Genomic DNA, 49,369 nt, shown 5'->3' with positions numbered 1-49,369 from the left:
GGCCCCCGGCCCCCCCCGCCCCCCCCCCCCCCCCCGCCGCTTCCGCGCCCGCGACCCGTTCCTGGCGACCGCCTACGCCCTGCTCGCGCAGGAGTGACCCGGGCCGCCAGGACACGGGTACGGCGCCGACCACGGCCCTCGCGGGCCGCCGTCGGCGCCGTACCGGTCAGACCGTCACAGCCGCTGCCACAGCGCCGGTGTGCCGGCGGGCGCCCACGCGCCCTGCGCCTGGTGCGTCTGCAGGCACTGGTAGCGCACGCCGTCGCGGGTCACCGTGGTCCCGGCCTCGTAGACCCGGCCGGCCGTCCACGCCTGCGCGCCGTCCTCCTGCTGCTCCGGCGTCGTCTGCGCGGTGGCGGTGGTCAGAGTGAGCCCGAAGTCCGCGAGCATCGGGTTGACCGGCTGGTAGTACGTCGTGCCGCCGCTGGTGCAGTCGCCGGAGCCACCCGAGGTGACGCCCTGCGCCTGCGCGCCCGCCACGAACGGCCCGCCCGAGTCGCCCGGTTCGGCGCAGACCGTCGTCCGGGTCAGCCCGTCGACCCTGCCCTCCGGGTAGCTGACGGTCGCGTCGTGCTGCTCGACGGTCCCGCAGCGCCATCCGGTGGTGGAACCGGAACGGCACACCGACGCCCCGACGAGCGCCTGCGCCGAACCGGTGACCTGCACCTCCTGGCCGTCCTGCGCCTTGACGTCGGGCGTCGGCGTCCACTGGTCGTTGGTGGCCACCCACGCCATGTCCTTGGCGGGGAAGGTGGACGCCTGGAAGGTGCCCTGCGCGGTGCGGTCGTAGCCGGTGGTGGTCGCGCCGCGCCGGCCGCAGTGGCCGGCGGTGACGAAGCCCGCCTGCTCGCCCTTGGTGACGGAGAAGCCGACGGAGCAGCGCGCGGAGCCGTCGATGTAGAAGGCGTCGCCGCCGGTGATGTCCTGCAGCAGGCGCGGCCGCAGCGTCGTCATGCTGATGCCGATGTCCTCGCCCGCGAGCCCCGCGGCCTCGACGAAGGCGGTGCCGGCCGCCTGACTGGTGGCCTGCACCATGATCCGGTTCTTCGGCACGTCGATGTACCAGACCGGCGTTTCGAGGGTGCCGACGCGGCCGGCCGCCGCGTCCAGCTTCTGCTTGGCCGCCCGGAGGTCGGCGAGGGTCCGTTCCACCACCGTGGCGCGGGCGCCCTGCGCCTCGATGGCCGCCACGTCCTTGGTGTCGGTGGTCGCGACCGTGAGTTCCTTGGAGGTCTCGCCGCGCACCCAGGCCCCGGCGAACCTCTCGCCCAGGGCATTGCGCAGCCGGCCCGCGCGCGTACCCGCCTCCGCCTCGTTGACCAGCCGCTCGGAGGCCTGCTGCGCGTTCAGGCCCAGGTCCCGCTGGAGCGCGCCGAGCAGATGGGGCGACGGACGGTCGGCGCCGAGGGTCTGGGCGGCGCTCGGCGCCGGTCCCGCCGCGGGCGCCGGGTCGGCGGACGCGGCGGCGGGCAGTCCGGCGAGGACGAGTGCGCCGAGCGCCGTGAGGGCCGACCGGCGCGCGGTGCGGGCATGTCTGTGGAGCATGCGGTGGGTCTCCTTCGTGGGGGAGGTGAAGCCGACGAGGAGCCTTAGGCCTTGCCCGCGGTGACCGGCACGATGCCACGGCACCCCGTAATTCGCGCTTTGGTGACACCGACGGGCGCCAAGTGCAGTACGCGCGGGTGTCCCGGTGTCCGTCAGACGGGTTGCAGTCCGGGCGAGCCGACCTCGGTGACGAAGGAGGCCGCCGTGGAGACGGGAGCACCGGGCGTCGTCACCGCCGGCACGATCCGGAAGTCCGCCCGGGCGTTCTCCCGGCCCAGTTCGACCCGGACGTAACCGCGCCGGCCGTCGTAGAACCGCAGGTGCGGATTGGCCCGCATGTAGGTGTCCCAGTTGGCCGGCCGCTGCGCCCCGTTCCGGCCGCTGGCGACCGAGGTGCACGTCAGTTCCGTGCCGAGGGTGGCGGAGTCCGGGTCGTCGAAGTCGTCCTTGATGTCGAAGGCGTACCCGACGTGCACGTCGCCGGTGAGGACCAGCCAGTTGTCGACGCCGGCGGCCTTCGCGCCCGCGACGAGCCGGCCGCGGTTGGCGCGGTAGCCGTCCCAGGCGTCCATGGACACCCTGGCCTCGGCATTGAGGTCCATCTTGCGCTGGGAGAAGCACACCTGCTGGGGCATCACGTTCCACAGTGCCGTCGACGCGCCCCACCCGTCGAGCAGCCAGCGCTCCTGGGCGCTGCCGGTCAGGGTGCGCGCCGGGTCGTCCGTCTCCGGGCCGGGCACGTGCGTGCCGTCGCCGTAGGCCTGGTCGTCGCGGTACTGGCGGGTGTCGAGGATGTCGAACTGGGCGAGCGTGCCCCAGCGCAGCCGGCGGTACAGCTGCGCGTCGGGGCCCTCGGGCAGCTGGTCGGCGCGCAGCGGCTGGTTCTCCCAGTAGGCGCGGTAGGCGGCGGCGCGGCGGGCGAGGAACTGCGCGGGGTCGCTGCCGTTCTCGTCGACGGCGCCCGCGTAGTTGTTCTCGGTCTCGTGGTCGTCCCAGGTGACGACGAACGGGTGGGCGGCGTGCGCGGCGCGCAGATCGGGGTCGCTCTTGTAGAGCGCGTAGCGCATCCGGTAGTCGGCGAGGGTCGTCGTCTCGCGGTTGAACACGGACGGCAGGACGACGTCGGTGTACCCGCGGGCGCCGCCCGCCGAGTCGACGGCGTACTCGTAGAGGTAGTCGCCGAGGTGGAACACCACGTCGACGTCCTCCCGCGCGAGGTGCCCGTGCGCGGTGTAGTAGCCGTCGTGGTACGCCTGGCAGGCCACCGCCGCGAGTCTCAGGCTCGCGGTGTCCTCGCCGGCCGCGGGAGCGGTGCGGGTGCGGCCGGCGGGGCTGATCCAGGTGCCGGTGCGGAAGCGGTAGTGGTAGTGGCTGTCCGGGTCCAGGCCCTTGACGTCGACGCGGACGCTGTGCGCGTACTCGGGGTGGGCCGTGGCGGTGCCCTGAGCCACCACCAGGGCGAAGGACTCGTCGAGCGCCACCTCCCAGGAGACCTCCACGCGCTCCTGTCCCAGCCCGCCGTCCGGTTCGAAGGGCGCCGGGGCCAGCCGGGTCCAGATCAGCACCGAGTCGGGCAGCGGGTCCCCGGAGGCGACACCGAGCGTGAACGGGTCCCGGGTGATGCGCGCCGCGTCGAGCCGGGGCGCGGCGAAGGCGCCGTGCGCGGGCAGGTTGGTGGTGAAGGCCAGGGCGGCGGCAGCGGCGGTGACGGTCAGGAACCGACGGCGCGCCAGATGCCGGGCGGCGGTGCGCAGTTCGGCGTCGTGCGGGGTCGAGGCGAGCTGGGACGGCGGTCCGAAACGGCCCGACAGCGCCATCGGGTGTCCTCTCGTACGGGTCCGGCCCGGTCGCGGGCAGGGGCCGACGGCGGGCGGGAGGGGTGAGCGCGGTCCGCGTCCCGGGCCGGTGCGTGGCGAGGTCGGCCCAGGGACGCGGAGCCTGAATGCTAAGCAGACAAAATGCCCGTAAGGGGTGTGCCGTGCGGGGTGTTCACACAAGAGGCGGTACGCCGCGCCGGATCCGGACGTACGGCGGCGCCGCCGGTAGAGGTACCGACGGCGCCGTGAGGAGCGGGGTGGTGGGCGGGCTCAGCCGGTCACGGCCTCCGCGCCGGAGCGCGTGCCCGCCGGGTGCCGGACCGGGAGGTGGTAGACGTGGAAGGCGCGGCCGATGACCGGCTGCGCGACGTTGCGGACCCGCACGCCTCCGGTGGTCATGCCGTGCTCGCTGCCGGCGTGCGCGTGCCCGTGCACGGCGAGGTCGGCCCCGGCCGTGTCGATCGCCTCGGCCAGCAGATAACTGCCGAGGAACGGGTAGATCTCCAGCGGTTCCCCGGCCAGCGTCTCCGGCACGGGGGAGTAGTGGGTGAGCGCGATCCGTACGTCGCAGCCGTCCTCGTCCAGCCGTTCCAGGGCGGTGCGCAGGCCGTCGGCGCAGTGGCGGGAGACCCGGACGAACTCCTTCATCACCGGCTCGCCGAACTCCCCGGCGCTCGCTCCCACGAACCCGCCGCCGAAGCCCTTGGTGCCGGCCACCCCGACGCGCGCGTCCCCGGCGCGCACCACCGTCGACTCGCCCTCCAGCACCCGGGCGCCGGCGTCCCGCAGGACGGCCGTGACCTCGTCCTGCCGGTCGTCGTGGTGGTCGTGGTTGCCGAGCACCGCGACGACCGGCACGGCCAGGTCCCGGATCTCGTCGGCCACCACCCGCGCCTCCTCGACGGTGCCGTGCCGGGTCAGGTCACCGGCCAGCAGCAGGAGGTCGGCGCACTCGTGCAGGGTGTCGAACGCGGGACGGAGCACGCCCCGGGTGTCGGGTCCCATGTGGATGTCACCGACGGCGGCGATCCGGATCATGACAGCTCCTCCGCGTGGTCGGGCGACGAGGGCTCGCTGATCACGAGGTCGCCGTGCACGTCGAGCCCGGCGAGTTCCTCGCGCACGGTGCTCAGGACCTCGTCGCGGCAGCCGGCCGACGGGACGGTCCCGGTGACCAGTACGGCCCCGCCGCGGACCTCGACCCGCACACCGAGTTCGCCGAGCTCGCCGGCGGCGAGCCGGTCCTGGAGGTGGGCGACGCGGTACTCCGTGGTCCGCCCGGCCGGTGTGCCGCGGGCGGATCCGGACTCGTGGGTGTTCATGGGCGTTCCCTTCCGCGGACCTTCAGATGACGTTCAGGCGTTCCAGCAGGAAGAAGAAGGCGGCGGGCATGGGTTCGTCACCGCAGTCGCGCCGCACCCGGTCCCAGTCGACCTTCTCGCGCAGGGCGCGGGCGATGGGCAGGACCGCGCCGAAGTCGCAGTGGTGCTCGGAGAAGGCGCAGATCAGCCCGGACAGCAGGTCGGTGGGCGCCAGGACCGGCATGCGCACCGACTCGACCGGGAGTTCCTGCGCCCGGTCGAGCATCCCGGTGGAGACGGGCCGGTGCGCCAGTTCGAAGATGAGGTCGACGTCCTGGCCGAAGCAGGTGGCCTTGATCAGCCAGTCCTCCGGCGGCGCGTAGACGGTCAGGCCGGCCTCGCGGAGCGTGGCGGCCACGTCCTCCGCGTCCTCGCGGCGGACGCAGAAGTCGACGTCGTGCTGGAGGTTGCCGCTGCCGCCGTGGGCGTACACGGCGACGCTGCCGGCCAGGGCGAAGGGGTGCCCGCCGCGCTTGAGCACCGCGCCGACCTGCTTGGCCGCCTCCAGGATGGCCTGGTTGCGGTCGCGGGGCAGGTGCGGTTCGTCCTCCTCGGCCGGGGCCTCGCGCCGTGCGTCCGGTGGCGGTGCCTGTCCCACGGCGTCCGGGGCCAGACGGAGGTCGGGGCTTCCCGGGCGCCGTACGAGCGTGGCGTCCTCGCCGTTCTCCGTCATGACCGCTCCTTTCGCCGACCGGGCGGCCGTGCGGCCGCCGCCCGCTCTCCGGCCCGCCGCGCGCGGGCCCTGGTGCCTGTTGCCAGCACCTAGTACCCGGCGCGTCCGTTCCGACACGGACGCGGACGAAAGGCGTGGACGCGGTCCGGTTCAGCGGTCCGCGACGTTGGCGACCAGCAGGCGCAGCAGGTGTTTGGCCGTGGCGTCCTGCTCCGGGGTGAGGCCCATGGCGTCGCCGATGGCCACCGGCACCGCGCGGGCGCGTTCGCGGAGCGCGGCGCCCTCCTCGGTGAGGCGGATGGCGACCGAACGCTCGTCGTCGCTGCGGCGTTCGCGGCGCAGCAGCCCGCCCGCCTCCAGGCGCTTCAGCAGCGGGGAGAGGGTGCTGGACTCGAGCTGGAGTGCGGCGCCCAGCTCCCGTACGGAGATCGAGTCCCGCTCCCAGAGCACCAGCAGGACGAGGTACTGCGGGTAGGTCAGGCCCAGTTCGTCCAGCAGCGGCCGGTACCGGGCGGTGACCGCGCGGGAGGCCGCGTACAGCGCGAAGCAGAGCTGGTCGTCCAGGAGCAGGGACCGCTCGGCCGGCGGCGTGGCCCGGCTCGCGTCCGTGGTGCTGTCCATCCGATCACCCGTTTCGCTGTCGTCGTCCCCGTCGATCGTATCGCGAGCGAACAAGTTGCGTCCGAACGAGTGGTAGGCGAATAAGTCGAGTGCGAATCAGTTGCGTGCGACCTAGTCGTGCGCTACTTTCAGGGTGTGCCGCCGACCCCGACGGACTCCGGTCAGGGGTCCGGCGGCGGCACACCCGATCCGAGGAGTACGTCATGACCGGCACCACCGCCCACCGTCCCGTCCTCGAGCCCGCCGCCCAGGCCTTCGCCGAGGCCACCGCCAACCCGCCGTACCTCTTCGACCTCGGCCCCGTGGAGGGCCGCAAGGCCGTCGACGAGGTGCAGTCCGGCGACATCGCCCTGCCCGCCGTCGACGAGGAGTGGGTCACCGTCCAGGGCGGGCCCACCGGCAGCGTCCGGGCACGGATCGTCCGCCCCGCAGGCGCCGCCGGACCGCTCCCCGTCGTCCTCTACATCCACGGCGCCGGCTGGGTCTTCGGCAACGCCCACACCCACGACCGCCTCGTCCGCGAACTCGCCGTCGGCACCCGCGCGGCAGTCGTCTTCCCCGAGTACGACCTCTCGCCCGAGACGCGCTACCCGGTCGCCATCGAGCAGAACTACGCCGTCGCCCGCTGGATCGTCACCGACGGCGCGGCCAAGGACCTCGACGCCACCCGGATCGCCGTGGCGGGCGACTCCGTCGGCGGCAACATGACCGCCGCGCTCACCCTGATGGCCAAGGAACGCGGCGACGTCCCGCTCGTGCAGCAGGTGCTCTTCTACCCGGTCACCGACGCGAACTTCGACACCGGCTCCTACCACCGGTTCGCCGAGGGCTACTTCCTGCGCCGCGACGCCATGCAGTGGTTCTGGGACCAGTACACGACCGACGAGGCGCAGCGCGCCGAGATCACCGCCTCGCCGCTGCGCGCCACCACCGAGCAGCTCGCCGGACTGCCGCCGGCCCTCGTCGTCACCGGCGAGGCCGACGTGCTGCGCGACGAGGGCGAGGCCTACGCCGACAAGCTCCGCCAGGCCGGCGTGCCCGTCACCGCCGTCCGCTACCAGGGCATCATCCACGACTTCGTGATGCTCAACGCGCTGCGCGAGACGCACGCCGCCGAGGCCGCCATCACCCAGGCGATCGGCGTCCTGCGCGGCGCGCTCGGCACCGCCTGACCCCGCCGGGACAGCCGCCGTCCGGTCCCGGCCGGACCGGACGGCGCCCGGCCTCCACGACGCCGCGACCGGCTCGGGCGTACAAGAAAAGCGCTCGGGCCGGTCACGGCTGAATATGGGGCAAAAGGCAGGGAAAACGATGAGTGCCCCCTCAGGGATGCGCTCGTGGAGGTCGTCATGGACCAGCACACGCCCCGTTCGCAGGATCTTCCGCAGCCCTTGCGGGCCGTCGCCTCCGGACTGCGGCACGTACCGGGCGCCGAGCAGGTGGGCCGGGTCGCTGGCGGGGCCCTCGACGCGATCGGAGCGGTCTCCCCGCGCGGACGCCGCATCGCCGTCTACACCGGAGCCGGGGTGCTCGGAGTGGCCGGCGTCGTCGAATGGCCGGTGGCGCTCACCGGCGCGGCCGTCGCCTGGCTCACCCGCCCCCGCCCCGAACACCCGCACGGCGACCCCGGCACCCGGCAGCCGGCCGACGCCGACGGGCGGCCCGCCACCCCGACCGGTGACGGCCACCGGAACGACCGCGCCTCCGACACCCCGCCACCCGCGGGCCCCGGCGACCGGCTCACCCCCTCCCGCCACCGGCCCGAACACGCCGAACACGTCGTACACGCGGTGCACGAACAGCCCGCCAAAGTGGGCGACACCGCCACCGCATCGGCCCTCAAGCAGGTCGCCGAGGCCACCGCCCACCACGGCGACCACCCGGACCGGAACGGCACACCGGGCCGGCCGGGCAACGGCCGCCACTCCGGCTGAGCCACGAGCAACGGGACGCCGCACATGTACATTCGCTTCGACGTCGCTCCCCTCGCGGGAGCCGTGGCGGGAGCCGCCGCGGGCGCCGCGCGCGGCACCGCCCAGGGGATGACGTCCGTCCACGACACGACGCGCCGCCTCGGCCACGTCGCCCGCAACGCCCTCGGCCGGGGGCGCCCCCCGGGGGGGCGCCCGCCACTGGCGGGCCGGGCCGCGCGTCCACCTCGCCCTGCGGCACCCGGACGGCGCCGTCGCGCCACTCGCCCGCAGGGCCGCCGCCGAACTGCTCGACCACCCGGACGTCCTGACGGCGTACTGGGACGACGGACTGTCCCGCCTTGTGGTGACCGCCGTGACGGACGCCGTCGGCGACCGCGTCACCGAACACGCCGTCGCGCTCGCCGCCCGCCTCGGACTCACCGAGGACGCAGGCCCGGACGAGGCGTCCGGGACCGCCCACCCCGGCGACCCCCGCGAGGTACGCGTCGCCGCCGCCGCGCTGGCCCTGGACGCCGCGGGCGCGGCCGGCGCCCTGACCGCCCGGTCGCTGCGGCTGCCCCGCAGCCCCAAGGCGGTCACCGCCGCCGTCACCCTGCTGCGCGAGAACCCCCGCTTCCGGGCGCTGCTGCGGCAGCGGTTCGGCAGGAGCGGCATGGAACTGCTCCTCGCCGCCGCCAACGCCGCCGCACACGGCGCCGGACAGTCCCCGGTGGCCCTCGTCCTCGACGGTCTGATGCGCACCGGCCAGCTCACCGAGGCCGCGGCCCGCGCGGCGGCCTTCGAGGCCCTGCACGACGACCTCTGCCGCGAACAGCGAACCAGCATCCCCTGCCCCACCGACACCCGCCCGCCCCTGCGGGTCACACCCGCCCAGGCCTACGCCGCCCACGCCGGCACCGGCAGCGTCGCGGGCGCCGCCGCCACCCTCCTCGTCACCCACGACACCCGCGAGGCGGCCGAGGCCGTCCTGGCCGGATCACCCAAGGCCGCCCGGTACGGCCCCGCCGCCTTCGACGCGGTCCTCGGCACCCACCTCGCCCGGTCCGGCGTCCTGGTCCGCAGCGCCGAACGGCTGCGGCAACTGGAGATCGCCGACTCCCTCGTCCTGCACGCCGACGCCCTGCGCAACCACACCCGGCCCGCCCCCGGCCACGACGGCAAACCCCCGCTGTTCGACGACCCCGTCGACCCCTGCGCCGAAGCGGTCCTCGACGCCGCCCGCCGTGCCGGGCTGCACGTGGTGATCACCGGCGGCTCCGACCTGAAGGACATCACCCGGCTCGCCGACGAGGTCGCCCCCGCCGACCTGCCCTTCGGCGACGTCGTCCAGGCGCTGCAGAACGACGGGCACATCGTCGTCGGCGTCGCCCGCGTGGCCGCGCGCGGCGGCGACGACGTGGCGCGCGGACTGCCCGCCGCGGACGTCGCGATCGCCCTCACCGACCACCGCGCCGCGACCGCCTGGGGCGCCGACGCCCTCGCCACCGGCGGACTCGCCGACGTCTGGCGGCTGCTGACGGCGATTCCGGCCGCCCGCCGCGTCGGCCGCCGGTCGCAGACCATGGCCCGCGCGGGCGCCGCCCTGTCGGGCCTCCTGGTGGCCCGCGGCGGCACCCCCGGCGGCCGGCTCTGGCAGCGGCTCACCCGGCACGCCCCCGTGAACATCGCCGCGACCGGCGCCCTGGTGACCGGCTGGACCGAGGCACTGCGCGTCGCCCGGGCCACACCGCCCGAACCCCGCCTGCACGTGCCCTGGCACGCCCTGGAACCGCACGAGGCCCGCGACCTGCTGCGCGACACCCGGACCGACGCCGAACCCGAGGGACTCGCCCTGCTCGCCGACCGCTCCCGGCAGCGGGCGGCCCGGCTCACCCGCACCCCCGTCGCCGCACCCGTCCGCTGGACGTGGCAGGCGGCCGGTGCCGTGCGCCGCGAACTCGACGACCCGCTCACGCCCGTGCTGGCCACCGGCGCCGTCGCCTCCGCACTGCTCGGCTCCGTCGTCGACGCCCTGCTCGTCGTCGGCGCCATGGACATCAACGCGGTCGCCGGCGGCCTGCAACGGCTGCGCGCCGAACGCGCCCTCGCCCGGCTCGCCGCCCGGCAACAGCCCAAGGCGCGCCGCCAGCTCTCCACGAGCCGCACGGTCACCGTCGACGCCAGCCGACTGCGCCCGGGCGACACGATCGGCCTCGCCGCCGGCGACGTCGTCCCCGCCGACGCCCGGCTGCTCGACGCCGAGGGCCTCGAGGTCGACGAGTCGGCGCTCACCGGCGAGTCCCTGCCCGTCACCAAGGACCTGGCCCCGACCCCCGGAGCACCGGTCGGCCGGCGGACCTGCATGGTCTTCGAGGGCACCACCGTCGTCGCCGGCCGGGCCGAGGCACTCGTCGTGGACACCGGCGACCGCACCGAGGCCGGCCGGGCCGTCGCGCTCGCCGCCCGCACCCCGCCGCCCGCCGGCGTCCAGGCCCGGCTGCAGGAACTCACCCGCAAGGCCCTGCCGGTGACACTGACCGGCGGGGCACTGGTGACCGGCCTGTCCCTGCTGCGCGGCAGCCCGATACGGCGTGCCGTCAGCGGAGGCGTCGCCGTGGCCGTCGCCGCCGTCCCGGAGGGCCTGCCGCTCGTCGCGACCGTCGCCCAGATGGCCGCCGCGCGCCGGCTCTCCCGGCGCGGCGTCCTGGTCCGCACCCCGCGCACCCTGGAGGCACTCGGCCGGGTCGACACCGTCTGCTTCGACAAGACCGGCACCCTCACCGAGAACCGCCTGCGCCTGGTCCGCGTCGCCACCGCCGACGGCACCGTCCTCGCACCGGACGCGGAACGGGCCGTCCCCGTCGTCCGCCTGGCCGCCCGCGCCTGCCCGCAGGAGGACACCGGCGAGGGACGCCGCGTCGCCCACGCCACCGACGAGGCCGTCCTCGACGTCGCCCCGCCGGACGGCGCCTGGACGGCCGACGGCGAACTCGCCTTCGAGGCCAGCCGCGGCTACGCGGCGGCCGTCGGCCGGGACGGCGACGCGGACGGCGGTCCGCTCCTCGTCGTCAAGGGCGCCCCGGAGACGGTCCTGCCCGCCTGCCGGGACCTCCCCGACGACGCGGCCGCCACCGCCCACACCCTCGCGGGACAGGGGCTGCGCGTCCTGGCCGTGGCCCGGCGCCCGTGCCGCGGCTCCGAACCCGCCGACGAACTCGACGCCGACCTCGCCGACCTGGAGTTCGCCGGGCTGATCGCGCTGGCCGACGTGCCGCGCGACACCTCGCAGGAACTCCTCACGGAACTGCGCCGGGCCGGCATCCTGCCCGTCATGCTCACCGGCGATCACCCGGAGACCGCGCGGGCCATCGCCCTGCAACTGGGCTGGCCGGAGGAGACCGACGTCGTCACCGGCGACGAACTCGTCGCCATGAGCCGCAGCGAGCGGGTCCGCGCGCTGCACGGCGCCGCCGTCGTCGCCCGGGTCGCGCCCGAGCAGAAACTCCACGTCGTGGAGGCCCTGCAGCAGACCGGCCGGGTGGTGGCCATGGCGGGCGACGGCGCCAACGACGCCGCCGCCATCCGCGCCGCCGACGTGGGCGTCGGCATCGAGTCCCGCGGCTCGGCCGCCGCCCGCAACGCCGCCGACCTCGTGCTCACCACCGGCGACCTGTCCGTCCTGGTGGACGCCGTCGGCGAGGGCCGCGCGCTGTGGCGCAGCGTCGCCGACGCGGTGAGCATCCTCATCGGCGGCAACGCGGGTGAGGTCGGCTTCAGCGTGCTGGGCACCCTGCTCGCCGGCTCCTCCCCGCTGTCGACCCGTCAACTGCTCCTGGTCAACCTGCTCACCGACATGTTCCCCGCCATGGCGGTGGCGGTGACCCCGAGCGACGACCCGGCGACGGCCGCGCCCGCCGCGACCGGGCCGATGGGCCTCGACGTCCTCGGCGCACCCCTGCTGCGCGCCATCCGGCGCCGGGGAGTGACGACCTGCCTCGGCGCGGTCACGGCGTATCTGATCGGCCGGTTCACCCCCGGCACCGAGCGCCGCTCCACCACGATGGCCCTGTGCGGCGTGGTCGGCGCGCAGCTCGTGCAGACCCTCTCCGGCCGCCGCCACAGCCCTCTGGTGTGGGCGACCGCCCTGGGCTCCGCCGCCGTGCTCGCCGCCCTGGTCCAGACGCCCGGCGTCAGCCACTTCTTCGGCTGCACCCCGCTCGGCCCGGTCGCCTGGCTCGGCGTCGCCCTCGCCATCACCCTGTCCGCCCTCGCTCCCCGCCTGGAGCACTCCGTACCAGTGCGCCGGCTCTACGACGCCGCCTCCCGCCTGGGCGCCCGGCTCGGCGAGTCCGCCCGCCGCACCCGTCCCCTGCTGCACACCGGCATCGCCCGCCCGGTGGCGTGAGGGACGGCGCGGGCCGGCCGTCACCGGCCGGCCCGCGCGCCAGCGGATCCGCCCCATTGCGCCCAGACTGGAAGGGCAGGGCGGCCCCGGCACCCGCCGGGACCGCCGCCGCGGGCGGGCACGGACGCGCCCGGCGCCGAAGCCCGCCGCACAGCGAGAAGGGTGAGGATCGGCATGAAGGGCTATGTCTTCCACGGTCCCGGGCAGTCCGCCTGGGAGGAGGTTCCCGACCCGGCCGTCAAGGAACCCGACGACGCGATCGTGCGCGTCGAGGCCGTCACCATCTGCGGGACGGACCTGCACATCCTCAAGGGCGACGTGCCGGAGGTCCGCCCGGGTACCGTGCTCGGCCACGAGGCGGTCGGCGAGATCGTCGAGACCGGCGGCGACGTCCGCACCGTGCGCCCCGGCGACCGGGTGCTGGTCTCCTGCGTCTCGGCCTGCGGGCGCTGCGGCTACTGCCGCGAGGGCATGTACGGCCAGTGCCGGGGCGGCGGGGGCTGGATCCTGGGCCACCACATCCACGGCACCCAGGCCGAGTACGTCCGCGTCCCCTACGCCGACCTGTCGGTGTACCAACTGCCCGGCACGCTCGCCGACGAGGACGCCGTGCTGCTCGCCGACATCTTCCCCACCGCCTACGAGGTGGGCGTGCTCAACGGGCGGGTGCGGCCCGGCGACACCGTCGTCGTGGTCGGCGCCGGGCCCGTCGGCCTCGCCGCGATCGCGACCGCCCGGCTGTTCGCGCCGGAGCGGGTCGTCGCCGTGGACCTGGCGGCGGCCCGGCTGCAGGCCGCGAAGGAGTTCGGCGCGGAGGCCGTCGCGGACGCGGGCGAGGCTCCCGAGCAGCTGATCGCCGACCTCACCGGCGGGCTCGGCGCGGACGTGGCCATCGAGGCGGTGGGCGTCCCGGAGACCTTCGAACTGTGCACCCGCATGGTGCGTCCCGGCGGACACATCGCCAACGTCGGTGTGCACGCCGCGCCCGCCACGCTGCACCTGGAAGACCTGTGGATCAGGAACGTCACCATCACCACCGGACTGGTCGACACCCACTCCACGCCCACCCTGCTGCGGATGGCGGCCGCCGGCCGGCTGCCCACCCGCCGGATGGTCACCCACACGTTCCCGCTCGACCGGATGCAGGAGGCGTACGACGTCTTCGGCAACGCCGCCGAGACCGGCGCGCTCAAGGTCGTCCTCGGGGTGCCGCAGCACGAGGTGGTCCCCGTGCACCCGACGGTCTGACGTGCGCCACGGCGCACCGCACGGTCCTCGGCCGCGTCGCCGCCGTCCTCGGCCACGCCTCCGCGGAAGCGCGGGACACCGCACCGGAAAGGGACTTTCGACCTGTACCGGACGAGGGCCGGAAGGTTCACCCTGGAAGAGTGGCACGGCCCGCCACCCGCACGAGGAGGTGACCGTCCATGGCCAGGACGCGAGGGGCGACGGTCCGCCGGGTGCGGCTGTGGCGGTGGCGGAGGAATCCGCTGCGCCGCCGCAGCGATCTGGTCGAGGCATGGCTGCGGCTGGTCACCGTCGTCCTCGCGCTGCTGCTCGGCGCGTCCGCCGGGGCGGCGGCGGCCGGCGCGGTGGACGCGTCGCTCGCCGACCGGCGGGAACGCACCCGTCCCGTCACCGCCGTCCTGGCGGAGGACACCGCACGCGGCACGTCGGCACCGGTGACGGAGAACGGGGACGGGAACGGCGGAGTGTGGGCGAAGGTGCGCTGGACCGCCCCGGACGGCACGATCCGCACGGGCCGCGCGGAGGTCGAACCGGGCAGCGGGGCGGGCAGCGCGGTCACCGTGTGGACGGACCCCTCGGGCCGGCTCGTCGCCGCACCGCCCGCGGGCGCGGAGGCGGCCTTCCAGACCGTCATGGCCGGCGGCACCGTCACCGTCACCACCGGGGGACTGGTGCTGCTCTGCGGACGGCTCGTCGGCGCGCGCCTGCAGCGGCGGCGCCTGGCCGAGTGGGAGGCCGAGTGGCGGCAGGTCGAGCCGACGTGGCGGAGGCGGATGACGGGCTGAGGGCGGACGGCGCGAGGAGGCGGAGCGGTGAACCGCTCCGCCTCCTCGCGTGCCGGTGAACGCCGGCCGGACGACCCGGCCGGCTCCGCCGTCAGACCTCGCCGCGCCAGGCGCCCGTCTCCAGGCCGCGCTGCTCGATGAACTCCTTGAACCGCTTCAGGTCACCGTCGACCTGCCGCTTGACGAAGCCGAGCTTGTCACCCACGCTCTCGGCCAGGCCGTCGGGGTCGAAGTCCATCTGCAGCATCACCTTGGTGGTGGTGTCCTGCAGACGGTGGAAGGTGACGACACCCGCCTGCTTCGCCTCGCCGCCCACCGTGGTCCACGCGACGCGCTCGTCCGGGATCTGCTCGGTGATCTCGGCGTCGAACTCGCGCTCCACACCGCCGACCTTCGTCACCCAGTGGGTGAGCGTGTCGGTGCGCTGCTCGATGCGCTCGACGCCGTCCATGAACTCCGGGAAGCTCTCGAACTGGGTCCACTGGTTGTAGGCCGTGCGAACGGGGACGTCGACCTCGATCGATTGCTCTACCTGCGACATGGATCAGGTACCTCGCTTTCCGATGGGAACGGGATACGGGTACCTGATCGGGCGTCGGACAATCATGGAGATCCCGTGAAACGGGAGACGGGGCGCGGGCGTGCGTCAGTCGCCGGGTTCGGTCTCCGCGCGCCGGCAGTGCAGGAACAGTTGCGGCTCCGGCATGGCGTCGGGGTGGGTCGGCGTGAACATCACGCTCTGCTCCGACTCCACCGCCAGGCCCGCCCCGCGCACGAGGGCGATGACGTCCTCGGCGGCGAAGCTGGTCACGCGCACGGGCTGCCCCATGAACACGCCGTCGAACTCCTCGACGTCGAGCGGCACCGTGGCCAGTACGAGCAGGCCGCCCGGCCGCAGCGCCCGGGCCAGCCGCCGCACCAGGTCCGACTGCTCCGCGCGAGGCATCTGCAGCAGCGCGAAGTACACGCAGACCGCGTCGTACGCACCGTCCTCCAGCGCGATGCGGCGCACGTCGGCGCACCGGAACTCGGCCTCGGGCACCTGTCGTGCGGCGATCTCCACCATCACCGGGGACACGTCGACGCCCAGCACACGGTGGCCGGCCGCGGCGAGCACGGCGGCCGTGGGCCGCCCGGTCCCGCTGCCCACGTCCAGCACCTTGCTGCCGGGCGCCAGCCGGGCGAGCAGCCATTCGAGCGACGCGCGGTGGGCCGCGGAGGAGGCGAACGCCTTCTCGTACTCGCTGCCCAGCGCGTCGAACACCGCCGCCGCCGGTGACCCCTGCTCCTCGTCCGCCACAACGCACCCCCGTGTCCGTCAACCGATGCGAGGGCATCGTGTCACTCCCGCCGCGCCCTCACAACGGGAGGCGGGCCGCGCGGCACGGGTGTCGCGCGGCATGACGTCCGTGCCCCGGCCCCCGCTCGGGCCGGCCCGGCCCGGCCGCGGTCCGGCTTGCGGGCAGGGGGACCAGCACGGCAGGGTCGGTGCGTGCCGACCCTGCTGATCGTCCACCACACGCCCTCGCCCAACTGCCAGGCGATGTTCGAAGCCGTCCTCTCCGGAGCCACCGCCCCGGAGATCGAGGGCGTCCGGGTGGTGCGGCGCGCCGCGCTGTCCGCCACCGCCGCCGACGTCCTCGAGGCCGACGGCTATCTGCTCGGCACCCCGGCCAATCTCGGCTACATGTCGGGGGCGCTCAAGCACTTCTTCGACCAGGTGTACTACCCCTGCCTCGACACCACCCGGGGCCGGCCCTTCGGCGCCTACGTGCACGGCGGGAACGACGTCACCGGCGCCGTACGGGGCCTCGACGCGATCACGACGGGCCTCGGCTGGCGGCGGGCCGCCGACACCGTGACCGTCACCGGCGAGCCCGACCGGGCGGCCGTCGAACGGTGCTGGGAACTGGGCGCCACGCTCGCCGCCGGCCTGATGGAGTGAGACCGTCCGTCAGCCCCCGTCGTCCATGCGCCGCCGGTCCTGCTCGTCCCAGGCCCGCGTGTCACGCGGCTGCGTGTACGGCTCCGCCTCCGGCGGATGCCCTCCGGCGATGGCCCGCTGCCGGGCGATCTCCGCGTCGAACTCCAGCCCCAGCAGGATCGCGAGATTGGTGATCCACAGCCAGATCAGGAACACGATGACACCGGCCATCGTGCCGTAGGTCTTGTTGTACGAGCCGAAGTTGGCGACGTAGAAGGCGAACCCGCCGGACGCCACCAGCCAGATCACCAGCGCCAGGAAGCTGCCCGGCGTGATCCACCTGAAGCCCTTGACCTTGGCGTTGGGGGCGGCCCAGTACAGCAGCGCGATCATGACGGTGACGAGGACCACCAGCGCCGGCCACTTGGCGACGGACCACACGGTCAGCGCCGTGTCGCCGACGCCGAGCGCGCTGCCCGCCTGCCGGGCCAGCCCACCCGTGAAAACCACCATCAGCGCACTGACGACGGCCAGCACCATCAGTACGACCGTCATGCCGAGCCGCACCGGCAGCACCTTCCACACCGGACGCCCCTCGGGCATGTCGTACACGGCGTTCGCCGACCGCATGAACGCGGCCACGTACCCCGAGGCGGACCAGACGGCCAGCACCAGGCCGACGATCGCCATGATCGAGCCGATGCCCGCGTTGCCCTGCAACTGCTGGACCGCCCGGGTGATGATGTCGCGGGCCGAGCCGGGCGTGAGTTCCCGGAGGTTCTCCAGCACCCTGTCGGTGGTGTCCCTGCCGGTGAGTCCCAGCAGGGACACCAGCACCAGCAGTGCCGGGAACAGCGAGAGCACACCGTAGTACGTCAGCGCGGCGGCCCGGTCGGTGAGTTCGTCGTCCTTGAACTCCCGCACGCTGCCCTTCAGCGCCGCGCGCCACGCGCCCTTCGGCAGGTGTGCCGGTGTGTCCGGCGCCGTCCGTTCCACGTCGCGGTCCGGCCCGGGCCCGTCCTGCGCGTGGCCCGGCCGTCCGTCCCGACGGTGCTCGTCCGTCGTGTTGTCCTCGGCCTGTCGGCCGTTGCGCCCCGGCATGTGCAGCTTCATGGCCGCCGGGTAACCAGCCGCCGGTCGGCCAATCCAGGGCGTGCGGGCGACGGGATGCGGTGGGGTGCGGCGGTTACGGGAAAACAGTTGTGGGAGCGCTCCCAAGGGATCAGTATGCAGGCATGACCGAGTCCCCCGTGATCCGTCCGTACCGCCCCGAGGACCGGCCGGCCCTCGACGAGATCTGTGTCCGCACGGCGCACAACGGCCAGGACAGCCGCCCGTTCTACGCCGACCCGAGCGTCTTCACCGACACGTTCGCTGCCCCGTACGTCCACCTGGAACCGGAGTTGGCCTTCGTACTGGACGACGGTGCCGGCCGGGCGGTCGGCTACATCCTCGGCACCGCCGACACCGTCCGGTTCGCCGAGCGGTTCCGCACCGAGTGGCTGCCCCTGGTCGCCGACCGCCACCCCGAGCCGTCCGTGCCACCGCGGACCCCCGACGAGTCGATCGCCTGGCTGCTGCACCACCCCGAACGCATGGTCGTGCCCGAACTGGCCGCCTGGCCGGCCCATCTGCATATCGACGTGCTCCCCGCGTGGCAGGGGTGCGGCCACGGCCGGGAGCTGATGCGCACCTTCCTCACCGCCCTGCGTGATCGGGGAGTGCCGTCCGTCCATCTCGTCATGGCGGTGGCCAACAAGCCCGCGCGCGCCTTCTACGACCGCATGGGCTTCGAGGAGATCGCCGCGCCCATGGACGACTCGGTCGTCTGCCTCGGCCGTACGACGGGTCATCCCGACCGGCTCTGACCGGCACCGACCGGCACCGACCGACACCGGCCGGCTCTGGCCGGCATTGACCGGCATTGACCGGCTCTGACGGGCTCTCCGGCGGGCCGGAGGGGCTGGTTCCGTCGAATGCATCGAACGCGCCACGGCCCGCGGGAAGTGGCGCGAATCGGCGTTGCCGCTCCGCCCCGCCAGGCGCAGCCTGTCCATTGGGAGCGCTCCCATCACCGCGTCGCAGTCCGCAGTCCGAGTCGCGGTCGGGGCGCGCTCACTGCTGTCCCCGATCCCCACAACCCCCACATCGGAGAGAAGGCTTCATGAGTTGGCATGGGCATGCTGTGCTGTTGTCGCTCCGGTCCCGTGTGACGCTCGCCCTGAGCGTCGTCGCCGCCACGCTGCTCTGTCTGATCCCCTGGAGTGGCACCGCCGTCGCCCACGGCTCCGTGGTCGACCCCGCGTCCCGCAACTACGGCTGCTGGCAGCGCTGGGGGAGTGACTTCCAGAACCCGGCGATGGCCCAGGAAGACCCCATGTGCTGGCAGGCGTGGCAGGACGACCCCAACGCCATGTGGAACTGGAACGGCCTCTACCGCAACGGTTCCGCCGGCAACTTCCAGGCCGTCGTGCCGAACGGCCAGCTGTGCAGTGGCGGGCACGCCGAATCCGGGCGCTACAACTCCCTGGACACCGTGGGCGCGTGGAAGACCACGAACGTGGACGACAACTTCACCGTCAAGCTGCACGACCAGGCCAGCCACGGCGCGGACTACATCCTGGTGTACGTCACCAAGCAGGGTTTCGACCCCACCACCGAGCCGCTGGGCTGGGACGACCTGCAGCAGGTGGCCCGCACCGGCAAGTACGCCCCCGGCCAGAACTACTCGATCCCGGTGAGCACGTCCGGTCTCAGCGGCCGCCACGTCGTCTACACGATCTGGCAGGCCTCGCACATGGACCAGACGTACTTCCTGTGCAGTGACGTGAACTTCGGCTGAGCCAGAGGCAGCGCGCCGACCCGTCATCGGGTCGTCGGGTCCCCGCCGGACACCCTGTCCGGCGGGGACCCGTGGCGTGCGGGGGCACGGAGGAATCCCTGGACGGCCCGAGGAATCCGGGCGGCAGGTGAACACACGGCGGTCCGCCCGCGTATGGGGCGTGGGAATTTCCTGCCGACCCCCCGCGACAGAAGCGTAGGAGTACTGCCTTGGCACGCAACACACGCAGACGCCCAAGAGGTCCACAGCGCGCGACCTTCGCCGCGGTCGCGCTGATCCTGGGCGGAGGGGGGTTGATGGCGGCCAACGTCTACGCCTCCGCGACGGTGGACGACGCCCCCGCCGGGGGAGCGGGCCGGGCGCGCGTGCTGGGCGGCGCCACGATCGACTGCCCCGATGTCGCGACGCGCCTGACGTCGGTGCCCGAGCGGGCGCGGCCAGAGGTCGACAAGGAACTCGCCGCCCTGGACGAGCAGATCGCGCAGGCCTACCGGCGCCTCGGGGAATCGGCCGAGGCCGTCCGGCAGGATCCCGGCTTCGCGGACGAAAGGATCGTCGAGCCGCTGGGGGAGGAGCGGTCCGCGACCCTCGAACGCATCGTCGCCGCCATCGACGCGGCCGGTGACCGCCCCGCCGGCCTGGAGGAACTCGCCGACTGCACCGTCCGCGACTCGGGCAACGCGTCCGCCCCGCCGGCCGACGGCCGGAACGGCGGAGAACAGGACGACGGCGGTCAGGACGGTGAGCAGGGGCAGGGCGGCAACGGCGGGCAGGCGGGCAACGGTCCCGTCGCCGCCGACTACGCGGACATCACCGGTGCGCCGGCCGCGCCCGCGGAACCGGAGCGCACGGAGGACGCCTCGCGCGGCACCTTCACCAGCAGTTGCGGGGTCAACGAGAACGGCCTGTTCAACTCCGACAACGTGATCGCCGCACCGGGTGTCGCCAACGGTGCCCACCACTTCCACGACTACATCGGCAACCAGGCCACCAACGCCTTCTCCAGCGACGACGACCTGGCGAAAGCGGACACGAGCTGCGAGGACCCGGGCGACCGGTCGTCGTACTACTGGCCGGTGCTGCGGCTGCAGAACGGGACCCAGGAGCAGGACGCGGCATCCCCGGGCGGCGGCATCGAGGGCAACGCCGGTGAGATCGTCACGCCCAAGGAGGTCACGCTGACCTTCGTCGGCAACCCGCGCGGCGAGGTGACCGCGATGCCGCGGCTGCTGCGCATCATCACGGGCGACGCCAAGTCCTTCGTCAACGGCCCCGCCAACGCCAACGCCTCCTGGAGCTGCACCGGTTTCGAGGACCGGCAGCTGAAGGACAAGTACCCGCTGTGCCCGCAGGGCAGTGACGTGGTCCGCACGTTCAGGTTCCAGAGCTGCTGGGACGGGCGCAACATCGACAGCGCCAACCACCGTACGCACATGGCGTTCACGGCCGCCGACGGCTCCTGTCCGTCCGGCTTCCGTCCGGTTCCCCAGCTGGTGCAGCGCATCGTCTACGACGTCGACGCGCCGAGCCTGGACGACGGCGGACGGACGACACCGCTGTTCGCGGTGGACTCCTTCCCGGAGCAGTTGCACAAGCCGGTCACGGACCACGGCGACTTCATCAACGTCTTCGACGAGGATCTGATGCGGGAGATGGTCGGCTGCATCAACAGCGGCCGCACCTGCGGCGCGGGCGCCGACGGCGGTGAGCAGCCGGGTGGCGAGCAGCCCGGCGGTGAGGAGCCGGGTGGTGAGCAGTCGCAGGAGCCCACGGCCGCGCCGGAGAACCCCGGCGACGGCGGCGACGGCGGCGACGGTGAGGGCGGCGACGCGGGCGAGCAGCCCGGCGGCGGCCGGCCGGAGAACCCCTCGGAGCCCCCGGCCACCGAGCAACCGGCCGACGAGCAACCGGCCGACGAGCAACCGGCCACCGAGCAACCGGCCGACGAGGAACCGGCGACCGAGGAGCCGGCAACCCGGGAACCCGCCACCGAGGAACCGGCCGGCGAGTCCGGCGCGCCCGGGGACGGCGGCGACCGGCCTGAGGTCCGTGTCTCCCCGTCCGCCGAGGAGAACACCGAGGCCACCGGCACCGGCGCGGACAACGGCGACGGAGACAACACCGGTGACGCCAACGCCGGTCATGACGACACCGGTGACGGCAACGGCGCCCCGGCCGACGACGGCACCGAGCCGCAGGCCGTGACCGGCGGACTGGCCGAGACCGGCGCCCAGCTGTGGCCCGCCGCGGCGGGAGCGGTCCTCGTCACCGCAGGGGTCGTGGTGCTGCGCCGGGTGCGCCGTACGTGACCTGAGCCCGCACACGGGCCGCACCGACCGGCGGCGGGACCCACCCCCTCGGGTCCCGCCGCCTCCGGCACGGTTCAACCGGCCTCCGGTGTGTGACACTTGGCGGGGAGGCCGCGGTGCCGTCCGAGGGGAGCGCCGGCCGGCCGTAGAGGGGAGTTGCCGTGGAGCAGCAGACCGTGGGCACGCGCGAGAGCACGGACGAGGCGGCGACCGCCCGCCACGCCCGTTTCGGACACCTCCCGGAGCCCGTCCGGGTGGAGGACATGGTCGAGGAGCGGCCGGCCGTCGCGCCGGACCCCGCCCGCACCGCCTACGACCCGGACGAATGGCTGGTGCGCTACTGCCTGTGACACCGACCGCCCCCGCCCCGGGGAGAGGCCCCGTCAGGGTGCGGCGTCCCAGCCGTAGGCCGTCAGCAGCAGCGCCACGTCGTCCGGACGGTCCTCGGTGCGGCGGGCCGTCCTGACCAGCCGGTCGGCGAGTTCCTCGACCGAGGCGGCCCGGTCGTCGGCCAGGGAGCGGCGGACCGTCTCGATGCCCGTCTCGATGTCACCGCCGGGTGTCTCGACCAGCCCGTCGGTGTACAGCACGAGGACACTGCCCGGTGCCAGCGTCAGGGACGTGACCGGGTACACGGCGTCCGGCTGCACACCGAGCAGCACCCCACCGGGCAGGTCGAGACTCTCGGTGCGCCCGTCGGGATGACGCAGCAGGGGCGGGGGGTGACCTGCCCGGACGGCCAGCGCGCGGCCGGTCCCCGGATCCAGTTCGATGTAGCAGCAGGTGGCGAAGACATCGGTCTCCAGCTCGGCCAGCAGCCGGTTCGTATGGGTGATGACCTCCTGCGGCGGCCGGCCGCTCGCGGCGAACGCGTGCACCGCGCTGCGCAGCTGCCCCATGACGGCCGCCGCGCCCACACTGTGTCCCTCGACGTCACCGATGACCAGCGCCACCCCGCGCCCCGTCCTGATCACGTCGTACCAGTCGCCGCCGATGGCCATGCCCTGGGTGCCGGGCAGGTAGCGGCCCGCGGTGAGCAGCCGGTCGATGGCGGGCAGCCGGTGCGGCAGCAGCCCTTCCTGCAGCCCGCGCGCCACCGCCGACTCCGCGTCGTAGAGCCGGGCCCGCTCCATCGCCTGCGCCGCCAGCCCGCCCAGCGCGGTCAGCGCGCTGCGCTCCTCCGGGGTGAACCGGTGCGGCGTGCTCCAGCCGAGGATGCAGGAGCCGACCGGGTGCCCTGAGGCGATCAACGGCAGGAACGACCAGGCGTTCATCGGATCGAGGACCAGCTCCGGATAGGCGTTGACCAGCGCCTCGGGCGACTCGAAGAACAGCGGAAGCCGCGTGGTGAGCGCATGCACGCCGGGCAGGTTCGCGTCCAGCGGCACCCCCTCGAAACGGTCGAGGAAGTGCTCCGGATAGCCCGACTCCCACAGCAGGTGCATCCGCCCCTCGCGGATCAGGTACAGGGCGATCTCCTGCGCGCCGAACGCCGGCAGCAACTGTTCGGCGACGGCCCGGCAGACGTCCCTGACGGTCACCGCCTCCGTCAGCACACTGGCCATCTGCACCACGTGGTACAGGGCGCCCGCGCGGGGCGCCGCCACCAGCTCCGACGTCGGCGCCGCGGCGGCCGGGCCGAGCGGAGCCAGGGCGCGGCCCGGCTCCGCGCCGACCGGGGCGTCGGTGCGGAACACCCGGCCGGTCAGGCCGTGCACGCCGGGATACAGCACGAAGCCCAGCCAGCCCCCGTCCGCGGCGTGCACCAGATACGACACCGTCTCCTGCGACAGCATCGCCGCCCGGTAGCGGTCCTCGTACGCCGGATCGTGCAGCCAGGTGAGCGCCTCCCACGGGTGGTGACCGAGCAGGCTGTCCAGCTCGCATCCCAGCAGTTCCAGACAGCGGCGGTTGGCGTAGCTGACCCGGCCGTCCTGGTCCAGGGAGAACAGCCCGTCGGGCAGCCGCTCGGCGGCCTCCGAGGCCGCGACCCCGCCGGCCGCGTCGACGAGGGCGCCCACCAGCAGCCGGCCGGGCCCCTCCGCCCGTACGACGTGCCCCCACAGCTCCACCGGCCGGTACCGGATCTGCCCGTCGCCCCGGCGGTCGTCCAGCACCCGGAAGCGCCGGGCCCTGACCTGACCGGCGTCCGCCGCCTCCCGCCGGCTCGCCCGCAGTTCGTACAGGTCGTCCGGGCTCACCCGGGCCTCGACCTCCGCCATGGTCCCGCCGAAGCCGTCCCGGGAGACACCCAGCAGCGACAGCGCGTCGTCGTCCCCCGACCACCGGTCGCTGTCCAGATCCCACTCGACCATGCCCACCGACACCGCCCGCGCCGGCGGCGTGGGCAGCTGCACGCCGACCGGCTGGTCGTCGTAGTCGATGCCGTACGCGACGGCGTCCGGGCCCGTGGGGCCGGGCATCCGGCGGGCGAACTCGGTGAGGCGGCGCTCCATGTCCCGCCCGGCGTCGTGCAGCACCACGCCCACCGCCCGCTCGTCCATCCGCTCCCGGGCCACCGAACGCAGCACGACCAGCACCCCCACGGCCTCGCCGCCGACCCGCACGGGCTGGTAGGCGGACGCGAACGGATACGGCAGCGCGGCCGTGAACTGCGGGAACCGCAGCATCGTCGCCGCCTCGTCCGGCAGCCACAGGCTCTCGACCCTGCGGTACGCCTCGGACATGGGCAGCCCGCCGCCCACGGGCACCCGCCACCAGGACTTCAGCAGCGACCGCGGAACCCCGCACACCACGCACAGCACCAGCGAACGCCGGTCGCGTGACCGCAGGTACACCAGCCCGCCGTACCCCTGCATCGCCCGGACCGCCGCCACCACGGGCTCCGCGATGACGTCCTCGATCCGGGGCGCCGCCTGCGCAGCCCGCCCCGCACCGGACTCGCCGTCCGTACCCCGTCCGCGCACGCCCGCCGGCCGCTCCCCACGCGGTACGGCGGCTGCCTCATCCATGTCGCCCCCTCCCGGTGCGGACGCACTGAACACTGTTCGCTGGTCGCTCCCACCAGGATGTGCCATGCCGGGCGGTCCGGCGACCGGCCGCACCACGACCGCAACCATCCGGGCATCCCGGTCGTCTCACCGGATATCAGAAGGATGCGAGCCCAGGGGGCCGAAATGCTGAAAAACCGAACCCTCTGCGTGGCCTTGGCGCTTGCGTGTTCCACCCTGGCCGCCGCGGCCGTCCCCGCCGTCGCCGCAGCGCCGACCGCCGCCCGGGCCACGGCCTGCCCGACCGGCTGGGGCAGCCAGGCCCGGACCGACGCCGACACCACGACCAACCCGCTGCGCGACATCCGGACCGGCCAGCACGACTGCTACGACCGCATGGTCGTCGACCTGCCCGGCACCGCGCGCAGCGGCCTCGGCTACTCCGTCCGGTACGTCGACCGCGTCCACCAGGACGGATCCGGCCGTCCCGTCTCCGTCGCCGGTGGCGCCGTCCTCGAAGTCCGGGTCGCCGCGCCCTCGTACGACCCCGAAACCGGCGCAGCCGTCTACCCGGCGCGCGCCGGACGCCCGCTGCCCGGCGTCGACCTCACCGGATACCGCACCTTCCGGGACGCGCGGTTCGTCGGCAGCTTCGAGGGCGAGACACAGGTCGGCCTCGGCGTGCGCGCACGCCTGCCGTTCCGGGTCCTGCAGTTCCAGGACCGCATCGTGATCGACGTCGCCCACACCTGGACGGGCCGGCGCTGAGCGCGTCACCGCACCCGGGCCGCCGCCCGGTCACTGCTCCGGGGCGCCCGTCTCGCACACCCGGCGCGCCACCTCGCGCAGCTTGGTGTTGGTGCGCTGGGAGTGGGTGCGCAGGATGTCGAACGCCTGCTCCTCGGTGATGTGGTGGCGGCCCATGAGGATGCCCATCGCCTCGCCGATCATGTGCCGGGTGGAGATGGCCTCCTGCATCTGCGCGTCGGTCAGGGCGGTGGAGAAGGCGACCGCCGCATGCGAGGCCAGCAGCCAGCCCGCCGTCTCGCTGTCCTCGGAGAACGCGCCGGGCTTGCGGGAGTACATGTTGAGGGCGCCCAGCTCCTCCTCGCGCGTGTACAGCAGGAAGCCCATCATGCTGCCCACGCCGAGTTCCCGGCAGCGCGGCACGAACGACGTCCAGCGCTCCGGGTCCTCGGTGAAGTCGGGGATGCGGAAGACCCGTTCGGTGGTCTCGGGCCGGGCCGCGTCGAAACACGGCCCCTCCCGCAGGCTCTCCTGGAGGCGGTCGCTGTCGGTCACCAACTGCTCGGTCGGCGCCAGCGACTGCACCTGGTTCCCGCGCAGCACGAGAATGCCGGACGCGTCGCAGCCGTCGACCAGCTCCACCGCCGACCTGGAGATCTGCTGCAGCGTCGCGTCCAGGGTGTTCTCCGCGAGAAGATCACGCGCCATGGAAGCCATCTGCTGAGCGAAGATCCGCCAGTCCACCGTCCGCCTCCGAGCCCGTGGTCGTCTTGTCCGTGCACTGTTCATCGTGGCACGTCAGATACCCGCCCACCTTCCCCGAAACAGGTTTGGGGACGGCCCGACCGGCCACCCGGACGGTCAGGACCGAGAGAACGGAGCGGACGGACGTGGCTGGAGAGCAGAAGGCGAAGGCCAAGGTGGAGCAGGCCGAGGGCAAGGCCAAGGAAGCAGCGGGCCGCGCCCTGGGGGACGAGCAGCTCGAGGGCGAGGGCCGCACGGAGCAGGCCAAGGGCGACGCGCGCACGGCCAAGGAGAAGGTGAAGGACGTCTTCCGGCACTGAGGACCCGCCCGGTTTCCCGGGCGATGCCGGACCCGGCGGGGTCCCTGCTGCGGCAGGGACCCCGCTCTCGTGTGCGCGGCCGGTGAACGGTCCGATCGCGGGCAGACGGCGTAGATGATCTCCGGTGGTCCGCGCGACCCCGGGGTGACCCGAGCCCGCCCCACGGAGAGGAAACGCCACGGTGACCACGCCCGAGCGCCGTACCCGTCCGCTGCGGTCCCGCGAACGCCGCTTCCGCCGTCCCGACCGTTTCGACCTGCGGGCCACGGCGATGTACTTCGGTCTGCTGGCCACGGTCCTCGTCGTCGGAGGTCTCGCGGTGCGCGCGCTCGCCGGGGTCGTGGAGCGGCGCCCGGCGTGGTTCGCCGTCCTGCTGTGCCTGTGCCTCGCGCCCGCCCTGGCCCGCGGACTGCGACGCCGGCGGAGGCCGTCCGCGGCGCGCCTCGCCCGCCGGGCCGGCCAGGCCCTGGAGGGCGCCACGGCCACGGCACTCGACGCCCTCGACACGCCGCCGCCCACCCCGCCCGAGCCCGTGGTCCCCGCACCGCGGCGCGCGCCGGACGCTCCGGCGGCGGCCGAGGACGCCGCCGTCACCGACTCCCACGAGTACGACGCGCTGAGCCCCGAGGAGTTCGAGGAGGCGATAGCGGCCCTGTGCGTGCGGGACGGCTGCACGCAGGTGCAGGTCGTCGGCGGTGCCGGAGACCTCGGCGCGGACGTGCTGGCCCTGACCCCGGAGGGCCGGCGACTCGTCGTCCAGTGCAAGCGCTACAGACACCACAACGGCGAAAACGGCGACGTCGACAGCAGCGACAGCAGCGGCAACGGCGGCAACAAGGTCGGCTCGCAGGACCTGCAGCGCTTCGGCGGCACCTGCTTCACCGTCCACGAGGCGGACGTCGCCCTCGTCGTCACCACCAGCGGCTTCACCGCACCGGCCGAGGAGTACGCCGCGCAGTGCGGCATCGTGTGCGTGGACCGCGAGGCGCTGCTCGCCTGGGGCGAGGGAACGGCGCCGCCGCCCTGGACGGCCGGCGCCGACGGCGTGGACGCGTAGAGGGGGTGTCTCGCCGATCTCGCCGATCTCGCCGATCTCGCCGATCACGCCGGGCTCCCGGCGTAGCGCCCGTTGTCAGTGCCGGATGCCACCCTGCCGGTATGGACGAGCTGGAGTTCATGCGCGGCAGGGTCTACGGGGCGGACCACGACGATCCGGGCCCGCGCGACGGACGGTCGTACGTGGAGCTGGCCGGGGGCCCGCTGGACGGACTGCTGCTGGACGTCACCGGCCGCAGCGAGCGGGACCTGCGGGACGGAGTCGGCCTGCGCACCGAGATAGGCCGCTACGGCCCCGGCGGACGCGCGGTCTACGTGCCCCGCGGCACCGACGGCCGGGTCTACGACTGGCTCGGCGACATCCCCTGAGCGCGCCGGAGCGGGCCGCCCGGCCGCGGGTACGCGACGGGGGAGCGGGGCAGACGTAGCCGTAGGGCGCCCACCGGTCGCGGTGGACGCGGGAAGGGCGGAGCGAGTCATGGGACTGCTCACGGAAGGCGGCTCGGTGGTGCGCGACCGGATCGGTCACGCGATCTTCTCCCGGGTGGCCGGACCGGACGGCCCCGACAACCGCGCCCGCATCCACGACACGCCGGGACCGCGCTGGTTCGGCCCCGAGCGGCCGGTCAGAAGGGTGCACGGCGACGCCTCGATGTTCATCGGCGGACTGTCGGCTCTGCTGCTCCAGTCGCTGCACCCGCTCGCCATGGCCGCCGTCGCCGGACACTCCGGCTTCCGCGGCGACCCGTGGGGGCGGCTGCAGCGGACCAGCACCTTCCTCGCCGTCACCACCTACGGCACCGCCGACAGCGCGCAACGGGCCGTCGACCGGGTCCGATCCGTGCACGAGACGGTGCGCGGCACCACCGTCGACGGCGAGGAGTACCGGGCCACCGACCCCCGTCTGCTGTGCTGGGTACACGTCGCCGAGGTCGACAGTTTCCTGCGCGCCCACCAGCGCTACGGCGCCCACCCGCTCGACGACGCGGGCTGCGACGCCTACGTCGCCGACATGGCCCGCATCGCGCTCGCGCTCGGCGTGCCCGACCCGCCGGTCGACCGCGCCGGACTCGCCGACCGGCTGGCCGCCTACCGCGGTGAGCTGCGCTCCACCCCCGAGGCCCGCAGCACGGCCCGCTTCCTGCTGTTCAACCCGCCCGTGCCGCTGCTCGCCCGCCTGCCGTACGGCGTCCTCGCCGCCAACGCGGTCTCCCTGCTGCCGGTGTGGGCGTCCCGCGCGCTGGGGCTGCCCCGCCTACCGCCGGCCGAGAGCGTGTGCGTACGCCCGCTCGGCACCGCCGTCACCGCGGGCATCCGCTGGGCCCTGGCCCCCGCCCGCGGCACGACCTGACCGCCGGACCGCGCCGTGTGCTCCTCATTCCTCCGGTTGACGTGCGCCGGATTCCTCCGGTTGACGTGCGCCGGAGCGGGCACTCAGTGCTGACTGGTGTCGCTCGAGGACCCGGGAGGTAGCAGTGGCGGTTCGCCATCGTCTGATCCGTACGAGCCCACGGAGCGTCTGGGCCGTCCTCGCCGACGGCAGCCGGTACGCGGAGTGGGTGGTGGGCACCTCGACCTCGGAGCCGGTGCGCGGGCACTGGCCGGAGCTCGGCGCGGCCATCCGCTACGAGGTGCGCATCGGCCCGCTGTCCCTGTCCAACAACACCGTGGTGCGGCGCTGCGTGCCGGGCGAGGCGCTGGAACTCGAGGCCGACGCCGGGCCGCTCGGCACGGCCCGGATCGCCATCGACGTGCGGCCCTGGGGCGACGACTGCCTGGTCATCGTGGACGAGCACCCGCTGCGCGGAGCGGGCAGCCTGGTGCACAACGTGGCCGTGGAGGCCCTCATCCAGATCCGCCACCGGACGATGCTCGCCAGGCTCGCCGGGATCTGCGAGCGGGAGGCCGCCGAGGAGGAACGGCGCCGCCCCCTCGGCCAGGTCGTGTCGCACGGACCCGGCACGGGAGACGCCGGTGCCTGACGCCGTGGTGATCGGGGCAGGCCCCAACGGGCTGGTCGCGGCCAACCTGCTCGCCGACGCCGGCTGGAGCGTGGCGGTGCTGGAGGAGCAGCCGGAACCGGGTGGCGCCGTACGCCACGACCGGGGTGCCGACCCGGACTTCGTCAGTGACGTGTGCAGCTCCTTCTACCCGCTCGCCGCGGCCTCCCCGGTCGTCGCCGGGCTGCGCCTGGACCGGCACGGGCTGCGCTGGAGCCACGCCCCGCACGTCCTCGCGCACCCGCTGACCGACGGCCGGTGCGCGGTGCTCGACCGCCGCCTCGACGTCACCGCCGATTCGCTGGAGGCCTTCGCGCGCGGCGACGGAGCCGCCTGGCGCCGGCTGCACGACATGTGGCAGACCATCCGCCCCGACCTGCTGAACGCCCTGTTCACCCCGTTTCCGCCGATCCGTTCCGCGGCCCGGCTGGCGGTCCGGCTGCGCGGCACCGGCGGGCTGCGCATGGCGCGCACCCTGGTCCTGCCGGTGCGGCGCATGGCGGAGGAGGAGTTCCGGGGCGAGGGCGGCGGACTGCTGCTGGCGGGCAACGCGCTCCACGCCGACCTGGCGCCGGAGGCCGCGGGCAGCGGCGGCTTCGGCTGGCTGATGTCGATGCTCGGACAGAGCTACGGCTTCCCCGTGCCGGCCGGCGGCGCGGGCGCCCTCACCGGTGCCCTGGTGCGCCGTCTGGAGAGCCTCGGCGGGGTGGTGCGCTGCGGGCAGCGCGTCGACCGGATCGTGGTGCGCGACGGGCGGGCGGCCGGAGTACGCACGGCCGGCGGCGAGACGGTCACGGCCGGCCGCGCGGTCCTCGCCGACGTGGCCGTGCCCGCCCTGTACGGCGAACTCCTCGAACCCGAGGACCTTCCCGCCGAGCTCCTGTCCGACCTGCGGCGCTTCCAGTGGGACTTCGCCACCTTCAAGGTCGACTGGGCGCTCGACGGCCCGGTGCCCTGGCGGTGCGAGCAGGCCGCGGGCGCCGGAACCGTCCATCTCGCGGACGGACTGAACGAACTCACCCGCTTCGCCGCCCAGCTCGCCACCGGCACCGTCCCGGACCGCCCGTTCTGCCTGTTCGGCCAGATGACGACCGCGGATCCCACCCGTTCCCCGGACGGCACCGAGTCCGCGTGGGCGTACACCCACGTACCGCACGAGGTCGCCCGCGACGCGGGCGAGGAGTCCCTCACCGGCGCCTGGGACGGCACGGAGCAGGAGGTCATGGCCGACCGGGTGGAACGCCAGGTGGAACGGTTCGCGCCCGGCTTCCGCGCCCTGATCCGCTCCCGCCGCATCATCGCCCCGCCCACCTTCCAGTCCCTCGACCGCAACCTGCACGGCGGCGCCATCAACGGTGGCACCGCCGCCATGCACCAGCAGCTGTTCTTCCGTCCGGCACCCGGCACCGGCCGCCCCGAGACCCCCGTCAGGGGCCTGTACCTGGCGTCCGCCGGGGCCCATCCGGGCGGCGGCGTGCACGGCGCGCCCGGCGCCAACGCCGCACGCGCCGCACTGCGCCGTTCCCTGGCGCCGGGCCTGACCGGGGCGCAGCGACTGCTGTCCCGCCGGGACCGCACCGGCCGCCGCCGACCGGACACGGGCACCCGGACGGACCGCGGGTGACCGGCGCGTACGGCACCGGCCGCACCCGTCGCCCGGCGGGCCCGGCAACCGACCGACGACCACAGGAGGAGGCGAGACGATGACCGCGCACGACGACGGCCCCGACCGCGCCCACCGGCGCCCCGAGGGCGTCAGCGACGAGACGGTGGAGGCGCTCGGATCGCTGTCCAAGGCACTGGAGACGACCGAACGCGCCCGGGGCCACCTGTACAGCTTCCACCAGCTCACCGGCACCGCCGACCTCGAACTGGACCGGACGGTCGAACTGCTGCACAAGGCCGGCCACCCGGACTGGGCCGAGGCGGTGCGCACCCAGGTGCTGGGCCGCAACGTGATTCCCGGCCACTGGACGTTCCAGATCGTCGAGGACTACGACACGACGTACTACCAGCCGTTCCGGGAACTGGAACAGGCCGCCGTCGAGGAGCTGGCCGACGGCCGGGACCACCTCTACGAGGCCGAGATGAAGGAGGCCCGCCGCACCGTCGGCCACCCCGACCACACCGCCCGCCCCGACACCACCCCGCGGTCCCGCACGGACCGGGACCGCGACAGCGAGGCAAGCCGGGACTGAACCGCGTGGAGGAGACCGCCGATGAAGGCCCAGCCCCTGCGTGACCGCACCGTCGTGATCACGGGCGCCGCCCGCGGAGTCGGCGCCGCGCTGGCCCGCGAACTCGCCCGGCGCGGCGCCCGGCCGGCCCTGCTCGGCCACGAGGGGGCACGGCTGGAGGCGGTGGCCGCCGCACTGCCCGGGCCCGCCCTGGTCCACGAGGTCGACGTCACCGACGAGGCCTCACTGGCGGACGCCGCGGAACGGGTCAGGGAACGCCTCGGCGTCCCGTCCGCCGTGGTGGCCAACGCCGGTGTCGCAGAGGGCGGCCCGTTCGCCGACTCCGATCCCGCCCGCTGGCGGCGCGTGATCGACGTCAACCTGACCGGCAGCGCGGCCACGGCCCGCGCCTTCCTGCCGGACCTGCGGGCCACGCGGGGCTACTACCTCCAGGTCGCCTCGCTGGCCTCCATCGCCGCCGCACCGATGATGAGCGCCTACTGCGCCTCCAAGGCGGGCGTCGAAGCCTTCACCCACGCCCTGCGCGCCGAGGTGGCGCACCACGGGATCGCCGTCGGCATCGGCTACCTGAACTGGATCGACACCGACATGATCCGCGACGGCGACCGTTACACCGTTCTGCGCGAACTGCGCGGCAACATGCCCGCGCCGGTCCGGCGCGTCCACCCGGCGGAACTGGCCGGCGTCCGGCTCGCCACCGCCGTGGAACACCGCAGCACGGCCGTCTACCTGCCCCGCTGGCTGCGCCTCGCCCAGGTGGGACGCGCCGCCGTGCCGCCCGTGGTGATGCGCGTGACCCGCCGCGAACTGGCCCGCCTGGAGGCCGAGGACCCCCTGCACTCCACCGGCCTCCTGGGCGCCGGCGGCACGGCGGACGCACCACGGGCCCGCCCGCCGTGACGCCCGGGGACCCGGCGGTCCGGCCCTCGCCCGGCCGCGGCCACCGGGCGACCCGGCGGCCCGGTCTCCCGTGGGCCGTTCAGCCGGGCAGGCGTCCGTGCGTCCGCCAACGGTCTTCCGGGAACGCGCCAGCCCGTGCGCCCCACCCGGCAGGCTCGGAATAGTCCGCTGGTGCCTTTCGCACGGCGTTTCTGGGTAGTGGCATGCCTGCCGTGACGCCCGGGGACCCGGCGGTACGGCCCTCGCCCGGCCGCGGCCACCGGGCGACCCGGCGGCCCGGTCTCCCGTGGGCCGTTCGGCCGGGCAGCCGTCCGTGCGTCCGCCAACGGTCTTCCGGGAACGCGCCAGCCCGTGCGTCCCACCGGCACGCTCGGAATAGTCCGCCGGTGCCTTTCGCACGGCAGCTTCGGGCAGTTGCACGCCCGCCCTGTCGTGCGGCGCCGGCGCGTGGAGGTTCGGTGCCTCTCACACGGCGCCTTCGGGCAGCGGCACGCCCGTCGCGTCGTACGGGACCGGCGCGCGGAGGTCCGCGGGCCGGACGGCGGCGTCCCGGGCGCGCAGCCGGGCCGCCAGCACCCGGGCGAGTCCGTCGGCGGCCACCACGGCGCGGCGCCGGCGCGGGACCACCGCCCGGCGGTGCACCACCGCGTAGCCGTCCCGGGCCACGGCGTCCAGGATCGCGCCGTACAGCACGAACGCCGCGCGGATGCACGGCCGGGACACCGGCTCCAGCATCCGCAGGCCCGGCGCCGCCTCCCGGTACACGCCCCGCGTCAACGCCGCGAACTCCTCCAGCGCCGACGTGATCCGCCGGTCGCGGTGGCCCGTGTCCCGGCTCCAGCGCAGCAGCGCCCGGTCCACGCCGTGCGCGGCGAGCAGGTCCGCGGGCAGGTACACGCGCCCCCGGTCGAGGTCCTCGCCCACGTCGCGCAGGAAGTTGGTCAGCTGGAACGCCACGCCGAGGGCTGCCGCGTGCGGCGCCGCCGTCTCGCGCGGCACGACAGTGCCGAGGACCGGCAGCATCTGCAGCCCGATGACCGCCGCCGAACCGTGCATGTACCGGCGCAGCGCCGCGTAGTCCGGGTAGTCCGTGACCACCAGGTCGGAACGCATGGCGGTCATGAAGTCGGCGAAGTGGCCGTGGTCGATGCCGTACCGGCGCGCGGTGTCCACGACGGCCCGCACCACGGGTTCGCGGCTGTCACCGTCCCGCAGACCCCGGTCGAGTTCCCGTTGCAGCGCGGCGAGTCCGGCGTCGCGGCGTGCGGGCCCGGCATCCGTGCCGAGCGCGTCGACGATGTCGTCGGCCTTGCGGGCGAAGCCGTACAGGGCGTGCACGGCCGGGCGCCGCTCGACGGGCAGCAGGCGGGTGGCGAGGAAGTACGTCCGGCCGTGCCGGGCGTTGAGGCGGCGGCAGTGGCGGTAGGCCTCGCGCAGCGCCGGGTCGGTGACGCCCGCCGCGTCGAGTTCACGGCCACTCGCGCGGAACGCTCCCGCACGGTCGCGCGCCCCGTCGGCGTGCGGGAGCCTTCCGCGCGTCACACGGTCGGGCGTCACACGGTCGGGCGGCAACCGGACGGAGGGTCCCGGCGGCAGGTCCGGGCGCGGCGCGGGCGGCGGATCCGGCTCGTCACGATCCTTGGGCTCGGTGGGGCGCATCCCGGTCTCTCCCTCTCCTCGGCTTCCTCGGCTTCGTTGTCTTCCTGGTCTTCTCGGTCTTCTCGGGCTCCGTCGGCCACGCCCGCCGGCCGGACGCGCCGCTCCGGCACGGCACGGCCGGCGCATGCCTTCCCGCCCGCGCCGGTCGCCTCACCCGGTGAGTGACCCGGATCCGGTCGGGCACACGGACAGCACGCCGGCCGGGGTACCGGGCGCCGCGACACAGGAGGAGGTGCGCACGTGCTGGAAACGGACGTCGCCGTCGTCGGCGCGGGAGCGGCGGGACTGTCGCTGGCCCACCGCCTGGCACGGGCCGCGCCCGCGGCGGGACAGCCGTCCGTCGTCCTGCTGGACGCACCGCCGGGACCGCTGCGGCCGCCCCGTCGCACCTGGTGTTTCTGGGAGGCCGGCCGGGGCCGGTTCGACGCGGCGGTCACGGCGTCGTGGCGGCACCTGCGCGTGCGTCCCCCGTCGGGGCCGGCGATCGACGGCGACATCGCGCCGCTGCGCTACAAGATGATCCGCTCCGACGACTTCGAGCACCTCGTCGCCCACGACCTGGCCGCCTCCCCGGCCGTACGCCGCATGGAGGCGACCGTGGAGACGGTGGAGGACGTGCCCGGCGGAGCGCTGGTCCGGCTGCGCGACGGCGACGGCCGCCCGGGGGCGCTGCGGGCCCGCTGGGTGTTCGACTCCCGCCCTCTCGGCAGCCTGCCGGCCGCCCGCACCACGCTGCTGCAGCACTTCCACGGCTGGTACGTCCGCACCGCCCGCCCCGCCTTCGACGTCCGTGCCGCGGAGCTGATGGACTTCCGCGTCCCGCAGCCGGCCGAGGGCTTGGCGTTCGGCTACGTCCTGCCCGTCGGCCGCGACCGGGCCCTGGTGGAGTACACCGAGTTCTCCCGCCGCCCCCTCTCACCCGACCGTTACGCGGCGGCGGTACGGCACTACGCCGAGGAGGTGCTGCGGCTCGGCGAACTCGACGTCCTGTCCACCGAGACGGGCGTCATCCCGATGACCGACGCCCCGATGCCCCGCCAGACCGGCGAGTCGGTGTTCCGCATCGGCGCGGCCGGCGGCGCCACCCGCCCCTCGACCGGCTACACCTTCGCCGGACTGCAACGGCAGACGCGGGCCGTCGCCGCCGCCCTCGGCCAGGGCCGCCGGCCGGTCCCGCCGCCCGCCCACTCGGCCCGCTCCCGGGCGATGGACGCCGTCCTGCTGCGCGCCCTGGACAGCGGCCGGGCCGACGGGCCCGCGCTGTTCTCCCGCCTGTTCGCGCAGGTGCCCATGCGGAGGCTGCTGCTCTTCCTCGACGGCCGCACCCGGCTGCACGAGGACCTCGCCGTGGGCCTGCACGCCCCCGTCGGACCCATGCTCCGCTCGGCACTGGACTTGCACACCCTGCCCCGCCGCCCTTTCGACGCCCCTTGACCTCCGCCCCTTCGAGACTCCCTGCCCCGCCGCCCCTTCGACGGCCCTTGACCGCCGCCCGCCGCCCCTTCGACTCCCTGCCCCGCCGCGCCTCGACGGCCCCTGACCGACCGCCCCGTTCGGCGGCCCTCGACCCGCCGTACCCGCCACCCCGGAGCCCTCATGACCCTGCTGCGCGACGAGCGACTCGCCGCCGCCTTCGACCACGCCGCCCGCAGGTACGACGCGCTGGTCGCCGTCAACCCCGGCTACCACGCCCACCTGCGGCGCTCCGCCCGCCGCCTCGGACTGCCCGGTGAGGGCCGCGGACTGCGCGTGCTCGACCTCGGCTGCGGCACCGGCGCCTCGACCGCCGCGCTCGCCGCCGTACTGCCCGAGGCGCGGATCACCGCCGTCGACGCCTCCGCGGGCATGCTGGAGAAGGCGGCCGGCAAACGCTGGCCGCCCGGCGTCACCTTCACCCGGGCACCGGTGGAACGCCTCGCGGACGCCGGCGTGCGCGGCCCCTACGACGCGGTGTTCGCCGCCTACCTCTTCCGCAACGTCACCGACCCCGACGCCGTGCTCGCCACCGTGCGCGGGCTGCTCGCGCCGGGCGGACGGCTCGGCGTCCACGAGTACACCCTCGCCGGACGCCGCACGGACCGCGCCGTGTGGACCCTGGTGTGCCGGGGCGTCGTGCAGCCCGTGGCCGGCGCGCTCGGCGACGGCGCGCTCTACCGTCACCTGTGGCGCAGCGTCATGGAGTTCGACACCGCGGGCCGCTTCGCCGACCGGCTGCGCACGGCCGGCTTCGAACACGTCCGCCGACTGCCGCTGCCGGGCTGGCAGACGGGCATCACGCACACCTTCGTCGCCCGGCGTCCCCGCACGGAACGGGAGAGCGGACGATGACCCCTGCACGCCGTCCGGGCGCGGCCCGCCGCGGCCGCGACCGCAGGGCCCGACTGCTGCCGCCCCCGCCCGGCACCGCACGGATCGACGGCACGCGGCCCAGCACCGCCGTCGTCGGCGGCGGCATCGCCGGACTGGCCGCCGCGACCGCCCTGGCCGAACGCGGAGTGCGCGTGACGCTCTACGAGAGCATGCCCTACCTGGGCGGACGCGTCGGCGGCTGGCCGGCCGTCCTGAACGACGGCACCACCGTGACGATGAGCCGCGGTTTCCACGCCTTCTTCCGCCAGTACTACAACCTGCGCGGCCTCATGCGTCGTACCGACCCCGGTCTGGAACGGCTCACCGGCCTGCCCGACTACCCGCTCCGCCACAGCGGCGGACTGCGCGACGGCTTCCGGCACGTTCCGCGCACCCCGCCCTGGAGCGCGCTCGGCTTCGCGGCGCTCAGCCCCTCCTTCGGCCTGCGCGATCTGCGCCGCATGGACCCGGTCGCGGCGCTCCCGCTGCTCGACGTGCGCGTGCCCGAGGTGTACGAACGGCTCGACGGCGTCAGCGCCCACGACTTCCTCGAAGCGGTCCGCTTCCCGCGGGCCGCCCGCCACCTGGCGTTCGAGGTGTTCTCCCGCAGCTTCTTCGCCGACCCGCGCGAACTGTCGGCGGCCGAGATGGCGCTGATGTTCCACATCTACTTCCTCGGGTCCGCCGAGGGCCTGCTGTTCGACGTGCCGCGCGCCCCCTTCCCCGCCGCCCTGTGGGAACCGCTCGCCGCCTACCTGCGACGGCACGGCGCCGACCTGCGCACCGCCGCACCCGTCGAGCACGTCGCCCCCACGGCCGACGGCGGATACGAGGTGGCCACCGCCGGGGACGAGCGGCGCCACGACACCGTGGTCCTCGCCCTCGACACCGCGGGGCTGCGCGCCCTGATCGCCCGCTGCGACCGGCTGGGCGACGCCCGGTGGCGGGAGCGGATCGCCCGGCTGCGCACCGCGCCGCCGTTCCTGGTGACCCGGCTGTGGCTGGACCGGCCCGTCGCACCCGAACGGCCGGGCTTCCTCGGCACCAGCGGCTACGGCACCCTCGACAACATCAGCGTCCTGGAACGCTACGAGGACGAAGCGGCCCGGTGGGCGGCGCGCACCGGAGGGTCCGTCGTCGAACTCCACGCCTACGCCCTGCCTCCCGAGGCGTCCCGCGACGTCGAGCAGAAGCGGCTGATCGGCCAACTGCACCGCGTCTGGCCGGAGACCCGCACGGCCGGAGTCGTCGACGCCCGGCACGAATGGCGGGCCGACTGCCCCCTGTTCTCCATCGGTGCGCACTTTGACCGGCCGACGGTGCGCACCCCGGAGCCCGGCGTGATGCTCGCCGGTGACCTGGTGCGCACCGATCTGCCCGTGGCGCTGATGGAACGCGCGGCGACGACCGGGTTCCTGGCCGCCAACGCCCTGCTGGAACGCTGGGGCGTGCGCGGACAGAGTCTGTGGACCGTGCCCGACCGGGGGCGCAGCGCGGTACTGCGGGCGCTGGCGCACCGGTTCGGCGGGTGAAGCGGACGCCTTCGGACCCGTCCACGCGCCGGTCGCGCAGCCATCCGCTCGGGTCGGTCGCCGAGCCGTGCGCATGGGCCGATGGCCGGCCGTGACCGTTTGCCCAGCCATCCGTCCGGGTCGGTCGCCGAGCCGTACGCATGGGCCGATGGCCGGCCGTGACCGTTTGCCCGGCCGTCCGCACGGGCCGGTCGCCCAGCCATCCGTACGGACCGGCCGATCGTGGCGCTCACGGAACGGTCAGTGCGGCGGGTCAGCCGAGGTGGACGCCGCGTCGGGTGCCGCGTCCGGTGCCGGGTCGTGCGCCGCGTCGGGTGCCGCGTCCGGCGGCGGGTCGTGCGCCGCGTCCGGCGCGCGGAAGCAGGCGGTGACGGTCTTGCCGTGCGGGCACGGGCGGGCCTCCCACTCGTCGGCCAGGGCGTCCACCAGGAACATGCCGCGCCCTCCGACCCGCTCCGTGCTCGGTCCCCGCGGCGCCGGCAGGGTGTCGGATGAATCGTGCACCGAGATGTGCAGGCAGCGGTTGTCCCACGACATGACCACCTGCGCGCTGCTACGGGCATGGACGTGGGCGTTGGTGACCAGCTCCGACACGGTCAGCAGCACGGCGTCCACCGTGTCGGGCGCCGTGCTGCTCCAGCCCAGCGTGTCGAGGTGCTCGCGCGCCCAGTCCCGCGCCTCCTTCACCCCACGGTCCATCGGCAGTGAACGCGCCCAGCCCACTGTGCGGACCGACGATTCCTTCATGCTGTCCTTTCCCGGTCACGGGCACGCCCGCCGTGCGGGTGCGTGCCGGACCGCGCGGGCGGATACGGAGCGGTTCGGTTCAGCGGTGACCGCCGCGGAGCCGTTCCAGGAGCCGCCGGCCCTGGGCCCGGCGCCGGGGGTCGGCCGCGGCACGCCGCAGCTCCTCCGTGGCCCGCCGCCCCTGAGGGCTCCTGGCGAAATGTTTGATGCGCTCCAGCATGCTCGGCATGAGGGCTCCTTCCAGCGGAGTGTCCGATCTGTGCTTGCCGTACTCCGCATACCCCCTGAGGGCGGAGTCAGCCCGGCGCGCACCCGGACGGGCTCACGTCTCCTTCAGCGGCTCGTACTGCTCCGCCCCCAGACCGAACGTCCACGCCACACCCTCCCGGGCGGTACGGGTCCGCGGCGGCACCCGGAGCCAGTACGTGCGGTGGGTGCCGTCCGGTTCCGGCGTGGAATTGAGGACCTCGACCATGACGACCGGTTCGTCGTCGACCAGGTCGATGCGCCACAGCGTCCCCGTCTCGTCCTTGTGCAGGGGCTTCGCCCCCGAGTCGGCCAGGTAGCGGTCGTAGCCGTAGTACTCGAGCATCACCCGCCGCAGTTCCGCGTTCTCCTCCGCCCGGATCCGCTCCGGGGTGAGGGTGCGCAGCTCCTCCAGGAAGGCACGCGTCACCGGCATGCCGCGCCAGGCGCACAGGGCGAAACCGTCGGGGAACTCCAGGGCGGGCCCTGCACCGTGATCGAGCCGGCCGGCCTCGTCACGGTGCAGGGCGACCGGCCGCTCGCACACCACAGCCGTCCTCTCGAACGGCCACCACCAGCCGGCACTGCGGCACACCTGGGCCGGACCGGCCAGCGCGGACCCCTCGGAGTGCAGGGCGGCCAGCCACGGCGCGTCGTGCTGACCGAGCAGCGCGTCCAGCAGGACCAGCCCGATGTCCGTGCGGGCGGCCCGGTCGTCGCCGGCGAGGTCGTCGAGCACGCCGGCGCGGATCCGGTCGACCAGCGCCTGAGTGGAGTCCCACAGGGCGCCGCCGGTGCGCGACCAGTGCCCGGACCAGCCCGTCGCACCCAGCTCCTCGTGCAGACGGCGGCGCTCGGCGGCCCACGGCGCCGTGCGCACCGCGTCGCGCACGCTCGCGCCGAAGTCCGTCCCCTGCCGTATCAGCGTCACGGCCTCGCGCGGCGACCCGGCCCAGACCACACGCTCCGGCTCGGCCAGCCCGGCGCTGCGGTACGCCAGCCGGACGCCCTCCTCCGCCGCCGCGCGGTCGGCGGGCACCGCGGCCATCGCCCACGCGCGCCAGCGCGCCGTCACCTCCGCGCCGTCGGCCCCCTCCGCCGGGCCCCCGGTCACGGTCACCGCCGCACTGTCCTGCGTCGTCATCGTCAACTTCCCCTGTTCCCCGCTCGCTTGTGATGTCCGTACGGTGGCCGCGGCCGTCAGTCGGCCACGAGCCGCACCGAGCCGGGCACGTACTCCCGCTGCCGGATCACGCGGAACCAGCCCTGCGGCAGCGTGATCGCGGCATGCTCCTCGTGGACCACCCGGCCGCCCTCGGGCAGATGCAGCAGGAACGGGCCGAACGGGCCGGGCTCACGCACGAGTTCGCCCCGGCCGAGCACCGCGTGGGCGTGACCGGTGACCTCACCGAGGGCCAGCACCAGCCGTCCCCTGGCATCGCGCGGTTCCTTCGGCGCGTCCGGGACATGGGACGGCACCGCCTCCTCCGCGACGGGCACGATCAGGACGTCTCCCTGCCGGTACATGGCTCTCCCCTCCGCTCTGGCGCACGGCGCTCCGGAGTCGACGGAGCAGACAGTACGAGCCGCCACTGACAACGGACCGTCACCAGCCCCGCCGCCGGGCGTTGTCAGTGGCTGTTGGTAGAACTGCTGCACGCATCGCCGGACGGCTCGCACCCCGTGCCCCGTGACGGCCTCGCCCACGCACCATCCCTCACCCGTCGCACGTCAGGAGCCACCCGGATGACCATCGGTAGCCACCTCGAGGAGCTGTACGGCCTCCCCGTCTTCACCTTCCCCGGGCGCGGGGACACGACGGAGCTGCCCGAGGCCGACGCCGTGGCCTGGAGCATCGCCGCCCGCACGTACGGCGACGGGGAGGGATGGACGCAGGTCTTCGCCCGCTTCTGCTCCGAGGTCGACACCACGCGGGTGCGTGCCCTGGTCGTCGGGATCTGGGACGACGCCTTCGACTGCGGCCCCGCCGGCATCATCGAGGCGCTGCTGGATGCGCGCGACCGGCTGCCCGCACTGCGAGCGGTGTTCCTCGGGGACATCGTGTTCGAGGAGTGCGAGATCTCCTGGATCCACCAGACCGACGTCACCCCGCTCCTGGCCGGCTTCCCGCAGCTGGAGGAGTTCGGCGTGCGCGGCGGCCAGGACCTGGAGTTCCCCGCGGTGCGCCACGACGCACTGCGCAAGCTGGTCGTGGAGACCGGAGGCATGCCGGCGGACGTCGTCCGCGGTGTCGGAGCCAGCGAGCTGCCCGCGCTGGAACACCTCGACCTGTGGCTCGGCACCTCCTGGTACGGCGCCGACAGCGAGCCCGCCGACCTGGAGCCGATCCTGTCCGGCGCGCGGCTGCCCCGGCTGCGCCATCTGGCCCTGCGCAACAGCGAGATCCAGGACGAGGTCGCCGCCGCCGTCGCGGCCGCACCCGTGGTCGCCCGGCTGGAGGTGCTCGACCTGTCGATGGGCACCCTCGGCGACGAAGGCGCCACCGCCCTCCTCGGCGGCCAGCCGCTGACCCACCTGAAGAAGCTGGACCTGCACCACAACTACCTGAGCGAGCCGCTCCGGCAGCGCATACGCGAGACGCTCGAACCGGCCGGCGTCGAGGTGGACCTCGACCAGGACGATGCCGACTGGGACGAGGACGACGACGGCACCGTCCACCGTTACGTCTCCGTGGGGGAGTGAGCCCGCAGTGAGCTACCGCCCCTCCCACCTGAAGCAGTTCCACGGCCTGCCCGTGCACCGCTTCGACGGCCCGGAGGAACGGCAGGGCCCCGGCCCGGACCTGCCCGCCCCGGCCTCCGTCGCCTGGCGGCTGTCGGCCGACTGGGAGATCCCGTTCGAGGAGCGGTGGACCGCGTTCCTGGACCGGGTGTGCACGCAGGAGGTCGTGGCCCTGGTCGTCGGCGCCTGGTGGCAGGAGTGGGACGAGCACGGCATCACCGGCTGCCTCGACCTGCTCACCGCCGAGGCACACCGGTTCCCCCGGCTGCGGGCCCTGTTCCTCGCGGACGTCGAGTCGGAGGAAGCGGAGATCTCCTGGATCGGACAGGGCGACGTCAGCCGGGTGCTGCGCGCCTGGCCCGGCCTGTACGACCTCGGCCTGCGCGGCGCCGACGGGCTGGTGGTCGAGCCGCTGCGGCACGCGTCGCTGCGCAGGCTGCGCGTCGAGTCCGGCGGCCTGCCGCGCGATCCGGTGCGCGCCCTGGCCGCCTGCGAACTGCCCGCCCTGCACCATCTGGAGCTGTGGCTCGGCACCAGCTGGTACGGCGGCGAGTGCACCGCCGAGGACGTCCGGGCCCTGCTGACCGCGCCGGGCCACGGCCCCGGGCTGCGCCACCTGGGCCTCTGCAACAGCGACATCCAGGACGAGATCGCCGCCGAGGTGGCGTCGGCGCCCCTCGTCGCGGGCCTGGACTCCCTCGACCTGAGCATGGGCACGCTCGGCGACGAGGGCGCGACCGCCCTCCTGTCCGGGCAGCCGCTGACCCATCTGCGGGCCCTGGACCTCGGGCACCACTTCATGAGCGAGGCCATGACCCGGCGGGTGGCCGAGGAGCTGGGACCGCACATCCCGGACCTCGGCCTCACACCCGTCCGGCGCCGCGCGTACGGACCGGGGGAGCGCTATGTCGCGATCGGCGAGTGACCCGGTGCCGGCCGGCCCGCCCGCGCGCTTCGCCGTCGTGGCCAACCCGGAGAACCGCAGGGCGGCGCTCTTCGCCGACGCCGTCCGCGCGGCCGGGCTGCCCGCGCCGCGCATCGTGCCGTGGGAGCACGTACTGCGCTCCGGCGGCGCCGAGTTCGCCCCCGACGAGATCGTCCGCCTCGACTCACCCGGTGAGAACACCGACGTCGACCGTCTCCTGCGGGACATGCCGGACCCCACCCGGGTGGAGGGATCGGCCCGCTGGTACCGGCGGTTCGTCCGCGCGGTACGCGGACTGCGCGGCGGCGTACGGCTGGACGACCCCGGCGAACTGGCCGTCCTGTTCGACAAACGGCTCTGCCACGCCGCGCTCGCCGCGGCGGACGTACCCGTGCCCTGGTCACCCACCTCCGGCCCGGACGCCGTCCCGGTGTCCGGCTGGGACGACGTGCGCGCCGCCATGCGCGAGCACCGCATGCCGAGGCTCTTCGTGAAACTCGCGCACGGCTCCTCGGCCTCCGGAGTGCTCGCCGTCGAGTCCTCGGGACGCGGCCGCATCAGGGCCACCACCTCCGTCGAACTCGCCGCGGACGGCAGCCTGTTCAACTCACTGAAGGTGCGCCGCTACGAACGGGAGCAGGACATCGCCGCCGTCGTCGACGCGCTCGCCCCGGACGGCCTGCACCTGGAGCGCTGGCTGCCGAAGGCGTCCCAGGCCGGCCGCGCCGCCGACCTGCGGGTCGTGGTCGTGGCCGGCCGCGCCACCCACGCGGTGGTGCGCACCAGCGCCTCCCCGCTGACCAACCTCCACCTCGGCGGTCGGCGCGGCGATCTCGACGCGGTGCGCGACGCCGTCGAGGCGGCCGGCGGACGCTGGACGGACGTCCTCGCCGTGTGCGAGCGTGCGGCGGCCTGCTTCCCGCGCACCCTGTGCGTGGGCGTCGACCTGCTGCCGGCCGTCGGCTGGCGCCGGTTCGCGGTCGGCGAGGTCAATGCCTTCGGTGACCTGCTGCCCCGCCTCACCGGACTGCCGGGCAGCGGGGCGGAGGGCCTCGACACCTACGCGGCCCAGGTCACGGCGGCCCTGCGCCACGCCCGCCCGGGCACCGCATCCGCTCCCTCCACCGGCCAGTGGTGCCGCGGACGCCACGCCGACGAGGAGCACCACGCACAGCACCCCCCGTGCGCAGAGCACCACCGGCACCACCAGCACAGAACGGGAACCACCCATGTCAGCGCCTGAACCGACGCCCGGGGAGCACGCCCCGCACGCCCCGCACGGAACCGCCGCACCGGACCAACCGGACATGAACGAGATCGTCGGCAGCCACGACATCCTGCTCGTCACCCTCGACACCCTGCGCTACGACGTCGCCGCCGAACTCGCCGCCACCGGACGCACCCCCCACCTGGCCCGCCGTCTGCCCGGCGGCCGCTGGGAGAAGCGGCACGCCCCGGGCAGCTTCACCTACGCCTCCCACCAGGCGATCTTCGCCGGTTTCCTGCCGACGCCCGCCGAACCGGGCCCGCACCCGCGCCTGTTCGCGGCCCGCTTCGCCGGCAGCGAGACCACGGCCGCACGCACCTTCGTCCACGACACCCCCGACCTGGTGTCCGGTCTGGCGAAGGAGGGCTACCGCACGGTCTGCGTCGGCGGCGTAGGCTTCTTCAACAAGCGGGGACCGCTCGGCTCGGTCCTGCCCGGCCTCTTCCAGGAGTCCCACTGGGAACCGGAGTTCGGCGTCACCTCACCGACCTCCTTCGAGTCCCAGGTCGCCCGCGCGGAACGGATCGTCCGCGAACTTCCGCACGAGCAGCGCCTGTTCCTCTTCGTCAACGTGGCGGCACTGCACCAGCCCAACTGGTTCCACCGGCCCGGCGCGACCCGCGAGGACGGCGACACCCGCGCCACGCACGCCGCCGCCCTGGAGTACGTCGACCGGCACATCGACCGGCTCTTCGCCGCCGCGAGCAGCAGACGACGCTGCTTCGCCGTCGTCTGCTCCGACCACGGCACCGCGTACGGGGACGACGGCTACACCGGCCACCGCATCGGACACGAGTCCGTGTGGACCGTCCCCTACGCCCACTTCGTCCTGGACCGCACCCCCGCCGAGGCCGCCCGATGACCACCGCCACACGTCCCGTGCCCGGCACCGACACCTCCGGCCCGGCGAGCCCGTACCAGAGCTACGTCTACGCCTACCCGCACAAGACCGCCTACCGGAAACTGCCCGACCGCCCCCGCCTGGACGCCCTGTGGGACGCCGAGCCCAAGGACGCCCTCTCCCTCTACCTGCACATCCCGTTCTGCGAGGTCCGCTGCGGCTTCTGCAACCTGTTCACCCGCATCGGCGCCCCCGACGGCCTGACCGGCGCCTATCTGGACGCCCTGGAACGGCAGGCGAGCGCGGTGCGGGAGGCGCTGGGGGAGCGGGAACCGGTACGGTTCGCGACCGCGGCCTTCGGCGGCGGCACCCCCACCTTCCTCACCGCCGCCGAACTGGAGCGGCTGTGCGACATCGCCGAGCACCGCATGGGAGCCGACCTGCGCGCGGTCCCGCTGTCGGTGGAGGCCTCGCCCGCCACGGCCACCGCCGACCGGCTTGGGGTCCTGGCCGCGCGCGGCACCACCCGCCTCAGCCTGGGCGTGCAGAGCTTCGACGACACCGAGGCCCGCGCCGCCGTACGGCCCCAGCGCCGCGCCGACGTCGAGGCGGCCCTCGCCCGCGTCCGCGACGCCGGTATCCCCGTCCTCAACATCGACCTGATCTACGGCATCGACGGCCAGACCGAGCGGTCCTGGCTGCGCTCCCTGGACGCGGCGCTCGCCTGGCACCCCGAGGAGCTCTACCTCTACCCCCTCTACATACGCCCCCTCACCGGCCTCGGCCGCCGCGCCGGCGGGACGGACCCGGCCTGGGACGCCCAGCGGCTGCGCCTGTACCGCCTGGGCCGCGACCACCTCCTCGCCCACGGCTACGAGCAGCAGTCCATGCGCATGTTCCGCCGCACGGACGCCCCGCCGCAGGGCGCGGACGACTACGCCTGCCAGACCGACGGCATGATCGGACTCGGCTGCGGCGCCCGCTCGTACACGGCCGCACTGCACTACTCCTTCGACTACGCCGTCGGCATGCACGAGATCCGCGGCATCATCGACGACTACGTCTCCCGCCCGGCCGCCGACTTCGCGCACGCCGAGTACGGACGCCGCATCGACGCCGACGAGGCCCGCCGCCGGCACCTGCTGCAGTCGCTGCTCCAGGCCGAGGGGCTGCGGACCGACGACTACCGCGCCCGGTTCGACGGCCGCACCCCGGCGGACGACTTCGGGGCCGAACTCTCGCGTTTCGCCGCACGCGGCTGGCTGGCCGGCGACGGCACGGACAGCACGGTCCTGCGCCTGACACCCGAGGGCCTCGCGCACTCCGACGCCATCGGCCCGGAACTGTTCTCCCCGGCCGTACGGGCCGCCATGGCCGCCTACGAGCGGAAGTGAGCCCCGCCCGATGGACCTGACCCTCCTCTACCGCGGCCCGCTGGCCTCCTGCGACTACGACTGCCCGTACTGCCCGTTCGCCAAGCGCCGCGACAGCCGCGAGCAACTGCGCGCGGACCGCGCCCGCCTGGAGCGGTTCACCGACTGGGCCACCGCGCAGACCACCGACCGGCTCTCCCTGCTGTTCACCCCGTGGGGCGAGGGCCTGGTCCGCTCCTGGTACCGGCGCGCCCTGACGCACCTGTCCCACCAGCCGCACATCCGCCGCGTCGCCATCCAGACCAACCTGAGCTGCCGCACCGACTGGATCGGCGACGCCGACCTCGACACCCTCGCCCTGTGGTGCACCTACCACCCGGGCCAGACACCGTACGACCGCTTCCTCGCCAAGTGCCGCGAACTGGACCGCCTGGGCGCCCGGTTCAGCGTCGGCATCGTCGGACTGCCCGAGCACCTCGACGCGGCCCGCCGGCTCCGCGCCGACCTGCCGGACCGGGTGTACCTGTGGGTCAACGCCGCCGAAGGACACACCTACGACGACGCCGAGGCCGGCGTGTGGACCGACCTCGACCCGCTCTTCCCCTACAGCCGCCGGCCGCACGCCAGCGCCGGCCTGCCCTGCCGCACCGGGGAGTCCGTGATCTCGGTCGACGGCGAGGGCACGGTGCGCCGCTGCCACTTCGTCCGCACCGAACTCGGCAACCTCTACGACGGCACCTACCGGCAGGCCCTGCGCCCGCGTCCGTGTCCCCTGGCCACGTGCGACTGCCACATCGGATACGTCCACCTGGAGACGCTGCCGCTGTACGACGTGTTCGCGGGCGGAGTGCTGGAACGGATCCCGGCGCCGCCCGTACCGCGACTCGACGCGCCACGGACGCGTTTGCCGCTCGAGTCAGCGGCAAGTCGGTGTCCATGAGCGAACAGAACAAGAGCCCGAACGGAAAGAGCCCGAACCGGAAGACCACGACCACCCGTTCCGCCGCGTCCAAGGCCCGGCAGGCAGGCGGCAAGGCGTCCGCAACCGCCGGGCGGGCGGCCGGAACCGCCGTCGCCACGGCCGATGACGCGACGTCAGCCGCCGCGTCCGGCGCCGAGCGCGTCACCACGGTCGCCAACGGTGCCGTGCGCAGCGCGGCCAAGGGCGTCGAGGCGGGCCGCCGCGCGGTGGTCGCCGCCTCGGAACAGGTCGCCGGCACCGCCCGGACGGCCTGGACGGTCATCGCGCACCGCAAGCTCGTCGCCGCGGGCGCGGCGGCCGGCCTGACCGCGCTGACCGCCGCGTCCTACGCGGTGGGCCGCCGCGCCGAACGCCACACCCACGGTCCGCTCACCCGGATGACCGGCGGCCGGATCTGACGCCGGGGCGGCCGCGCGGGCCGGGGCGCACTCGCGCGGCGCCGCCCCGACGAGGAAAGATGTGTCCGCAAGCGAAGAACCGACCCTGCCAAGGAGTGGGCACATGCAGCACGAGCGAGCGGGCGGCCCGGCCGGCCCCGAGGATCTCGTCGACGTCGCTCGGCTGGTCACGGCGTACTACACCCTGCACCCCGATCCGGACGACCCGGCGCAGCGCGTCACGTTCGGAACGTCCGGACACCGCGGCTCGTCGGCGGCGGCCGCGTTCAACGAGGACCACATCGCCGCGACCAGCCAGGCCATCTGCGAGTACCGCGCCCGGCAGGGCACCGACGGCCCGCTCTTCCTCGGCGCCGACACCCACGCCCTGTCCGAGCCGGCCCGTGTCACCGCGCTGGAGGTGTTCGCGGCCAACGGGATCACCGTGCTCATCGACAGCGCCGACGGCTACACGCCGACCCCGGCCGTCTCGCACGCGATCCTCACCCACAACCGGGGCCGCACCAAGGGCCTCGCGGACGGCGTCGTCGTCACCCCCTCGCACAACCCGCCCGGCGACGGCGGCTTCAAGTACAACCCGCCGAGCGGCGGCCCCGCGGGCTCGGACGCGACGGGCTGGATCCAGGACCGGGCCAACGACATCGTCCGCGGCGGACTCAAGGACGTCCGGCGCATCCCGTACGCCCGCGCGCTCGCCGCTCCCGGCACCGGCCGTCACGACTTCCTCGGCGCGTACGTCGCCGACCTGCCGAGCGTGCTGGACCTGGACGCGGTCCGGGCGGCCGGTGTCCGCATCGGCGCCGACCCGCTGGGCGGGGCGTCCGTCGCCTACTGGGGCCGCATCGCGGAGCAGCACGGCCTCGACCTGACGGTGGTCAACCCGCTCACCGACCCCACCTGGCGGTTCATGACGCTGGACTGGGACGGGAAGATCCGCATGGACTGCTCGTCGCCGTACGCCATGGCGTCGCTGATCGGGCAGCGGGACCGGTTCGACATCGCCACCGGCAACGACGCCGACGCCGACCGGCACGGCATCGTCACCCCGGACGCCGGGCTGATGAACCCCAACCACTACCTCGCCACGGCGATCGGCTACCTCTACGCGCACCGCGAGCAGTGGCCGTCGGCGGCCGGGGTCGGCAAGACACTGGTGTCCTCCGCGATGATCGACCGGGTCGCCGCCGACCTGAAGCGCGAACTGGTCGAGGTGCCGGTCGGGTTCAAGTGGTTCGTGGACGGACTGGTCGACGGCACCCTCGGCTTCGGCGGCGAGGAGTCGGCCGGGGCCTCGTTCCTGCGCCGGGACGGCTCGGTGTGGACCACCGACAAGGACGGCATCATCCTGGCGCTGCTCGCCTCCGAGATCACGGCGGTCACCGGCAGGACGCCCTCCGAGCACTACGCGGAGCTCACCGCCCGCTTCGGCGAACCCGCCTACGAACGGATCGACGCGCCCGCGACGCGCGAGGAGAAGGCCCGCCTCGCCAAGCTCTCGCCCGCCCAGGTCGCCGCGGACACCCTCGCCGGTGAGCCGGTCACCGCGGTGCTCACCGAGGCGCCGGGCAACGGCGCGTCCATCGGCGGCATCAAGGTGACCACCGAGAGCGCCTGGTTCGCGGCCCGCCCCTCCGGCACCGAGGACGTCTACAAGATCTACGCCGAGTCCTTCCAGGGGCCCGACCACCTGCGCCGGGTGCAGGAGGAGGCCAAGGCCGTGGTACTCGCCGCCCTGGGCGGCTGAGCGCACCGGCCACCGGCGCATCCCGGTCACCCGCGTGGCGGCCGGGGTGCGTCAGCCCGCCTGCACCGCGGGGTCGGACGGGGAGGGCGAGGAGAAACCGGGCGGCAGGGACGTCGCGGTGGGAAGGTCCGCGGGCGCGTCCTCCGACTGCTGCAGGACCGCCTCGCCGGGCCCTTTCGCCGGTGCGCCCGCACCGGTGGCCAGC

General features: G+C 74.5%; 46 protein-coding genes and 1 pseudogene (1 of these 47 running past the window's edge). 30 read left to right on the top strand and 17 right to left on the bottom strand.

The window, feature by feature from the left end:
- Positions 1 to 174: 174 nt before the first annotated feature.
- The 6 genes from FGW31_RS01945 to FGW31_RS01920 form a co-directional block, all read right to left on the bottom strand.
- Entirely contained in the window at positions 175 to 1,545 is a 1,371-nt protein-coding gene (locus FGW31_RS01945) for a trypsin-like serine protease (protein WP_142191527.1), read from the bottom strand.
- Between the two features lie 152 nt (positions 1,546 to 1,697).
- Complete coding sequence (locus tag FGW31_RS01940) at positions 1,698 to 3,362, bottom strand: alkaline phosphatase D family protein (RefSeq protein ID WP_142191526.1); 1,665 nt, start codon at positions 3,360 to 3,362, stop codon at positions 1,698 to 1,700.
- Between the two features lie 270 nt (positions 3,363 to 3,632).
- Positions 3,633 to 4,400 carry a metallophosphoesterase family protein gene (locus FGW31_RS01935; protein ID WP_142191525.1) on the bottom strand — a complete coding sequence of 256 codons (768 nt, stop codon included), beginning with the start codon at positions 4,398 to 4,400 and terminating at the stop codon, positions 3,633 to 3,635.
- Positions 4,397 to 4,684 carry a BON domain-containing protein gene (locus tag FGW31_RS01930; protein ID WP_142191524.1) on the bottom strand — a complete coding sequence of 96 codons (288 nt, stop codon included), beginning with the start codon at positions 4,682 to 4,684 and terminating at the stop codon, positions 4,397 to 4,399. Before FGW31_RS01930 ends, FGW31_RS01935 begins: the two co-directional genes overlap by 4 nt.
- Positions 4,685 to 4,706: 22 nt before the next feature.
- Positions 4,707 to 5,396 (bottom strand): nucleotidyltransferase family protein, encoded by a 690-nt coding sequence (locus FGW31_RS01925; protein ID WP_142191523.1) that lies wholly within the window; start codon positions 5,394 to 5,396, stop codon positions 4,707 to 4,709.
- Positions 5,397 to 5,546: 150 nt separating this feature from the next.
- Positions 5,547 to 6,017 (bottom strand): MarR family winged helix-turn-helix transcriptional regulator, encoded by a 471-nt coding sequence (locus tag FGW31_RS01920; RefSeq protein WP_182675313.1) that lies wholly within the window; start codon positions 6,015 to 6,017, stop codon positions 5,547 to 5,549.
- A gap of 203 nt (positions 6,018 to 6,220) precedes the next feature.
- On the opposite strand from FGW31_RS01920, the gene FGW31_RS01915 reads away from it, so the two are divergent.
- The 5 genes from FGW31_RS01915 to FGW31_RS01895 all read left to right on the top strand — a co-directional run bounded on the left by FGW31_RS01915 (position 6,221) and on the right by FGW31_RS01895 (position 14,368).
- Positions 6,221 to 7,189 (top strand): alpha/beta hydrolase, encoded by a 969-nt coding sequence (locus tag FGW31_RS01915; RefSeq protein ID WP_142191522.1) that lies wholly within the window; start codon positions 6,221 to 6,223, stop codon positions 7,187 to 7,189.
- Between the two features lie 177 nt (positions 7,190 to 7,366).
- Positions 7,367 to 7,951 (top strand): hypothetical protein, encoded by a 585-nt coding sequence (locus tag FGW31_RS34875; protein ID WP_167529981.1) that lies wholly within the window; start codon positions 7,367 to 7,369, stop codon positions 7,949 to 7,951.
- A gap of 352 nt (positions 7,952 to 8,303) precedes the next feature.
- Positions 8,304 to 12,335, top strand: a complete 4,032-nt coding sequence (locus FGW31_RS01905) for a cation-translocating P-type ATPase (RefSeq protein ID WP_411757112.1) — start codon at positions 8,304 to 8,306, stop codon at positions 12,333 to 12,335.
- 174 nt (positions 12,336 to 12,509) lie between these two features.
- Positions 12,510 to 13,583, top strand: a complete 1,074-nt coding sequence (locus tag FGW31_RS01900; protein WP_142191520.1) for an alcohol dehydrogenase catalytic domain-containing protein — start codon at positions 12,510 to 12,512, stop codon at positions 13,581 to 13,583.
- Positions 13,584 to 13,762: 179 nt separating this feature from the next.
- Complete coding sequence (locus FGW31_RS01895) at positions 13,763 to 14,368, top strand: Rv1733c family protein (RefSeq protein WP_142191519.1); 606 nt, start codon at positions 13,763 to 13,765, stop codon at positions 14,366 to 14,368.
- 91 nt (positions 14,369 to 14,459) lie between these two features.
- Here the strand turns inward: FGW31_RS01895 and FGW31_RS01890 are convergent, their stop codons facing one another.
- Positions 14,460 to 14,909, bottom strand: a complete 450-nt coding sequence (locus tag FGW31_RS01890; RefSeq protein WP_142191518.1) for an SRPBCC family protein — start codon at positions 14,907 to 14,909, stop codon at positions 14,460 to 14,462.
- 105 nt (positions 14,910 to 15,014) lie between these two features.
- Entirely contained in the window at positions 15,015 to 15,668 is a 654-nt protein-coding gene (locus tag FGW31_RS01885) for a class I SAM-dependent methyltransferase (RefSeq protein WP_142191517.1), read from the bottom strand.
- 192 nt (positions 15,669 to 15,860) lie between these two features.
- On the opposite strand from FGW31_RS01885, the gene FGW31_RS01880 reads away from it, so the two are divergent.
- Positions 15,861 to 16,313 carry a flavodoxin family protein gene (locus tag FGW31_RS01880; RefSeq protein WP_142191516.1) on the top strand — a complete coding sequence of 151 codons (453 nt, stop codon included), beginning with the start codon at positions 15,861 to 15,863 and terminating at the stop codon, positions 16,311 to 16,313.
- Positions 16,314 to 16,322: 9 nt separating this feature from the next.
- Here FGW31_RS01880 and FGW31_RS01875 read toward each other — a convergent pair whose 3' ends face one another.
- Positions 16,323 to 17,405 (bottom strand): YihY/virulence factor BrkB family protein, encoded by a 1,083-nt coding sequence (locus FGW31_RS01875; protein ID WP_142191515.1) that lies wholly within the window; start codon positions 17,403 to 17,405, stop codon positions 16,323 to 16,325.
- A 122-nt stretch (positions 17,406 to 17,527) separates the two neighbouring features.
- Here FGW31_RS01875 and FGW31_RS01870 point away from each other — a divergent pair, with 122 nt between their 5' ends.
- The 4 genes from FGW31_RS01870 to FGW31_RS01855 all read left to right on the top strand — a co-directional run bounded on the left by FGW31_RS01870 (position 17,528) and on the right by FGW31_RS01855 (position 21,793).
- Entirely contained in the window at positions 17,528 to 18,160 is a 633-nt protein-coding gene (locus FGW31_RS01870; RefSeq protein ID WP_142191514.1) for a GNAT family N-acetyltransferase, read from the top strand.
- A gap of 296 nt (positions 18,161 to 18,456) precedes the next feature.
- Complete coding sequence (locus FGW31_RS01865; protein WP_142191513.1) at positions 18,457 to 19,134, top strand: lytic polysaccharide monooxygenase auxiliary activity family 9 protein; 678 nt, start codon at positions 18,457 to 18,459, stop codon at positions 19,132 to 19,134.
- Between the two features lie 296 nt (positions 19,135 to 19,430).
- Positions 19,431 to 21,443 (top strand): DUF1996 domain-containing protein, encoded by a 2,013-nt coding sequence (locus tag FGW31_RS01860; RefSeq protein WP_142191512.1) that lies wholly within the window; start codon positions 19,431 to 19,433, stop codon positions 21,441 to 21,443.
- Positions 21,444 to 21,604: 161 nt separating this feature from the next.
- Positions 21,605 to 21,793, top strand: a complete 189-nt coding sequence (locus tag FGW31_RS01855) for a hypothetical protein (RefSeq protein WP_142191511.1) — start codon at positions 21,605 to 21,607, stop codon at positions 21,791 to 21,793.
- 33 nt (positions 21,794 to 21,826) lie between these two features.
- Here FGW31_RS01855 and FGW31_RS01850 read toward each other — a convergent pair whose 3' ends face one another.
- On the bottom strand, positions 21,827 to 24,415 hold the full coding sequence (locus FGW31_RS01850; protein WP_233288498.1) for a SpoIIE family protein phosphatase: 2,589 nt from the start codon (positions 24,413 to 24,415) through the stop codon (positions 21,827 to 21,829).
- A 165-nt stretch (positions 24,416 to 24,580) separates the two neighbouring features.
- Here FGW31_RS01850 and FGW31_RS01845 point away from each other — a divergent pair, with 165 nt between their 5' ends.
- The gene (locus FGW31_RS01845; RefSeq protein ID WP_142191509.1) at positions 24,581 to 25,162 is read left to right on the top strand and encodes an AMIN-like domain-containing (lipo)protein; all 582 of its coding nucleotides are present in this window, start codon (positions 24,581 to 24,583) and stop codon (positions 25,160 to 25,162) included.
- 30 nt (positions 25,163 to 25,192) lie between these two features.
- On the opposite strand, the gene FGW31_RS01840 is transcribed toward FGW31_RS01845, so the two are convergent.
- Complete coding sequence (locus tag FGW31_RS01840) at positions 25,193 to 25,858, bottom strand: GAF and ANTAR domain-containing protein (protein ID WP_142191508.1); 666 nt, start codon at positions 25,856 to 25,858, stop codon at positions 25,193 to 25,195.
- Positions 25,859 to 26,031: 173 nt separating this feature from the next.
- Here FGW31_RS01840 and FGW31_RS01835 point away from each other — a divergent pair, with 173 nt between their 5' ends.
- From FGW31_RS01835 to FGW31_RS01800, 8 genes are all read left to right on the top strand, one after another.
- A complete protein-coding gene (locus FGW31_RS01835; RefSeq protein ID WP_142191507.1) occupies positions 26,032 to 26,205 on the top strand; it encodes a CsbD family protein in 174 nt (57 codons plus the stop codon).
- Positions 26,206 to 26,386: 181 nt separating this feature from the next.
- Positions 26,387 to 27,262, top strand: a complete 876-nt coding sequence (locus FGW31_RS01830) for a restriction endonuclease (protein WP_233288497.1) — start codon at positions 26,387 to 26,389, stop codon at positions 27,260 to 27,262.
- Between the two features lie 101 nt (positions 27,263 to 27,363).
- Complete coding sequence (locus tag FGW31_RS01825) at positions 27,364 to 27,630, top strand: hypothetical protein (protein ID WP_142191506.1); 267 nt, start codon at positions 27,364 to 27,366, stop codon at positions 27,628 to 27,630.
- A gap of 109 nt (positions 27,631 to 27,739) precedes the next feature.
- A complete protein-coding gene (locus FGW31_RS01820) occupies positions 27,740 to 28,612 on the top strand; it encodes an oxygenase MpaB family protein (protein ID WP_142191505.1) in 873 nt (290 codons plus the stop codon).
- Between the two features lie 124 nt (positions 28,613 to 28,736).
- Positions 28,737 to 29,243 (top strand): SRPBCC family protein, encoded by a 507-nt coding sequence (locus tag FGW31_RS01815; RefSeq protein ID WP_142191504.1) that lies wholly within the window; start codon positions 28,737 to 28,739, stop codon positions 29,241 to 29,243.
- Positions 29,236 to 30,885, top strand: a complete 1,650-nt coding sequence (locus FGW31_RS01810) for a phytoene desaturase family protein (protein WP_142191503.1) — start codon at positions 29,236 to 29,238, stop codon at positions 30,883 to 30,885. Before FGW31_RS01815 ends, FGW31_RS01810 begins: the two co-directional genes overlap by 8 nt.
- 79 nt (positions 30,886 to 30,964) lie before the next feature.
- On the top strand, positions 30,965 to 31,459 hold the full coding sequence (locus tag FGW31_RS01805; protein WP_142191502.1) for a hypothetical protein: 495 nt from the start codon (positions 30,965 to 30,967) through the stop codon (positions 31,457 to 31,459).
- Between the two features lie 21 nt (positions 31,460 to 31,480).
- The gene (locus tag FGW31_RS01800) at positions 31,481 to 32,359 is read left to right on the top strand and encodes an SDR family oxidoreductase (protein ID WP_142191501.1); all 879 of its coding nucleotides are present in this window, start codon (positions 31,481 to 31,483) and stop codon (positions 32,357 to 32,359) included.
- Between the two features lie 465 nt (positions 32,360 to 32,824).
- Here the strand turns inward: FGW31_RS01800 and FGW31_RS01795 are convergent, their stop codons facing one another.
- A complete protein-coding gene (locus FGW31_RS01795) occupies positions 32,825 to 33,901 on the bottom strand; it encodes a phytoene/squalene synthase family protein (protein ID WP_142191500.1) in 1,077 nt (358 codons plus the stop codon).
- 357 nt (positions 33,902 to 34,258) lie between these two features.
- Here FGW31_RS01795 and FGW31_RS01790 point away from each other — a divergent pair, with 357 nt between their 5' ends.
- From FGW31_RS01790 to FGW31_RS01780, 3 genes are all read left to right on the top strand, one after another.
- Positions 34,259 to 35,452, top strand: a complete 1,194-nt coding sequence (locus FGW31_RS01790; protein WP_142191499.1) for a lycopene cyclase family protein — start codon at positions 34,259 to 34,261, stop codon at positions 35,450 to 35,452.
- Positions 35,453 to 35,614: 162 nt separating this feature from the next.
- Complete coding sequence (locus FGW31_RS01785) at positions 35,615 to 36,346, top strand: class I SAM-dependent methyltransferase (RefSeq protein WP_142191498.1); 732 nt, start codon at positions 35,615 to 35,617, stop codon at positions 36,344 to 36,346.
- Positions 36,343 to 37,899 (top strand): FAD-dependent oxidoreductase, encoded by a 1,557-nt coding sequence (locus FGW31_RS01780; protein ID WP_142191497.1) that lies wholly within the window; start codon positions 36,343 to 36,345, stop codon positions 37,897 to 37,899. The genes FGW31_RS01785 and FGW31_RS01780 overlap by 4 nt, the downstream gene beginning before the upstream one ends.
- Before the next feature lie 345 nt (positions 37,900 to 38,244).
- Here the strand turns inward: FGW31_RS01780 and FGW31_RS01775 are convergent.
- The 4 genes and pseudogenes from FGW31_RS01775 to FGW31_RS01765 form a co-directional block, all read right to left on the bottom strand.
- Positions 38,245 to 38,646, bottom strand: a pseudogene (locus tag FGW31_RS01775) (ATP-binding protein); the annotation flags it as partial.
- Between the two features lie 79 nt (positions 38,647 to 38,725).
- Entirely contained in the window at positions 38,726 to 38,875 is a 150-nt protein-coding gene (locus tag FGW31_RS34870) for a hypothetical protein (protein WP_182675309.1), read from the bottom strand.
- A gap of 93 nt (positions 38,876 to 38,968) precedes the next feature.
- Positions 38,969 to 40,036, bottom strand: a complete 1,068-nt coding sequence (locus FGW31_RS01770; RefSeq protein WP_142191495.1) for a DUF6745 domain-containing protein — start codon at positions 40,034 to 40,036, stop codon at positions 38,969 to 38,971.
- Between the two features lie 56 nt (positions 40,037 to 40,092).
- A complete protein-coding gene (locus tag FGW31_RS01765; RefSeq protein WP_142191494.1) occupies positions 40,093 to 40,419 on the bottom strand; it encodes a hypothetical protein in 327 nt (108 codons plus the stop codon).
- Positions 40,420 to 40,638: 219 nt separating this feature from the next.
- On the opposite strand from FGW31_RS01765, the gene FGW31_RS01760 reads away from it, so the two are divergent.
- From FGW31_RS01760 to pgm, 8 genes are all read left to right on the top strand, one after another.
- Positions 40,639 to 41,595: an STM4015 family protein gene (locus FGW31_RS01760; protein WP_142191493.1), complete on the top strand. Its 957-nt coding sequence runs from the start codon at positions 40,639 to 40,641 to the stop codon at positions 41,593 to 41,595.
- Between the two features lie 7 nt (positions 41,596 to 41,602).
- Positions 41,603 to 42,559 (top strand): STM4015 family protein, encoded by a 957-nt coding sequence (locus tag FGW31_RS01755; protein ID WP_142191492.1) that lies wholly within the window; start codon positions 41,603 to 41,605, stop codon positions 42,557 to 42,559.
- Entirely contained in the window at positions 42,540 to 43,802 is a 1,263-nt protein-coding gene (locus tag FGW31_RS01750) for an STM4014 family protein (protein WP_142191491.1), read from the top strand. The genes FGW31_RS01755 and FGW31_RS01750 overlap by 20 nt, the downstream gene beginning before the upstream one ends.
- A 64-nt stretch (positions 43,803 to 43,866) precedes the next feature.
- Positions 43,867 to 44,688, top strand: a complete 822-nt coding sequence (locus FGW31_RS01745; RefSeq protein WP_142191490.1) for an STM4013/SEN3800 family hydrolase — start codon at positions 43,867 to 43,869, stop codon at positions 44,686 to 44,688.
- Positions 44,685 to 46,061, top strand: a complete 1,377-nt coding sequence (locus FGW31_RS01740) for an STM4012 family radical SAM protein (RefSeq protein ID WP_142191489.1) — start codon at positions 44,685 to 44,687, stop codon at positions 46,059 to 46,061. Before FGW31_RS01745 ends, FGW31_RS01740 begins: the two co-directional genes overlap by 4 nt.
- 10 nt (positions 46,062 to 46,071) lie before the next feature.
- Positions 46,072 to 46,980, top strand: a complete 909-nt coding sequence (locus FGW31_RS01735; RefSeq protein ID WP_142191488.1) for an STM4011 family radical SAM protein — start codon at positions 46,072 to 46,074, stop codon at positions 46,978 to 46,980.
- On the top strand, positions 46,977 to 47,420 hold the full coding sequence (locus tag FGW31_RS01730) for a hypothetical protein (RefSeq protein WP_142191487.1): 444 nt from the start codon (positions 46,977 to 46,979) through the stop codon (positions 47,418 to 47,420). The genes FGW31_RS01735 and FGW31_RS01730 overlap by 4 nt, the downstream gene beginning before the upstream one ends.
- A gap of 103 nt (positions 47,421 to 47,523) precedes the next feature.
- Positions 47,524 to 49,164, top strand: a complete 1,641-nt coding sequence (gene pgm, locus FGW31_RS01725) for a phosphoglucomutase (alpha-D-glucose-1,6-bisphosphate-dependent) (protein WP_142191486.1) — start codon at positions 47,524 to 47,526, stop codon at positions 49,162 to 49,164.
- A 51-nt stretch (positions 49,165 to 49,215) separates the two neighbouring features.
- On the opposite strand, the gene FGW31_RS01720 is transcribed toward pgm, so the two are convergent.
- On the bottom strand, positions 49,216 to 49,369 hold the 3' end of the coding sequence (locus FGW31_RS01720) for a hypothetical protein (RefSeq protein ID WP_142191485.1). It continues 362 nt past the right edge of the window; only the last 154 of its 516 coding nucleotides appear in the window; the start codon falls outside the window, past its right edge — the gene reads right to left on this strand; it ends in the stop codon at positions 49,216 to 49,218.

The organism is Streptomyces calvus (genome assembly GCF_006782915.1).
Taxonomy (GTDB): Bacteria; Actinomycetota; Actinomycetes; order Streptomycetales; family Streptomycetaceae; genus Streptomyces; species Streptomyces calvus.
The sequence above is the reverse complement of the archived record's forward strand: the minus strand, read 5'-3'. Positions and strand labels throughout refer to the sequence as shown.

What these genes read in the sequence shown, in the direction of transcription:
- FGW31_RS01945 (WP_142191527.1), bottom strand. Translation starts at nt 1,545, where the DNA reads ATGCTCCACAGACATGCCCGCACCGCGCGCCGGTCGGCCCTCACGGCG.
- FGW31_RS01940 (WP_142191526.1), bottom strand. Translation starts at nt 3,362, where the DNA reads ATGGCGCTGTCGGGCCGTTTCGGACCGCCGTCCCAGCTCGCCTCGACC.
- FGW31_RS01935 (WP_142191525.1), bottom strand. Translation starts at nt 4,400, where the DNA reads ATGATCCGGATCGCCGCCGTCGGTGACATCCACATGGGACCCGACACC.
- FGW31_RS01930 (WP_142191524.1), bottom strand. Translation starts at nt 4,684, where the DNA reads ATGAACACCCACGAGTCCGGATCCGCCCGCGGCACACCGGCCGGGCGG.
- FGW31_RS01925 (WP_142191523.1), bottom strand. Translation starts at nt 5,396, where the DNA reads ATGACGGAGAACGGCGAGGACGCCACGCTCGTACGGCGCCCGGGAAGC.
- FGW31_RS01920 (WP_182675313.1), bottom strand. Translation starts at nt 6,017, where the DNA reads ATGGACAGCACCACGGACGCGAGCCGGGCCACGCCGCCGGCCGAGCGG.
- FGW31_RS01915 (WP_142191522.1), top strand. Translation starts at nt 6,221, where the DNA reads ATGACCGGCACCACCGCCCACCGTCCCGTCCTCGAGCCCGCCGCCCAG.
- FGW31_RS34875 (WP_167529981.1), top strand. Translation starts at nt 7,367, where the DNA reads ATGGACCAGCACACGCCCCGTTCGCAGGATCTTCCGCAGCCCTTGCGG.
- FGW31_RS01900 (WP_142191520.1), top strand. Translation starts at nt 12,510, where the DNA reads ATGAAGGGCTATGTCTTCCACGGTCCCGGGCAGTCCGCCTGGGAGGAG.
- FGW31_RS01895 (WP_142191519.1), top strand. Translation starts at nt 13,763, where the DNA reads ATGGCCAGGACGCGAGGGGCGACGGTCCGCCGGGTGCGGCTGTGGCGG.
- FGW31_RS01890 (WP_142191518.1), bottom strand. Translation starts at nt 14,909, where the DNA reads ATGTCGCAGGTAGAGCAATCGATCGAGGTCGACGTCCCCGTTCGCACG.
- FGW31_RS01875 (WP_142191515.1), bottom strand. Translation starts at nt 17,405, where the DNA reads ATGAAGCTGCACATGCCGGGGCGCAACGGCCGACAGGCCGAGGACAAC.
- FGW31_RS01870 (WP_142191514.1), top strand. Translation starts at nt 17,528, where the DNA reads ATGACCGAGTCCCCCGTGATCCGTCCGTACCGCCCCGAGGACCGGCCG.
- FGW31_RS01865 (WP_142191513.1), top strand. Translation starts at nt 18,457, where the DNA reads ATGAGTTGGCATGGGCATGCTGTGCTGTTGTCGCTCCGGTCCCGTGTG.
- FGW31_RS01860 (WP_142191512.1), top strand. Translation starts at nt 19,431, where the DNA reads ATGGCGGCCAACGTCTACGCCTCCGCGACGGTGGACGACGCCCCCGCC.
- FGW31_RS01850 (WP_233288498.1), bottom strand. Translation starts at nt 24,415, where the DNA reads ATGGATGAGGCAGCCGCCGTACCGCGTGGGGAGCGGCCGGCGGGCGTG.
- FGW31_RS01845 (WP_142191509.1), top strand. Translation starts at nt 24,581, where the DNA reads ATGCTGAAAAACCGAACCCTCTGCGTGGCCTTGGCGCTTGCGTGTTCC.
- FGW31_RS01840 (WP_142191508.1), bottom strand. Translation starts at nt 25,858, where the DNA reads ATGGCTTCCATGGCGCGTGATCTTCTCGCGGAGAACACCCTGGACGCG.
- FGW31_RS01825 (WP_142191506.1), top strand. Translation starts at nt 27,364, where the DNA reads ATGGACGAGCTGGAGTTCATGCGCGGCAGGGTCTACGGGGCGGACCAC.
- FGW31_RS01820 (WP_142191505.1), top strand. Translation starts at nt 27,740, where the DNA reads ATGGGACTGCTCACGGAAGGCGGCTCGGTGGTGCGCGACCGGATCGGT.
- FGW31_RS01805 (WP_142191502.1), top strand. Translation starts at nt 30,965, where the DNA reads ATGACCGCGCACGACGACGGCCCCGACCGCGCCCACCGGCGCCCCGAG.
- FGW31_RS01800 (WP_142191501.1), top strand. Translation starts at nt 31,481, where the DNA reads ATGAAGGCCCAGCCCCTGCGTGACCGCACCGTCGTGATCACGGGCGCC.
- FGW31_RS01785 (WP_142191498.1), top strand. Translation starts at nt 35,615, where the DNA reads ATGACCCTGCTGCGCGACGAGCGACTCGCCGCCGCCTTCGACCACGCC.
- FGW31_RS01780 (WP_142191497.1), top strand. Translation starts at nt 36,343, where the DNA reads ATGACCCCTGCACGCCGTCCGGGCGCGGCCCGCCGCGGCCGCGACCGC.
- FGW31_RS34870 (WP_182675309.1), bottom strand. Translation starts at nt 38,875, where the DNA reads ATGCCGAGCATGCTGGAGCGCATCAAACATTTCGCCAGGAGCCCTCAG.
- FGW31_RS01770 (WP_142191495.1), bottom strand. Translation starts at nt 40,036, where the DNA reads ATGACGACGCAGGACAGTGCGGCGGTGACCGTGACCGGGGGCCCGGCG.
- FGW31_RS01765 (WP_142191494.1), bottom strand. Translation starts at nt 40,419, where the DNA reads ATGTACCGGCAGGGAGACGTCCTGATCGTGCCCGTCGCGGAGGAGGCG.
- FGW31_RS01760 (WP_142191493.1), top strand. Translation starts at nt 40,639, where the DNA reads ATGACCATCGGTAGCCACCTCGAGGAGCTGTACGGCCTCCCCGTCTTC.
- FGW31_RS01750 (WP_142191491.1), top strand. Translation starts at nt 42,540, where the DNA reads ATGTCGCGATCGGCGAGTGACCCGGTGCCGGCCGGCCCGCCCGCGCGC.
- FGW31_RS01745 (WP_142191490.1), top strand. Translation starts at nt 43,867, where the DNA reads ATGAACGAGATCGTCGGCAGCCACGACATCCTGCTCGTCACCCTCGAC.
- FGW31_RS01740 (WP_142191489.1), top strand. Translation starts at nt 44,685, where the DNA reads ATGACCACCGCCACACGTCCCGTGCCCGGCACCGACACCTCCGGCCCG.
- FGW31_RS01735 (WP_142191488.1), top strand. Translation starts at nt 46,072, where the DNA reads ATGGACCTGACCCTCCTCTACCGCGGCCCGCTGGCCTCCTGCGACTAC.
- FGW31_RS01730 (WP_142191487.1), top strand. Translation starts at nt 46,977, where the DNA reads ATGAGCGAACAGAACAAGAGCCCGAACGGAAAGAGCCCGAACCGGAAG.
- pgm (WP_142191486.1), top strand. Translation starts at nt 47,524, where the DNA reads ATGCAGCACGAGCGAGCGGGCGGCCCGGCCGGCCCCGAGGATCTCGTC.